Below are 51,580 nucleotides of genomic sequence, written 5' to 3'. Positions count from 1 at the left end.
AGAACTCATGCTCTGTATCTTAATCGACTGGCGACCCTAAAACGCTCATTTTTTCGTTCGACCCTGGGACGGTTACCCATCCATAGGGTTTCTAAGGTCGTTGTTGCTCCATTGTAGGGATAAGTGTCCAGCACCACGTCTGCAATCAACAAATTGGCTCGATGGGTATATTCATCTGGATCCCAGGGAAAAAATCTTAACCGATTAGGGTTTATACCTTCTTGCTGAGCGATATGGATGAAGAAATCCTTTATGGTTTCGGAATCGCCAACTGTTTTTATGAGAAAAATACTGTTAGGAACCTGCTTTATTATTTTCATCTGTAAAGATGCAGTTTCAGGGTGTCGCTTTGCTCCTGCCTGCGAACTTAGATAAACAACTGAGTCTATATCAATGTTTAGATCGCTTCTACGTAAAGTGGGAATTCCCACTTCAAAACCATCCACTGCAACGTAAGAATGTGGAAGACGCCATATCTTCTCTACATAATATTTCTGAGCAGAATCAGATAAAACATATGGGTCTGCTATAAAATAGTCAATCGTAGATAAACCTGGTGCATCCCATCCAAGCCAAGTAATTTGAATTGGGGCAGGCTTAAGAGCCATGACTTCATAGGTAATATTTAAGCTGACGCTATCAAGATCGACTAAAATATCAATTTTATCGTCTTGAATCCTCTGGGCAATTTCTCGAGCTTCTAATCCACAACTGTAAGTGGAATCAGCTTTTGATTTAAAGAAATTCGCATAAAAGTCATCCTCAAGACTCTCATTAATAAAATAAATTGAAATGTCAAATTTTTCTCTGTCATGATGCTCAAATAACCACCGACTGAGCCAACCAACCGAGTGTCGTCTTAGTGTATGGGCAATATACCCAATTTTGATCTTTTTTCGCGAAGAATAGTTAAAACCTGATTTTTTCAGTGCTAACGGTCGGAGATTCTTTTGGAATAAATTACCTATCTTATTGTGAAAACTCCGATTTTCTTCGAGATCATCTTGTAAATATGATAAAAAAGCACCTGCTGCAATTAATAAATGTTTAAGCTCCCAATCCTCTTCGCTACTTACGTTGTTAAAGATTTTAAGCATTAACTCCTTGTGAAGCTGAGCGATGGGAAGAATCTCTAGCCATGAGCCAGAATATGCAAGAGATTTTAAGATTTGGTAGTTACTAATGAACTGCAAAGAGAGTGTTGAACTTTTACTATATAGTTTTTTTGAGACTTCGACAGATCGCTTATATCTTCTCGAGTTATGGCTAAATCGGCTAACCGCCTTCAGTACATTGATGTCTTCAGGGAAGACTGTTATCAGTTCTTCGGATAAGTCTGCAGCAAATGTAGGATTTTCCTGTTCTTCTCCAATGTAAACAATTTTACTGATAAGCTTCGGAAGAACTGTGTCTAAACTGCTAAGTTTAGAAAAGCAAATCCTCGAGAAATGAATGATCTTTGGATCGGGGAAAGACCACAATTCTAGAAGAATGTCGACTAATCTCAGCTCAATTGAATTTATTTCAGGATGATTTTCAATAAGCTCAGTTATGCACCATTCTTCTAAATAATCTAAGGAGAAGCATTCGATTTTAATTGATAACGATATAAGTTCGATAAGATTGCTCAGAAAATTAGGCTTGTGCTCACGAATATATTGCCTGATTACCCATGCATGAGTGTACTCATGACTCTCTGTTAGCCTTTTGGCTTCTTCATCAAAAATGGCTGCCAAATTATTTACAAAATATTCTATGTCAGCATGATCAGTCTCTGAGAGAATATATAGCCAAATTGCCTGAGCATCTTCTTCTTGATTGTTGAGAAGATAAGATAAGCTCAGGTGAATATAAGTTTCTATATCTGCTGATTTATCTCCAACTAATTTTTCATAAAATTCAACTAGTGAAGAATACTTTTTCTGAGACAGGAGATCATAAACGTTCGAGTGCCACTTCATAATTCTTCGAAGCCAGTTGATGAATTTTTGCTAGTGTAGCAAGATTTATCTATTCAACCAGTTTACCATCTGTGCAGGATACAGAGGGAGAGGATCCACCAATTAAACTGATTTGAGCGGCATTTTCAGTAGGGCTTCCCTCAAATTTTATACTTTCACAAATACCATTTAAATATTGATCATTCAGACCTAAAACTACTCCTCCAGAGTAAACTTTTAGATCTGTTTGTATAGGGTCGGCATTAACTGTGGCAGAATTTGCAAGACCTGAAAGTGTGTATGAAAAGTTCTTTGGATATACTCTCAACCCATAGCTGCCCAAGCTATTTAAACTCGAAGAGAATTGCTTATTTTCGTATCTATAGGCTTGTTGGATTCGATTAATGCTCCCAATTGTGCTTTTCGCCTCTGATCCTTTCGCCTTCGCAGCTTGATTCAGATAGCTAGGCAAAGCAATAGCAGATAGTAGACCAAGTATAACTATTGCAAATATTAATTCAATGAGCGTAAATGCACTTTGCTGATGCCCAGTAGAAAGACCGCACTGCAAAGTCCTACTCTCTTGTTTGAATACTGCTTCCCCACTATGTGTGAAAGTTCTAAGACGACTGTCGAGTTTCTGAATCTCCACAATTTCTATGCAAAAAATGTGTTCTTTATAAACAATAGTCCGGACACTTTTAAGCTTTGAACGGCAGAATAAGGGTTTCAGCGTTTTAGCTCCAACGTAAAATCAAGGGTTTCAGGTCCTGTTTTCAAAAATGTCCGGAGTGTTGATAAAAACAAAGACCAGATTGATCTCTGAGTATAAAAATAACCTTTAATAGTACGATTGTCCCCAGGGTAATCGCATCTAATTTTGTGATCTGTATCATTGACAAACTAAAGTGCCTATTGGGTAAAGCTTTGAGGTCACGGTCAAGAATCAAAATCCTCAACCTAAGGCATCGCTATTGTAAAGATTGCTCTTGGGGCAAAGTATATAGAATGTCTAAAAGTGTTTCTCCCTATTTGGTTCACGCCTTTTTGAATTTGTCAAATTTGTTAAGATGCGATTACCCTGCGATTGTCCCGATTGTAGTCTGTAGGCATTGCGTTCTTTAAAATCTGTTCTGTTAAGCTCTTAAGAACAGGATTTCCTAAAAATTAAATAGGACTTGTGTTGGCGATTTTTGGTTGAATAACCAGAAAATCAATTTTGAATTTGGACATGTGTATGGTGATTTGGGAAAATTAAAAGCACCAATTTTCGACGAATTCTAAAACATCAGTCAGTTTAGCAGTTATAAAAAACTAAGCTTCCTTACTTTAAGAGCTATATCTTTGCAGTAGAAACAAAAAAGCGAGGCTTGATTTCTTTTAGTCCGGTGGAATATTGATATAGGCATGAGAGGAAGGGATTTGTCCTCTCATGCTTAAAGCTAAGCTAGTGACGTATAAACGTTGAAATAGAGGGTGTTTGAAAGGTGTCTCCAGACTCTATGCTGCCCCCCTGCCTGCCCCTTAGGAAACTGAGTTTTGAAGTCCCTTGGAATTGGGGATTTAGGGGGACAGTATAATGAATGTAAGTTTCAAATACCCTCTAAGACAGATTATTTAAGCAAGCAACGTCTATGGACTAGTCAATTTCCTTGCCAGCTGTGCATGCGGCTGCGTTAGATGCTGTAGCGGTGTTATTCGCAGCTGCACCGGCAACATCTCCACTTTCACAAATGACTTGCGTAAACGAATCATTAGTGCCTTGCAGAACTGCTGAAGCGTAATCTTTCAAGTCAGTTTGCTGGGGAGCAGTATCATGAACTGCAAAGTTTGGCCCAGAGCTTGCAACAGAATAGGAGTAGAATTTAGAAGTAATTTTGGCATCTAAAAGGGAAGAGGCGCTGGCAAAGGCGCTATTTTCTAGACGGTAGGCTTGCTGGGAGCGATTCATGGTTCCCAGAGAAGATTTTGCCTCAGAACCGCGAGCCTTACCAATCTGGTTCAAAAAGCTAGGCAGGGCGATTGCAGCCAGTACGCCCACAATGATGATCACAACGAGCAATTCAATTAGAGTAAAACCACCGTCTTTGTTCTTTTTGTTCAGGTGCTGGAGATACTTCGCGGTAAATTCAGTTTTCATGTTTGTTCGCTCTTTTTATGTTGAGTGGTGTGGGTGAAGTGTGTTCCTTCCGCTCCCAGAAATACTTTACCCACTAGTTTTCTGTTCGATAACACCGATTTCAAAGTTCAGTGTATACACCTAATCTGCCCAAATCACAGCGAATACACGACATTTTGATTGGACGATTTGGGTCGCCATTAGCCACAAAACAGTGGCATCTGTAGAGTGAGCCGCTAGAATCGCTCACTATAAGCATACAAGCAGATATATTTTATTTTTCCAGATAAAAATGCCTCCATTGCTAACCTGCAATCCACCCTCCCTGGCCCTTTGCTGCATCGTTAAAAATGAAGCCCAGAATCTGCGGCGCTGTTTAGAGAGCGTCCAAGATCACGTCGATCGCCTGGTGGTGGTGGATACCGGCTCTGAGGATGAAACCCTTGCAATAGCTAAAAGTTACGGTGCTACGGTCGGACATTTCGAGTGGTGTAATGACTTTGCAGCGGCACGCAACTATTCCCTTTCTCTGGTCAACAGCGATTGGATTTTGATGTTAGACGCAGACGAAGAGTGGGTCGTTCAAGATCCAAACTGGCGTCAGCAACTCGTATCCCCCATGAACCAATTTGCAGTGATTCGCCACGACCTGTTTGAGGCCGCTGAAATTGTGGGTGGCCATCACCTGCGCCTATTTCGTAACATTCCGGGGATGCAGTTTCAGGGGCGCTACCATGAGCAGCTTTGCTTTCCCGATGCGATTCAGCCCCTTCAGCGTCAGCTACAAGGAGCCTATATCAAGCACCATGGAAATAGCGATGAGAATATTCGATTAAAAAACCGCACCCGCGATATCCCCATCCTGGAGCAAATGCGTCATGAAGGCAGCATCGATCTCTGGCGCTTAGACTGCCTAGCCCGTAAATATATCAAAGTAGGTCAGCATTCCAAGGCCCAAGACTGTTATCAAGAAATTCTGGATCGCCTGACCCCCAACTTATTAGAGGGCCATCCTCCCCAAAGCCTGTTTTGGATTCCTACAATCCTAGACGCCCTGGGTTCTCAAGCCCTTGAGCAAGAAGATTTAGAAAGCGCTCGGCTTCTGTGTATGCGCGGACTTGAATGGTTTCCCACCTTTCCTCCCCTTAATTACCTGGCCGGAGAGTTGATGATGCAGCTGGGATTTCCCCTCGCGGCAAAGAGCTATTTTGAAGCCTGTCTGGAATTTGGAAAGTCCGGCGAGTTTTATCAAGAAGATCCCTGCCCGGTCGACTTTATGCAGGTTTTTCCAGCCTGTGCGCTGGCCTGGAGCTACCACCGGCTAGGCCAGCACGCTGAAGCCCAACGGTACGTCGATCTGGCGCTGTCCTATCAGAAAGACTATGCCCCGGCCCTGGAACTGCGTCAGCTGTTGGCCTCCTCTACTTCCCCGGAGTTGGTCCCAGATTCAGGGGACGGATGATTGATAGATCTGAGGTGATAGATTTCTGATCCGCATCATTTATCCGTTCGCACCACGTACCACTGCAGATATCCATCGGGACCAATGTCCAGCTCGCAGGAGGTTTCCAGTAGGTGGGTCACCTGTTCCGCGATCGCGGGAATAGCCTGCAAATCCCTGGGCAAATCCTCCTGCCGGGAGGCCAGGATCTGGGTTAACTTCTGGCGCAGCTCGTCCGCCGAGAGAAAAACCTCCGGCTGATTGGTTTCCAGGACGACGAACATCTCTTCGTCATCGTACATGAGAGAACTGGGCATGGGTCTAAGTCACCACCAAGCGCTTGCGCAAAGACTCCGATCGCTTTTTGGCCGTGGCATTCTTGGCATCTCGACTCAGGGCCGTTTCGTAGGCTTCCAGGGCTTGCTGCGTGAGATTCTTTTTTTCGTAGGCATGGCCCATGTTGTTGTAGGCCGTGACGTAATCCGGGTTTTGCTTCACCGCTTCCTTATATTGCCGAATCGCCAGGTCGTACTGGGCTTGGGCAAAGTAGGCATAGCCCAGAGCATTGTAAATTGGGGCAGTATTTTCCTCTTGCTCCTTTTCCGCCGCCTTGAGCGCCAGTTGAAACTGCTTGACGGCCTGGGAGTAGAGCTTTTTCGTGAGCAAAATGCTGCCCACCTCGAAATATTCCTGGGTGGTTCCCTGGATTTCGCTTAATTTGTTCTGGAGCCGAGACAGGCTATTCTCAACCCGTCGGGTCTTGAGAATCTGCCGGAGGACAAACCAGGCGGTGACCCCTAGTAGTACCAGCAGGATAAGCAGATAAAGAGAAATCAGTGGCTGATCCATAATCCAACAAATAAGCTGACGGCCAAGTTATCCAGGACGTTAATCCTCCTCTAGCCTATCAAGGCTTGCTGCGGCAAGCGGTGGAAGCTGCCATTCTTTACGCATTTGTTGCAATCGTCCCTCATGCTCTAGCGATCGCAGCCCCTGATTCACCGCCTGCCGCAGGGTTTCATACTGTAGCCCCTTCGGTAGGGCAATGGCCCGCGCATCGTACCCCAGTCCCACGGGCAGCAACCGGCCCGATGTCAGGGATGCCCTTGGCGCTTGGGTGGGGGCCAACCACCCGCGTAGCATCAGCTCATCGCCGGCGAAGACCTCAACGGTGCCCTGCTCTAGCCCTTGCTGCGCTTGCTCATAGGTGTCAAGGCCCACCAGGGTGGCCTGGGGAAAAGCGGCCCGCACCCGCCCAATGGCCACAGATCCCTGCAACAGCCCCAGGCGCAGCCGGGCCAGATCCGCGAAGCGGAGGGGCGCAGGCACAGTGGTGATAAACCCGGTGCGGGAAGATAGGTAGGGTAAGCTGAACTCAACTACCCGGCGTCGGGCGTCCGTGGGCGTCAAATTGGCGATCGCCAGGTCCACCTCCCCTGACATCACCTTGGCCAGACGATCTTGATTGAGCAGCGGCACCCATTGCGGCGGGGTGGCGCTGTCTAAAATATGCTGGGATAAGGCCTGGGCCAGGTCAATCTCAAAGCCCTGCAGTGAGCCATCCGGTTGCCGCAGCCCCAGCAGGGGGAGATTCTCCTTCACCCCCACAATGAAATAGCCCCGACGCTTCACGGTTTCCAGGTCCGCCGCTTCTACCGCCACCTCTCCCGCCGCAACGGCCCCGAGCAGCCCCACCAGAGCCGCCCCAATCCCCGCCAGCACCCGGAAGCGTCGGCTAGAATCCTTGGGAAATAAGAAACGCATGGGTTTGGGGCCAGGAAAGATTTTCCTGAATGGGCTGGGGATTTCTGGGATCGTAGGGACCTCGGAGGTGATCGACGCGCTGAATCTTGGCGCCTTGGGGCAGCACCGGCACTTCTAAATCGTAAGCGGTGGGCTGCATGAGGGAGCTGGAAAATCCTCGAAAAATGATCACCTCATCGGGTTCGCCCGCCACCTCCGCCTGCACTAAAAACACCTCATCGGGGTGGGCCAGGGTATATTGCTCAAGGCGATCGCCGGGGGACTGTGTCATGGATGGGGAGTCTTCAAGGCCTGGATGCAGGGACACCGTTAGAGAGCTAAAACCCCGTGGCCGATCGTCCCTTCTTCGATAATCTTAGGGTTAAAAAGTTGAGGAAGTACAGCCCGTAGAACACCAATCCGATGAAGGCGACAAACTCTAAGCGGTTGGACACGGTTGTGCTGCCTAAATCACTGTGAAAGATGCTGCCAAACCCGATGGCCGGTTGAAACCACAGCTGACAGCGATCGCTCGCCCGTGCCACTGCCGAAAAAACGCAGCTCAGGGTCGAGATCTGACCCAGGATCGCTCCGATGCAGTAAAGCGTTGTGGCCCAGCGCCAGGCCGCAAAGATCAGCTTCAGCCAGCCGCGCTGGTCCTCGATTTCCTCATTGAGATCCGCCCAGAACCACAGGGTGAGCGGAATCAAGAGGAGCGCCATCAGCCCGGTGATGAGCCCCACCGCATTGCCCGTCATCAGCAGGTAGACCGTAATCAGCAGCAGGCTGGCCACGCGCCAATAGATAATCAGCAGCGTTGAAATGGCCTGGGCATTTTTGACAAACGCCCAAATCAGCAGCCCCAGGGGGCAAAGCACCGTAAAAACCACCGCGAGGCGATAGTCCATCCACACCAGCGATCGCAACAGTTCAAAGGGCATTAAAACTTCCCATCTAACGACAACATCAGCTTGCTTGTCTAAAGCCTAATTTTTTAGTGTAAAGCGCCAGTGCCAGGTTTTATCCGCCCTCTAAGGTACCCTAAAGCCCATTCAAAACCGGCAAGTTCAGCAAAATGGGCGCCGGGGGGGCACCTGAGGGGGCAATCACCAGAGGCCAATGCCGATGGTCTCCCCTGACCCAGTCACACACCTGGGGGAGATCTCCATCCGACAGTTGCTGGATTTGACCCAACAGGACTGCGCTCGATCGCACCAGTGCCGTCACGTCAATCTGTGCATAGTCCGGCTGATAATCCCGGAGTCGCTTCAGGCCTTCACCCAGTAAAATCAACGTCCCCTGGCGATTCCCATTGCCCAGGTGATAGCAGGCCACCGCAATCTGTAGGATGCCCTGAATAAAGGTTTTGTCAGGTTCGGCGGCGGTCATCCAAACCGCTTCCAGGCTATCGTGACAGGGATAAAACTCCCCCGCCCTAAACTCCCGAAGCCCCTGCTGAAACCCAGGATGTTCGGCTAGATCCATGGCCCTTGGTCAACCCTAGTCCTTTCTGGTGCTCTGGGCTGGGTTAATATCGGTTTGTTTCCTGGCGAATTTCCTCCACCGTAATTTCCTGCTGGTCGCCGGCAAAGGGATTGTCTGGGGTCAAAAACAGCATACAGTGACATTCTTTGCGCTCTCGCATGGGGACGCAGGGACAGTTCCAATAGGCGGATGCCACCTCAGCCTCCTTGTCTTCGTAATAGCGACAGGGACATAGGGGAGACCCGAGATCGTCTTTGTGTTTGGCCAGTCCTTCGATGACCACAGCTGTGGTGCCAAGATCCTGGCAAAAATAGGTTCCCGTCCGCTTCGCATAGGTTTCGGCAAACTTACGCATGGCTTCCAGGCTCTTCTCACTCCCTTGTTGGGGACCACCGGCGGGATTCATAAGCAAATCAACAGATGTACGACAAAGCAAGCATCTTTTCATGGTATCGCCCTGACGGATGCAAAACGATTCAAGGCTGATTTAGATTTTTAATTGAGAAGCCGGTGGCGGTCTGTCTGGTGGATCCACGGGTCTGCCTGGTTGATAAAAGGAACCGCTTCCTTTATGGTGCATCTATTGTGAGGCTTGAGAATCACCCCCTTACGTCAAGCATGGGCGCAGGATTTAATCAGCCGAAGTTGCCTCCACAGTGGGAGGCCTTTCGGAATGCGGAATGCGACGTTTACTTTTGTAAAAATTTCACTGCCTTGGGCGGTCCTGGACGGTCTTGCGGAAATTTTTCACAAATCAAGGACGGGATTCTGGGGCGCTCTTTCTTTTCCCGGTGGGGATTCCCTTCACCATGGAGGGAATCCTACCCCCTAGTGAAGAAATATAGACCTCTCCTGTTTTTCATTGCTGCTGCATTTGCAAACTCCTCATGGCCAAACAACTTAACCTTCTCTCGGCAGGGAACGTCATTCCAACTGCATTGCATACCGAAATGGAGCAATCCTACCTGGAATATGCCATGAGCGTGATTGTGGGGCGTGCCCTGCCCGATGTGCGTGATGGCCTAAAGCCTGTGCATCGGCGGATTTTGTATGCCATGCACGAGCTGGGCCTGACCCCCGATCGCCCCTTTCGCAAATGCGCCAGGGTGGTGGGGGATGTGCTGGGTAAATACCATCCCCATGGCGATCAAGCCGTTTACGATGCCCTCGTGCGCATGGTGCAGGAGTTTTCCAGTCGCTATCCCCTCCTGGATGGCCACGGTAATTTTGGCTCGGTGGATGACGACCCCCCGGCGGCCATGCGCTACACCGAAACTCGCCTCTCTCCCCTGGCCAATGCCGTGCTACTGAGGAGCATTGGGGAAGCGACGGTGGAATTTACCGAAAATTTCGATAACTCTCAGCAAGAACCGGCAGTGCTGCCTGCGGAGCTACCCACGCTTTTGCTCAATGGCTGCTCCGGCATTGCGGTGGGCATGGCCACCAATATTCCCCCCCACAACCTGGGAGAGGTGGTCGATGCGCTGATTGCCCTGATTGATCGCCCCACCCTTTCCGAACTGGACCTGATGAATCATATTCCCGGTCCCGATTTTCCCACCGGTGGAGAAATCCTGGGGACGAAGGGAATTGAAGAGGCCTACTTGACTGGACGGGGCAGTATTCCCCTGCGGGCAGTGACGGAAATTGAGGAGGTTCAGCCGGGGAAGGGGCGTCATCGACGCACTGCCATTGTGGTGACGGAGCTGCCGTTTCAGGTGAACAAAGCTTCGCTCCTGGAAAAAATTGCTGCCTTGATCAATCAAGGCAAGATTGAGGGGATTTCCGACCTGCGCGATGAGAGCGATCGCGATGGCATGCGCATTGTGATTGAGCTGCGGCGGGATGCGCAGCCCGAGGTGATTCTCGATCAGCTGTTTCGTCAAACCCCGCTCCAGTCTAACTTTGGGGTGATCATGCTAGCGCTTGTGGAGGGACAGCCACTGCAACTGCCCCTGAAGCGGGTGCTAGAGGAGTTTCTACAGTTTCGCGAGGCCACCCTGCAGCGCGAATATCGCCATCAGCTGGCGCAGGCGCAGGCACGTGCCCACGTGGTGGAAGGCTTACTCATTGCCCTAGACGATCTCGATCAGCTCATTGATATTCTCCGTCATGCGCCCGATGGCGGTACTGCTAAGGAAACCCTGCAGCACGATCTGGATTTGAGCGATCGCCAGGCCGAGGCCATTCTGTCAATGCCCATGCGACGGCTCACCGGGCTAGAGCGGCAAAATCTCCAGCAGGAGTTTGCCACCCTCCGAGCGGAAATTGAACAGCTCGACACCCTAATCCAGGATCGCCCCACCTTCCTCAAGCAGCTGAAAAAGGATCTGCGCGATCTCAAGAAGCGTTTTGGGAACCCTCGGCGCACCAAAATCCAGGGTGAATCGGCTCAGCCGGTGATCCCGGTTGAAGGGGGCCAATCTGAGCCGATGACGGTGCAAATTACGCAAAAGGGCTACGTGCGGACCCTGGCCGCGAACAGCCGATCCCGGCGAAAAGCTTCCCTAACGCCCACCCTGAAGCTGACAGATAACCAGCGCGATCTGGTCCTCTTTGAGCAATTGGCTGAGCCGGAGGATCAGCTGTTGGTCTTTACCAGTAACGGCAAAGCCTTTAATCGGACGGTGCAGGACTTACCCCGCAGCACGGGGCGCGATCGCGGGGCGCCCCTGATTACGGCTCTGCCGGATTCTGTGCAGAGTGAGCAAATTTGCACCTACTTTCTCCAGTCTGACCTTCAGGATGAGTCAGAGTATATTTTTCTCACCCGGCGCGGCAAGATTAAGGCTCTCCCGGCCTCGGAGTTTAGCGACATGACCAATCGCGGACTGACCTGTATCAAGCTGCAGCCGGAAGATGCCCTAGGTTGGGTGATCCAGATGGATGCCCCCAGCGATCTGGTCATTGCCACCTCCACCGCGCGGGTGCTGCGATTCCCCCAGGAAGAGGTGCCGGTTCTCGGTCGTACCGCTCAGGGCAATAAAGCCCTGCGACTGTTGAAAAAGGAAAATATTGTCGGCATCGCACCAGTCCAACCGGATCAGACGGTGCTGCTGGTCTCTCGCAAGGGGTACGTGAAGCGCTTCCCCCTGAATATTCTGCGCCAGGGCCATCCCGGCGACCTGGGCACCCAGTTCATCCAGCGGCAAAGGGGCGATGAAATCGTGGCCTTAACCATTCCTGAGCAAAACCAGTATCTGGTGGTAACCAGCGAGGCGAATCAGTGGGCGGTGCTGGACCCCGATCGGGTGAAACCTTCGGGAAAAACCGACCCCACCTCGCCTTGGGTAAAGGGGACCACGGGGCAGGGGATTACCCAGGCCTTTGCCTGGCCTAAGGAGGCCCTGTAGAGGCCAGCGCCAGGGGCCATTGCTAGGGGCCAGCCGGGGCGCTATTCCTGCTGGAGCGATCGCTTGAGGGATTGGCAGAATGCCTGAACCTCGGCCAGTCCCTGGTTTGGGTCGCTGTGGGCTAGACGTTTAACAAAGGCGCTGCCCACGATGGCCGCATCGGCCCCCCACTGGCGCACCTGCTGGGCATGTTCGGGCTGGGAGATGCCAAATCCAACCCCAATGGGCTTATCGGTGACTTCCCGCAGCCCATGGAGTAAATCTTGCACCCGCGCTTCTAGCTGCGATCGCACCCCGGTGACGCCGGTGGTACTCACCAGGTAAATAAAGCCCTGGGATTGGGCGGCAATCCTCTTAATCCGCTCCGGGGAACTGGTGGGCGCCACCAGCAGAGTCACCTCAATGCCGTGGGCGGCAGCGGTTTCCAGAAGCGGCTGTGCCTCTTCCAAGGGCAAGTCCGGCACCACCAAACCCTTCACTCCTGCCTGGGCAATGGCCTGAAAAAAGGGCGTCAATCCGCGTTTATAGATGGGGTTGTAGTAGGTGAATAAAATGATCGGTGCTTGCAGTTGGGGGCTGAGGCGCTGAACCATGGCCAGCACCTGGTCTAAATGGGTGCCCCGCTGCAGGGCGCGTGTGGCCGCCGCCTGAATCACCGGGCCATCTGCCAGGGGATCGGAGTAGGGCACCCCCAGCTCAATTAAATTCGCGCCACTTTCGTCCAGAAGTTTTAGTGCTTTTTCCGTTATTTCTAGGCTGGGATCGCCCGCCGTAATGAAGGGAATTAGCGCACATTCGCCGCGATCGCGCAGGTGGGCAAAGCAGTCGGTCACAGAAGTCATGGGCTTAGATCTCTAATGCCTCCAGGGGCAAAGCTTAAGGGGACGGATCGGAGGAGGGTGCGGCGGGAGTGGCGGGGGAGGCCGTTGATTGATCCTCCGCCTGCAGTGCTTCGAGTTCCTCCGGTGTGAGTTCTGCGAGTCGTTTCTCTAACACCGCATCTTCGTAGTCTTGGAGCTGCTGGTGATAGGTCATCTTTTTCCCGTTGACCCGAATCAGGTAGGTACTCACCCAGCCCAACAGCCCCAGGACAAAAATCAGTTGACTCCAGCGTCCCGCATCCAGATCGCTTAAGCCTGCCAGGCGCAACCCTAGAAAGATGAGACCGCCTCCCAGGAAAATGCCCAGCCCAAGCAGCACAATGTCAATTCGACGCATGGTACTGCCTACTCAATCCCCCGCGCCTGGGGACGAAAGTTGAGAAAGGGACTGAGCAACAACAGCCCTGGAAAAAAGAAAAATACCAGGAAGTACATAAATCCGCGCTCGAAGGAACTAGCCACGTACCAGCGCTGTTTAAGGTAGAGGTAGGTCAGCAGCGGCACGAAGAGCAAATAGGCTCCCGCCAGCCCCAAAAAAAGAACCGCCCCAACAATGGTGGTGCTGGAGAACTTAACCGTATCTAAAACCATCAGCGCAAGGGGATTGAGCATTCTAATTATTTACAGTGAAGGACTACAGTGGGAAGGACTGACCGGAAAGCCTGACCGGAAAGGATGGGGACATCCCAAGGCTGACCCTATTCTACCTGGGTCAGGCCAACGTCAACAGATTCCAGGTGAACTCAAGGGACTGGCTTGGTCCGGTCCATGCCAGCCATAGCGCTGCAGGTCAAGGCGACCTTGGGCATTGAAAACAATGTCCTCCGCCTCCAGCCGGATCCGCTGCAGATCATCGCTGCCCTGGCGCGAAGGGGCGCAGGAAATCTCGCCGCGGGCATTCACAACCCGATGCCAGGGAATTGGGGAATCAGGGGCAATGCGAAACAGCGCGTAGCCTACCTGTCTGGCCCGTCCTGGCCAGCCGATGAGATCGGCAACTTGTCCGTAGGTGGCGACTTGGCCCCAGGGAATTTGCTGCACAAGGTCATAAATTTGTTGGTGGCGCGGGGAAGGCGAGAGCATGGGCATGGAGCGGGTCGGTGGGAGGATCTGGGTTAGCGAAGATAGCCGTGATCCAGTAAAAAGGCGGTATTGATGGGAGAAGAGGCTGCATCAGAGGGCGATGGCCCCTGGATCAGTTTTTCCACATATTTACCCAGCACATCGGTTTCTAGATTCACCCAGATCCCTGGCGCGAGTGCCTGAAGATTGGTCAGGGCAAAACTGTGGGGAATCACCGCCACCGTGAATCGATCTCCGCGCCGATCGCAGTCGGCCACCGTGAGGCTAATGCCGTTGAGGGCAATGCTCCCCTTAGACACTATCAGCTTGGCCAGGTTTGGCGGTGACTGGACCGCCACAATCCAGGAATTATCTAGGGTTTGAATGTCCAAAATTTTGCCCATCCCGTCCACATGTCCTGTGACAAAATGGCCCCCGAGGCGATCGCCCACCCTCAAGGCCGGTTCCAGGTTAACTTGCCAGGGGGTATCCAGGGACTGAGCCAGGGTGGATCGATCTAGGGTTTCCGGGGAAGTGGTCACCACGAAGCCCTCAGACACCAGGGTTTCAACCGTTAAGCAAACCCCATCCACGGCAACGCTATCGCCCAGGGTCAGTCCCGCTAAGACTGCGGGGGCGGTGGTTTGAACCAGAACCTGATGGGTTCCCCAGGACCGGAGTTGACCCTGGCCCTGAATCAATCCTGTAAACACTTGTAATCAAATCTCCGTAGAAACTGCATTGTCAAAGCACTCCTGGAGTGACTAGGATTGGGATAGACCCTAATGTGAAACCCATTATCTCAGTCGTTTCACCCAGCGAACCTTCCTGAACCCCGTCATGGCTTGACCATCCTCATCATGGGCGACGGCAGCTGCATACATTCCCCAGGCTTCCCTTGAGTTGCCTAGGGCAAAAGGGTAGGAAGGACAAGTCTTTTTGCATTTCCAGAGGCCGAGGCTGATGATTGAAATGAATGTGGCAGGCATTGCCCTTGACGCTTCATCCCGAATCCCGATTGTACTCCTCAAGGATGCGACCGAGCGCCGCGCCCTGCCGATTTGGATTGGCCAAAACGAGGCCAAGGCTATCCTGAGCGCCCTTGAAGATCAAAAGCCGCCGCGCCCCATGACCCACGACCTGCTCTGTGCCATGCTCCAGGAGTGGGAAATTGAGTTTGATCGCGTGGTTATTAATGCCCTGGAAGACAGCACTTTTTTTGCTACCATCTCCCTGAAGCAGGGGGAAACCATCAAATATATTGATGCCCGCCCTAGCGATGCCATTGCCCTGGCGCTGCGTTTAGATGCGCCCATCTGGGTGATGGAAGAGGTGGTGGCTGATGCCTCGATCCCGGTGGATCAGGAGGCGGATGAAGCAGAACGGGAAGAATTCAAGCGCTTTATCGATCAGATTCGGCCTGGAGACTTTAAAACCCAACTTGATGATAGTGAGGCCACCAAAGGGTAGCGGCTCCTTTCCTGGCCCGTACTGTATTCCTGGCTCTCCTAATCCCCCATGCAATACCGACGGTTCGGGCGTACTGACTTTCAAATTTCTGTTTTTTCGCTGGGCACCATGCGCTGCCTTTCCTCTGGGGCCAATCTGGAGCAAACCCTCTCCCATGCCCTGGATCTTGGCATTAACCATATTGAAACGGCCCAGGGCTACGGTGCTAGCGAAGGGTATCTTGGACAGGCCCTGGCGGCCTTGAGTCGTGAGCGGGACCTCTCTCAGCTTTTCATCACCACCAAAATTACGCCCCAGCCCAGCGCCGATGCCATGGCCGCGGCCATTGATACCTCCCTCCGGCGCCTTGGGCGATCCTGTGTTCAGGGCTTGGCCCTCCACGGGATCAATACCCCCCAGCACCTGGCCTGGATTCTGGATCCGCACGGCTGTATGGCCGCGGTGCGCCAGGCCGTGACCGAGGGCAAAGTGCAGCACGTGGGGTTTTCCACCCACGCTCCTCTGGATCTGATTCTGAGCTGTATGGCGAGTCAGCAGTTTGAGTTTGTTTGCCTGCATTACAATCTTTTTTTTCAGCGCAATCTTCCGGCTCTGCTGGCGGCTCAGCAGCAGGATTTAGGAGTGTTTATCATTTCTCCAGCCGATAAAGGCGGACGGCTCTATCAGCCTTCGGATCGGCTCAAGCAGCTGTGCCATCCCATCGAACCCCTGAGGCTCAATTCTCGTTTTTTGCTGAGCCAGGCTGCTGTTTCAACCTTAAGCGTAGGGCCAGCCACGCCCCAGGAGCTCGATTGGCCCCTTTCTGTGGCGGATGATTGCGGACCGTTGACCTCGGTAGAGCGCCATTGCCTGTTGGCCCTGGATCAGGCAGCGGATGCTGTGCTGGGCGGCGATCGCTGTCAGCAATGCTATGGCTGCTTGCCCTGTCCAGAGGAGATTCAGATTCCCGAAGTCCTGCGACTACGGAATCTGAGCCTGGCTTACGAGATGCAGTCCTATGCCCAATATCGCTATGGCATGTTTGAACATGCGGGACATTGGTTCCCTGGACGCAAAGCAATTCACTGTACCCATTGTGGCGATTGTCTGCCTCGCTGTCCCTACGATCTGGCCATTGCCGACCTGGTTCACGATGCCCACCAGCGTCTCCAGGTTCGCGAGCGGCGTCGGCTTTGGGCTGATGATCCATAGCCGCGTCGGAGGGAGCCTCTCTCTTTGAGTCCAGCAACCCTAGGACACCAGCTGACTATGGCGCTGCTGCAAAATTTGCAAATGAGTATAGAACAGATCCTGATCGCGCTTGAGCTGGTTTTTAAGGGTGGCCAAATTTTCCAAGAGAAACTGCTTGCGTTCCTCAGATTGGCCAATTTGCACCTGCAGCCGGGCGATGGCCTCTGCCCGTTGGGTCGGGGATTTGGACGAGCTGCTGATCTGGGAAAGCTGTAGTTCTAGATCTCGCTTGGCATGGCATAAATGGATGAGTTCTTCCTCCTTACTCTCAATGAGCCGTTTGGAGGTGGCCCACTGTCGTTGTAGCGACTCCAGGTGCGCCTCCAGCTCCGCCAGGGGTTTGGATGCCATGGCTGTGCTTGCTAGGGCCAGATCGAGCTTATCTGAGAGCGGAGGCAGGGAGAGGGTGGGAGCAGATTCCTCCATCAGGGTGGCCAGATCAAACTCCGACTCCTGGGCTTCATCCAGTTCGAGATCTGCTGGAATGAGAACCCGCTGGGGATCCCGGACTCCATTAATCACCATTCCCAACAGATTGGCCTGGGAATGGTTTAAAACCTGGACGGCTTTGGTGGCGTTTAACTCGTCTAGCGTGCCCAGTCGGGTGACCAGTAGCACCCCGTCAAGGATCTGACTGACAATGGCGGCGTCGGCAGACAAATTGACGGCGGGTAAATCCAGGACCACCGTGTCATACCGACTCACCCAATCGGCCAGTAACAGCTCCATCTGCTTAGATTCCAGCGGATTGCCCGTCATCGGCTGAAGCGACCCAGACATTAAAATATCCAGATTGGGGCTAATGGGCTGCACCGCCAGCAAAAATGAGACTTGAGACATGAGCAAATGGCTGAGACCCACTTCGCTCGACAGGTTCCAGATCAGCGATTGGGAGGGGCGCTGAAAGTTGGTATCGACCAGCAGTACGCTTTTTCCTGCCTGAGCCATGACCGCGGCTAGATTGGCCGCCACGGTGGATTTACCTTCGCTGGGGACTGAACTGGTGACCCCGATGGACTTTACCTGGGAAAAGTGGGGCAGAACTTTTAAATTTAGATAGAGAAGCCGAAAGGCCTCTGCGGCTGACGAACCCGGCTGATCCAGGGTGAAAACCGTGGGCACAGACTGCTGCAGGTCTCCATCGTAAAGCAGGTCGCGCTGGGAAGCGGCCACGTCAGGAATGTTTCCCAGCACCTTGAGATTTAAGTGACGTTCGGTGGCATCCACCGTTTCCAGGGAGCGATCGCGCAGGTGGGCAATCCACATGGCAATGAGCCCCAGGGCCGCTGCGGCTGCTCCGCCCGCCACCAGCAGCGGCAGCCGAAACGGTGCAGTCTTTTCGGGAGAGAGCCTTGCGGAGTCTACGATTTCACCCTGGGACTGATTGCTCCCGAGGGCGAGGGCCAGACCTTTCTGGCGCTGTTTGAGTAGATCCTGTTCCGATCGCATTTGCTGCAGCCGTTGGTTTAGCTGCTGATAGCGCTGCTCTAGGGCGGGCAAGGCCACGGCCCTTTGTTGCGCTGTGGCCAGGGACTCTACTAAGTTATCTCGCTGGGCCAGAGCCGCTAACCGTTGGGATTCTAGATCCAGAAAGGATGCCGTTAAGCTTTGCTTGAGTTCCGTTTCCAGCGGGAGTTGTACCTTCGGGTCGCCAGTAACGCGCTGCACCTCGGCTGTGATTTGGCGCTGCAAATCTTCCAGGTCGCGCTGCCGCGTCATCACTGCCGGGTGGGCCTCCGTGTAATTTTTGAGATCTTCCGTTAGCTGCTGGGACTGACGCTGCATCTGTTCTAGCAGGCGCCGGAATTCCTGGGATTGACTCACCTGGGCCAGGGTTTCCGCCGCTGCAGGCGCCAGCCCTAACTGCCGGCGAAGCTGATTTTGCTGATTCTCCAGCCCCTGGATCTGAGTTTCCACAGCGGCGAGATCTTGCTGGATTGCGTTTAAGGCCACTGTTGTGGAGGCAAATCCCCTAGGATGAGCATTCAGGGGATTTTGGCGTTGAAACTCGGCCAGCTCTTGCTCGGCGGCTTTCAGGGCGATCTGACTCTGGTTTAAACGGGGCAACAGGGATTGTTGGGCCTGGCGCAGCCGATTTTGGTGCCGCTTTCCTGTTTCAGCCAGGTAGGTGGTCATCCACACATTGACAAAGGTCTTGGTGGCGCTGGGGCGAGTTCCCCAATAGGCCACTTCAATGGTGCGGGCTGCTTTGTTGAGATCCAGCCTCAAGGACTGTTTGAGGCGCTCTTGCTGGTGTTCAGGAAGGGATTGACCCGATTGCCGCAGGCGTTGCTGAACCTGGCTCAGCACGGCGTCTGATCGCAGTAGATCCATCTCTGCCTCCCAGTTGAGCGCTGGCACAAGCTCCTGCATTGCCTCCGCGCGATCGCCGCCCCACTGCTCCTGTTCACTCAAGATCCGGAGCTTGCCCTGAGCGCGATAGTAGGTGGGGCTGAGGGCGGCGAGCCCCAGAAAAATGGCCAGGACAGGCAAGGCTACGATGAAGCCCGTTAAGCTCCGCTTACGAAGGAGTTCAAAGAGCGCAGTCAGGTAAGAAATCGCCATGGGTGAAGGATGCTTGCGCAGTGGATTATCTCTAAGCTGAATGTTTACCCCCCCTGGGAGACCAAGATCCTTTCTCTCCGGAGGTCTTCTGGTCCGGAGGTTTTTGGGTTCGGATATTCTCTGGTCAAGACTAAAGACGCTTCCTTAATTCTAGTGGGTTTATTGATCCCATTCCTCCAGGATCTCCCTCCGGTGATCCATGGGGAGTCACCAAGGCACTAGGGCTTTGTCCGCTGCTGCAAATATTGTCGCATTTTGTTGCGAAGTGACATCTCTCCTGGGAAAGGGCGAAATACTAGTCATAGGCTTATCCTCACTATCGGGAGAATCACTCATGAATACGATCGCCCTTAATCTACTCAATACCTTTGATACACTGCCAGCGCCTGAACAAAGTGAACTTGCGGCCGAAATTCTCCGTCGCACCCTCCGCGACGATTTAGATGATGAAGAGGACAGTGATTTGCTCATTCATGCGCAAGAGGTGGCGCTGGCTCAGGAGATTGAGCTCAATAGTATTGAGTAAGCAGGAATTGATGCTGTGTGGGTCTATGGCAGTTTAATCCTAAATTTTGCTCAAAGAAAGCGGCTGGATTTCCAAGACTCCAGCCGCTTTCTTTGACGCCATTGCGTATTATCGATCCTTGCTGGTGCGGAGGCTAGACCTTTAAGGCGGTGGCCGCCCGCTTGTAGGCTTCATCCAGGACCTCTGACACCGTTGGATGGGCATGGACCAGGAAGGCAAGATCATGGACCGTTGCTCCCTTTGCCATGGCGTTGGAGGCCTCGTGGATGAGATCTGCGGCGTGGATGCCGATAATATGCACCCCTAACACCCCGCCGGTGTCTTCGCGAAAAATTACCTTGGCAATCCCGTCCGTTTCGCCCTCCGCCAGCGCCTTAGAATTGCCCTTAAAGTAAGTGCGCACCGACTTGACCTTAAAGCCCTCCGCCTTACCGAGATCTTGAGCCTGGGATTCTGTCAGCCCCACAAAGCTCACCTCTGGGTGCGTAAAGGCAGCGGCGGGAATGCTGTGATAGTTCACCTGGCGGGGGCGATCGCACAGGGTTTCCACCACCGCGATACCCTGGGCTGAGGCGGCGTGGGCAAGCATCATTTTGCCGGTGGCATCGCCAATAGCCCAGAGATGGGGGATGGGTTCTCCCTTGTGGGTAACTGCCAGGTAGTCATCTACGGGAATAAAGCCGCGGCGGTCGGTTTCAACCCCTACTGTCTCTAGGCCAAGATTTTTGGTGGCGGGAATGCGGCCTGTGGCCACTAAGCAGGCGTCCACCTCCAGGATTTCCTCAATCTTCTGGGTTTGGGCATCGGCCAGCTCGATCACCACCGGCGATCCGGGGGTGACTTTCATCGCTAGCTTACCCACCTTGGTTTCAATGTCCCGAGGATCAATCAGCACTCGCTGGGCAATTTTGGCAATATCTGGATCAAAGGTCGGCATGAGGCGATCTAGGGCCTCAATCATCGTGACTTCACTACCTAGGGCCGTATAGACATCGGCAAACTCCAGGCCAATATAGCCGCTGCCGATGATCGCGATCCATTGCGGCAACCAGTCCAGGCGAATAGCTTCGTCGCTGGTAAACACAGTTTTCCCATCCACCTCAATGCCCGATGGAACCCAGGGCACTGAACCGCTGGCAATGATGATATCTTTTGCCCTTAGGGTCTGTTCTCCCTCTGGGCCAATGACCTCCACCCTCTGGAGCCCGGCCACCTTTCCCCAACCCCGAATAATATCGACGTTAAGGCGCCGTAAGCTGTTGGTTAGGTCCCCTTGAATCTTGCTCACCAGGTCCTTCGCATGGTTGGCGATGGCGCCACGGTCAAAGGAGACCTGTTGCAGTTGGATACCCATGGCCTGAAGATGATGAGTATTGCGCAGATCGCGGACGCGTCCTGAGGCTGCCAAGAGAGCTTTAGAGGGGATGCAGCCACGATTGACGCAGGTTCCACCCATCTCTGCGGTTTCAATAATGGCAGTTTTTAAGCCACAGTCGACGGCATGGAGCGCGGCTCCGTGGCCACCCACACCAGCTCCAATAATGACTAAATCGTAATCAAACTTGGCGGTCACGTCTCTCTCCTAACTCAACTGCACAACAGCCCTGAGAAACAAAATCCAGCGCTCAACGAGGGCTGGATTTTGAGATATGCGGATGAAAGGACTTGAACCTTCACACCTTACGGTACTAGAACCTAAATCTAGCGCGTCTACCAATTCCGCCACATCCGCACGGAGTGTTTAATTGTCCTATTTATCATAGTATCAATTGCCACTCTCGCAACGGTGAATTTCGCTAGCTGATTCACCCAGGCGAGAGGCCTGAGATCTCCAGCGCCCCCGAGGACGAGGGCCACTAGAGGTGGATTGCTGCTAGAGGTGGATCGCTGCCGCCCTATCTGGGGACACCATTGTAATCCACCAGGATTTGACCTTGGCGGGTGACGGTGACCTGGGTTTCGACGGTGGGGGCTGAGGCGAGGGGGGGACCGCCTTTGAAGGTAAATGTGGCGCTGCCATCGGGGTTTGTTTGCACGGGTGCTTCGTCCGTGGGGCCAAACATGGTGGATTCAGGGCGATAGACTGATAGCCCTCCATTCTCTCGAATGCCAGCCTGGCGCGCTAAATTTTGGGCGCGGGTGAGAAAGCTCCGCTCGCTGAGAATCGATAGGATCGATTCATTGGGGTCACGCTCCAGACTGCCTCCGCCGACCCCGCCGCGAGCGGGACCGTTGTAAACTACGCTCACGCTGGAGTCGGGACTGACCCGTACCGTTGTTTCAGTCTCGAACTGGGTCGATCCGGGGCTGCCGCCTAAAAAGTTAAACGTGATGGATCCATCGTCGTTGCGCTCGTAGGGCGATTCCACGGCCGGGCCATACATGGATAGCTCCGGTCGATAGGCATTAAGACCCCCATTGGCGTTAATCGCAGCCTGGCGGGCCAGGTTTTTAGCACGGGAGAGAAAATACAGGTTGTCTTCGGACTGGGTTGCGGATGGAATGGCAGGATTGACCTGGGCCGTGGCGGGCACAGCCGAGACCAATCCGGCGATGCAGAGGGTTGCGATCGCAAATGAACGTTTCATGGTAGTCCTCCTTGAACTGTAAATGAATGACCGACGTCTGAATGGGTGAACCTTTAGCGGGTTCACTCATTCCAGGAAAAAGTTAGGTCACAGGTGCTCGAATCCGGCTGTTGATAAGCTAGGGGACAGGTTGGAGTAGAGTTCGCGCTGGGCAGAAGTCTTGACTCCCTCTATCTTCGAGAAAAGCGGGGTAAAGGTTATCCCCAGCCCCATTTTAATGCGACATTTTCGGTTGCCTAGTCAGTAAAGGTTTGACGACTAGTCAGCAAAGGTTTGACGAATTGATCCGGGTACGGGTTCGGAGGAGGTCTTAGGCGGAGGGCTTGCGTCCTTTGCTAGTTCCGATGGGCAGCAAGACGGTGAACTTGGTACCGGTGCCAGGCGTACTAATCACCCTGATGCTGCCCTGGTGCGCCTGGGCGATCGCCTGGGCAATGGCCAGGCCCAACCCAGTTCCTCCCTTGGGTGATTTTCCGGACTGTACCCCGGCACTGGCGGGACGAGAGCGTGCAGAATCCACGCGGTAAAATCGATCAAACAGGCGTGGGATTGCCTCCGGGGGAATTCCCTGTCCTTGATCTTGCACCGTGACCTTGAGGGTCGCTTGGCCCTGGGAGATTTTTCGCGTCAGCTTGAGGGTCACGGTGCCATTGGGAGGACTGTACTGGATAGCGTTGCTGACTAAGTTGGTAAAGAGGCGGCTGATCTGATCGTAATCTCCCTGGAGGGTAAAGGGATCTGTGCCTGGTCCCTTGGGGTCTCGGTCGTCGCCCAGCTGCAGCTGGATCTGGACAGAGTGGGCTTGGGCGATGGCCCTTTGTTCTTCCAGCACCTCCATCAGCAGCGCATCCAGGGGACAATCCTGGAATTGCGACTGTATCATGCCGCTGTCCTGACGCGCTAAAAACAGCAGATCATCCACCAGTCGCCCTAAACGCTGGGTGACCCGCTCCACGGTTTCAAGCTGCTGGCGCTGATCCTGGGGCGTCATCTCCGGGTCGCTCAGGGCTGCCTGGACGTTGGTTTGAATCAGGGCAATGGGGTTGCGCAGCTCATGGGAGGCATCGGCGGTAAATTGCTTCAGGGATTCGTAGGATTCACGGATGGGCTCAATGGCCAGGCGGGAGAGGAACCAGCCAATGGCAGCCACCAGCACCACCAGGGTGCTGGTGCCCAGGCTCAGTTCCAGCACCAGTTGACGGGTGGGCTTGGTGACTTCGAACCAGGGATGACTGACCCGCAAATAGCCCACCAGGTTGCCATCCACTCTGATTTCCTCCGTGAGCTGTCTCCAGAGAACCTCAGGGGTAATCGCGATGGTTTCAGGGTGGTGTGTGAGGTGCACCGGCAAATTCAGTGATTCGGAGAGGGTGGACCAGCGTAAATGGCGCTGGGCATCAAACCACTCCAGCTCAATGCGGTCATCCTCGACGGCCTGGGAATCCTGGCGGAAACTGGCCTCTAGATTGACCTCATAGGAGAGGGCCTGGTTCAGGACCGCTTTGGGTTCAATCACCAGCGATCGCTCCACCACCTCCACCACATGGTGCAGGGTATCGTCCACGCGCTCAATTAAGGTGCTGCGGACGTAGAGATAAAATCCGCTGGCAAACAGCAGCAGCAGAATAGCGGTAACGGCTGTGTACCAGAGGGCCAGCCGTCGCCTGGTGGCCATAAACATGGGATCTCAGGATTGGCAGGGCCAGGACTAGGACTCGGCGTTGGCCTCCAGGGACAGCTTTTCGCGATCGCGTCGTCGCTTCTTGGCGTAGAGCTGAATGGTAGCGGCCATGAAGATCACCAGCCCAAAAATCAGCCACACGGTCAGGTCCGTGGGCAAATTGTTCTTAAAAACCGCTAGCAGCACAATTGCCACCAGCAGCAATGTGGGAGCCTCGTTGAGGGCGCGCAGCTGCTGCCCAGACCATTGGCAGGTGTCCGTGTGGAGTTGCTTCATTAGGCGGATGCAGTAGAAATGGTAGCCAATCAGGGCACCCACCAGGGCCAGCTTGGCATGTAGCCATCCCTGGTGGATCCATTCCGGCTGGGTGACCAGCAGACCGATGGCGCACACCACCGTGACGATCATGCCTGGGGTGGTGATGATGTTCAGCAGTCGCTTTTCCATCAGCTCGTACTGCTTTTTTAAAATTGCGGGGGCCGGATCCGGCTCGTCCTTCGCCTCCACGTGATAGATAAACAGGCGCACCAAATAAAACAGTCCGGCAAACCAAACCACCACGCCAATAATATGAAAGGCTTTAAACCAAAAATATCCCATGATTGCAACTGGCTCAGAAAACAGCGCCCCTCGGTGGGGGATTTCTCTATTTTGCCAGAGCGTCAGGGAGGATTAAATTGGCAGTCGGTCAATGTCCTTGTTGTCCCCAATCACCACCATCACCGCGCCCTTCCATAGGCGTGTATCAAAGCTGGGGTTGATTTCGAGTTTATTTTCTTCCCCAATGGCGAGCACATTCAGGCCATACTGATTGCGCAGATCCAGCTGCGCCAGGGTTTGATTGTGAAATTCCTCTGGCACCACCAGTTCCACAATGCTGTGCTCTGGGTCAATATCAAAGCGATCGAGGATGGAAGGCTTGGTGAGCGATCGCGCCAGGGCGCAGCCGGCCTCGTTCTCAGGAAAGACCACCTGATCGGCCCCCACCCGATGCAGGAGTTTGCCGTGGATTTCGGTGGAGGCCTTGGAGATCACGTGGGGAACACCAGCCTCCTTAAGATTTAAGGTGGTAATAATGCTCTCTTGTAGATAGTTGCCAATGGCCACAATGGCGGTGTCAAACTCAAAAATCCCGGCCTCTGCTAAGGCGCTGGGCTCGGTGGAATCGAGCTGAATTGCGTGGGCAGCAATCTGGCAGTTGAGAGCATCGGCCACCCGCTTTTCGTCAATGTCAGTGCCCAGAACCTCGTAGCCCAGATGGTGCAGGGTGGAACAAACTGCCCGCCCAAACCGGCCCAACCCAATCACCGCAAACTGGCGATCGGTTTTGCGGAGGTTTTTCAGAAGACTTAAGGTGGAAAAGTTCACGATCCCCTTCCTACAGATTGAATGATCCCCATCTTGGCGAGATTTTAAAAATATCTACTAAAAAAATATCTACTAAAAAAAATATCGACAAGCGACACCCCTATCCCACCAGCAGCGATTCCTCCGGATAATGCACCAGACTGGCGCGGCTCTCCCCAATTAGCGCCGACATGAGCAGTAAAATCCCCACCCGGCCCATGTACATTGTCACCACCAACACCAGCTTGCCCAGCCCCGATAGGCTGGCTGTAATCCCGGTGGACAGACCAACGGTCGCAAACGCCGAGACCACCTCAAAGAGAACATTAATAAAGTTCACCTTGGGATCGGTCAGGGCAATGAGCATGGTGGCAATAATGACCGTGGTCAGGGATCCAAAGACCACTCCCAGCGCCTTGAGAATCATGGAGGTGGGCACCTTTCGCTCGTACAGCACCACCTCTTCCTTCCCTTGCAGAATGGTTTGGGTGCAGCTGCTAATCACTCGCAGCGTCGTGGTTTTAATCCCACCCGCGGTTCCCCCGGGGCTGCCCCCAATAAACATCAGGAAAATGGTGAAGAATAAGCCCGCGGTCGTCATTTGGCCCACATCAATGGAGTTAAAGCCAGCGGTGCGAGCCGTCATAGATTGAAACCAGGCCATTAACAGCTTGGTGTCAAAACTACTGCCGGCCAGGGTGTTGGGATTATTGCGCTCGGTGAATAAAAAGGCGACGGTTCCGATCAGCAGGAGAAAAACAGTGGTGCTGGTGGCTACTCGAAAGTTCAGAGAAAAGCTCATGGGCGGCGCGTTTTTCTTAAACTGATGCTGAATCCACTGCATGACCTCAAAGATGGTTTCATACCCAATCCCGCCGAGAATGACGAGCAGGGAAATGACCAGATTGACCCGCACAGAGGACTGAAACCCGACTAAACTATCCGAGAACAGACTAAAGCCTGCATTGTTCCAGGCGCTAATGCTATGGAAAATGGAAAACCAAAGCCCAGGGTAGAACCCCATCTCAGGAATAAAGACGGTCATTAAAAAAAACATGCCGGTCATCTCAAAGATGAGAATCGTGGCAATGATGGAGCGCAGGAGCGGGACGGTGCCCTGGAGCTTTGGCCGATCCATGGCTTGTTGAATGGCCAAGCGATCGCGCAGTCCGAGCTGCCGCCGCCCCAGCAGGATCAGCAGCAGAGTGGTCGCCACCATGTAGCCCAGGCCGCCAATTTGAATCAGCAGCAAAATAATCAGCTGGCCAAAGGTCGAAAAATACGTGGCGGTGTCTACCACAATATGCCCGGTGACACATACGGCCGAGGTGGCGGTAAAGATGGCGGTGATGGGATCGTTCCAGGTCCCCGATGCGGTGGAAAGGGGCAGCATCAGGAGCACGGCCCCGATGGTAATCACCGTGAAGAACCCCAGGCAAATGGTGCGTGATACCCTCATGTCCTAGCTGCCTGAGGGGGAGAGAACCGAAGGACTGCTTTGAAACCGAATATTGGCTTGTTTCATCCGGTCTAAGGCCTCAGCCAGGCGATCGCACTCTGCAATTAAGCTAATGCGCATGAAGCCTTCTCCCCCAGTTCCAAAGGCGTTGCCAGGGGTGACCACAATGCCAGTGGTCTGGAGTAAATGCAGGGCAAAATCGGTGGATCCCATGTTCGGAGGACAGGGAACCCACAGGTACATGGTGGCCTTGGTTTTGGGAATGCTCCACCCCAGATCCCCCAGCCCCGCAATTAAAAAATCCCGCCGGGTTCGGTAGCGATCTTGAACCACCTGCAGGTAGCTGTCGGGAAGATTGAGGGCCGTCTCTGCTGCCTTTTGCAGTACCGAAAAAAGGCCATAGTCTAAATTGGTTTTTAAGGTGCGCAGCCCTTGAATAATATGGCGATTGCCCACCACAAATCCGACGCGCCAGCCCGCCATGTTGTAGGTTTTTGACATGGTGTGAAATTCGACGCCAATCTCCTGGGCCCCCGGAATTTCCAGTAAACTCACGGGTTGGTATCCATCAAAGGCGAGTTCCGCGTAGCACAGATCGTGCACCAGCAAAATTTCGTAGTGTTTGGCAAAGGCCACCACCTCTTCATAGAACCCTCGTGGGGCCACGGCCGTGGTGGGGTTAGAGGGATAGTTAAAGTAGAGAATTTTGGCGCGCCTGGCCACTGCATCGGGAATGGCATTCACATCAAAGAGCCAGTGGTTCTCAGGGGTGAGCATCAGGGGGTAAATTTCTGCCCCAGCGATCGCCGGCCCCCGAAAGTGGGGGGGGTAGGAGGGATTGGGGACCAAAACCGTATCGCCTGGATTCACGTAGGCCAGGGCGAGATGGGTGAGGCCCTCCTTTGATCCGAGTAGGGGCAGCGCTTCACCGTCCGGGTCGAGATTGACGCCATAGCGCCGCTGGTACCAGTCGGTAATGGCATGGCGAAAGCTGGTTTTCCCTTCAAAGGGGGGATAGCCGTGTAGGCTGGAGTCCTGGAGCGCCGTGACCGCAGCATCAATGATGGGCTGAGGCGGGGAGCCATCGGGATTACCCATGCCCAGATCAATTAAATCAATTCCTTGCTCACGAGCCTTTGCTTTCAATTCATCCAGGCGGGCAAAAACGTAAGGCGGAAGAGAACTTAGCCGATCGGCCGGCTTAATCCAGTTTAGACTCATGCAGCTTTCTCAATGCCCCTCAGATGGGTGTGACGGATGATCAACACTGAGGCAATTTTCCACCTCTGGGTTCACTTTTGCCAAGGGGGGCCGGAGAGCGGTGGAGACCATGGCGGCCATGAGCTGATCTGGGGTTACCGAAAAAGGTAAATGATGTAAATCTGAATTGGGGGCGCAGGCCACCTTTGCGGCGGCTTCTAGCTCCGCCAGGGAAATATCCTGCATGCCCAAATCCTTGAGTGTTGTGGGGAGACCGATGGCGCCATAGAACTGCAAAAGCTGGTGGCGAGCCGTGGCCGCCAGCTGGCTTCCCTGCACCTGTTCCTCCAGGCGAAGCTGCACGAGGATTCCGTAGGCCACCTTTTCGCCATGTAAACTTTGGCGGGTGGGGTTCAGGTGGGTTAACCCATTGTGAACCGCATGGGCCGCGACGGTGCGGCATTGCGCCCCGCCCAGGCCCCCGATCACGCCCGCCATCAAAACCGTGGCATCCACCACCTGCTGCCAGTCTTCACCGCCGGGTTCGGCGAGGGCTTTCAGCGATCGCTGCAGCAGAATATCACGCAATACTCGCGCCTGCTGAACTGCGCCAATAATTAAGGTTTCCTGGGACCTGCCGCTGCTCACGGAGGCTTCGTACCACTTCGCCAGGGCGTCGCCAATCCCGGCAATCAGGGTCCGCTTAGGGGCTGAACGAATTAGATCGTAATCTAGGATCAGTAAATTGGGGGCTGTGGGTAGAGGAACATCATACTGAAAGGCGCCGGCATCGGTGTAGACATTCGACAGGGCGGTCCAGGCGGCGCAGGTGGCTGCCGAGGTGGGAATGGTGACGATGGGACACTGACATTGATAGGCCACCAGCTTGGCGGCGTCCAAGGCTTTGCCGCCGCCAACGCCAAGGACAACATCGGCAGATTGTGCCTGCACAGCCTGACGCATCCGTTGAAGCTGCGGTTCGCTACAGTCTGTTCCGTAGGAGATAAAGTGGCCGCTCAGATCCTGGGCGGCAAAGATAGAGGTGATCGGCTCTCGCAGCAAGGCCAGGCTTTGATCGCCGCCTATCACAAGGGGCCGATGGCCGAATCGGGTCAGAAGCGGTCCGACTTCGGCGATCAGACCGCTACCGCGTAGAACCTGGGCCGGAGCAATGGCATTGTAGCGTCCGAGTGGGGGAGGCGCAGGATGGATTGGATTGGACATTCAACAATGGCAAGAAAGCTAGTGGCAAGAATAAGGGCTAAGCGTTAGCTGCTGAACTACAGTGTAGCGCGTTGTTCTGGGGTGCCGATGGTCTAGGCTTTGGGTAGACGATCAAAGGCCTCGGGAAAGACCTGGATACGCATCTGGGGATCGGATCGATCGGTCAGGGATCGGGTCGCCTGCCCCAGAAATACGGGCTCTGACAGACCCGCTTCGGGATGAATCAGGGTGCGTGCCCGGATTAAGAGCTGGTTTCCGTTGCGCCCTAGCCGTCCGGAGGAAAACAAATCAGAGGCTGCCTGCTCCAGGGTTGCCGTCAGCTCCTCCGGGGTGATCTCCGGGGCCACGGCAATCACAGTTTGCTGGGCACCGGTGTCATAAACCAGGGTGTAGCGCGCCGCCCCAGGAATCGACACGCGCGTCAGGGGCGTTAGACTGAGGGCAAACAGGCCAAAGGTTAACACCCCCATAAACCCGGTCACGCCCACCAGACGGAACCGGAAGCCCCATCCGAGGCGAAACGCCACCAGGGCCAGCAGGGCGAATCCCACCGTGGCAATCAGACTCCACTGGGCATACAGAGCAAAACTTTCCTGGGACAGCATTAATCCTCCTCCTCGTTACTGACATACTCTTCACCTAAGGGGGCAGTTCCATGCTCAAGTGCAGCTCGAAGCGTATGCCAGGTGAGGGTGGCGCATTTAATGCGCACCGGAAACTGCGCTACCCCTTGCATGACATTCAGCTTGCGTAACTCTCGGGGAAACTCTGCCTCTCCCTTCATCATGGACTGAAACCGCTGCACCATGGCTAGGGCGTCCTCAATGCTTTTGCCGCGCATGGCATCCGCCATCAAGTCCGCCGAGGACATGGCGATGGCACAGCCCTCCCCTTCAAACTTCACGTCTTCAATGGCCGTTTGCTCGTCATTGAGCTGCACCGTTAGCTCAATGGTGTCCCCGCAGGAGGGATTGTGGCCCCGATGGGCTCGGTGGACCGGCTCGGTTCGTCCTCGATGTCGAGGCTTTTTATAATGTTCCAGGATGACCTGTTGATAAAGGTTGCGGAGGTTATCCAGCGCCATGGGTCATGTTAAAAAACGTAACGGTATATGTCTACTCTAATGCGAACCGTTAAGGTTCAGCTATGTTTTCAAAGGGCTGATCCTCCAGATTGTCCAGTTTAGTTTAAGTCGAGGCCAGTTCGCGTAACTTTCCAGTTACGCTGTAGGATGCTTACATTCTGAATTCTTCTGGATTGTTGATTGCGTTATAAGGATTGCCAACTGGATGAAGTGGACAAACGCACTGTCAACGCTGCCCTCATTGGAAGCTGCGCTTGATGAGGTGATTGCGCAGACGACGGCCGCCCTTCCAGCTCCCCCGGATCTAGCCATACTCTTCATTTCCACGGCCTACACCAGCGAGTTTACGCGGGTGCTGCCGCTGCTGCAAGAAAAGCTGGCGGTGAAGCACCTGATTGGCTGCGGTGGCAATGGCATTATTGGCCAGCCCCTGGGACAGACCCCGGCGGAAATCGAGGCAAAGCCAGCGATCGCCCTCACTCTGGCCCATCTGCCCGAGGTCCGAATCCAAACCTTTCACATTGAGGGGCGTCACCTTCCCGATTCCGATAGTCCCCCCCAGGATTGGGTTGACCTGTTGGGCATTGACCCCCAGGATGACCCAGCCTTTATGCTGTTGGCGGATGCCTCAACGGCTAAGGTTCGAGAGCTGCTTCAGGGCATGGATTTTGCCTATCCCAATGCCGAAAAAATTGGGGGATTGACCTCTGGAAGCTCACTCTTTGGGGGCAGTGGCCTGTTCCTGGAGGATTGTCTTCTCCACGAAGGCACCATTGGGGTGGCCCTAAGCGGGAACATTGTGCTTGACACCATTGTGGCCCAAGGCTGTCGACCCATTGGTCCTCCCTTTCGCGTGACCGAGGCAGAGCGCCACATTGCTCTCCAGGTAGAACTGCTGGGGCGTTCCCTGGGGGCTGCCCTGGAGGCCGGTGCTGAGATTTTAACGCCCCTAGAGGCGCTGGAGGACTTGCTGGAGGATCTGGAGGAGACTGACCGAGCCCTGGCGCAACAGGCCCTCTCGGTGGGCATCGCCAGCAATGAATTTAAGGAAAATCTGGAGCCAGGAGACTACCTGATTCGAGACCTTATCGGTGTGGACCCGAAGGTGGGCGCCATCGCCATTGGAGATCGAATCCGGGCAGGCCAGCGTATTCAATTTCATCTGCGTGATGCCAGGGCGTCCGCCGAGGATATCGAAACCCTGGTTATGCGCTATCAGTCGCGAATTGCAGGGGCTGACAATGCGCCCCAGGGGGCGGTGGTGTTTAACTGTTTGGGGCGGGGCGCAGGGTTCTACGGAACACCCAATCATGATATTCAAACCATTTGCCAATATATTCCGCAGATTCCCATTACGGGCTTCTTCTGCCATGGCGAAATCGGCCCCATTGGAGGGTCGACCTATCTGCATGGCTACACGGCCTCAATCGGTATTTTTCGGTGTAAAGAAGTTTAACGGCAGAGCTTTTGGCGCATTGACCGCAGGTTGTTCGGTAAATCCAGCTTCATGGCCTGTTCTACGAAAAAGCTAGGAACGGGCACCAGCGGTGTTGCCGAGACCGAATAGTGCAATAGGGTGCCCCCATTGAGATCGCTCAAGGTCAGGTCAGCCGTGAAGTCTAAAAAACTTCCTCGTTCAAATTGGAATCGAATGTGGCGCTGCTCTAGCTCGAACACGCGCAGGTAGACATTAACCTGTGCCGTAATAAATAAAAATGATTTTTCTGCGGCCTGATAAATGCGATGTCCGAGATGAGGCGCGTGGGCATTTTCCTCAATCACGCGACTTTGGGTAATATCTGGAAAATAGGTTGACCAGCGGGGATAGTTGGTGACCTGGTCCCACACCTGGCATCGCGTGAGGGGCAGGTACATTCTGGAGTCGAGAGCCCCACCGCAGACCGTGTGGCTGCGGGTGTTCACTAAAATCTCTCCCTGGTGAAGCTTAATGAGTTCCGAATTTGACAGCTGCTGTGCAGCAATTTGCTCTGCGTATAGGGCAGGATGTGTCATGGAAAAACCTTCACTTTAATCCCGGTGATTCTACAAAGAGTTTGCCCAGCCCAGGCCTTAAATCTGCGTGGCTGATAGCTTGCTCCTATGGGTGGGCCGTCAACTGAGCAGGATTGTTTATCCAGCTTTGGTTACTGTTGGCCCGACAGTAGCGTGAGGAACCGAGGGTGAACCGGAACTTCAGTGGCCGCAAATGCTTAGCCTGTAAGGGATTAAGCATGAGGACCCAAATCAACCGAGGTGATCAATTGCCCTAGCTTACTCATTTCGTCCGGAATATTCAAGCAATCAATTCATGTTTTGTCTCCAGGGATAGATAGGCCAGGGCCTCAATATGAGCTGTTTGGGGAAAGAAGTCTACGGGCAGCACCCATTTCAGTTCATAGGGTCCGCTTTGACACAGCAATTGTAGATCGCGGGCTAAGGTGGCAGGGTTGCAGCTGAGGTAGAGGATTGTCCTGGGCTGCAAGCGCTGGATTTGGTCAATGACGGCTCCCTCGCATCCCTTTCGGGGGGGATCTAAAAGAAGCAGATCGGGCGGTTGGGAGATCTCGGCTAAGCGGTGGTCCACCTTCCCTTCTAAAAACTGGACATTTCCCAGGTGATTGCGTTGGGCATTCTCCTGGGCTTGACGAATGGATTCGGGATGCACCTCAATGCCCTGGACCGCCTTGACCCGCTGGGCAAGGGGCAAGGTCAAGGTGCCGATGCCGCAGTAGGCGTCAATCACGGTTTCCGATCCCGTGAGCTGCAGCGCCTCGAACATCCGGTTCACCAACGCTTCGGCCTGTTCGGTATAGATCTGAAAGAAGGTATCGGCCTGAATTTGAAACTCCAGTCCGGCAAAAATTTCTCGGAGGTAGGGGCGTCCTGCCACCGTTTCGGTCCTGGGGCCAAAGATGCGGTTGGTGCGATCGCGGTTTAAATTGAGATTGATGCCCACCACCGCAGGATAGCGCTCCAGCCATTCCTGGGCCTGCTCCTGGATCTGCGGCAGATGGCGATCGCAGGATACCAAGGTGATCAGCATCTCCCCGGTGCGCCGACCAAGGCGCAGGCTTAGGTGACGTAAACTTCCCTGGTGGGTGGTTTCTTCGTAAATGCTCCAGCCTCGGCGGTGGATGTCCTGTTTAAGTTGGGCCAGCAGAGGATTGAACTGCCCATCCTGGATGGGACATTGATTTAAGTTGATTAGCTTGTGCGTACCCCGTTGGTAATAGCCGGCCTTCACCCGATCGCGATCCGGGCTCCAGGCCAGAGGATAGGTGGCTTTGTTGCGATATCCCAGGGGATCCGGGGCCGCCATGACGTCCAGCACCTGGGGATCGGCAAATTTTCCAATGCGGCGCAGGGCTTGCAAAACTTGGTCTTTCTTTTGGGTCAACTGCGCTGCGTAGTCCACTGCCTGCCACTGACAGCCCCCACATTTGTCGGCGACGATGCAGGCGGGGCGCACCCGATGGGGAGAGGGGGTCAGCACCTGCATCAGTTGGGCGTAGGCATAGGTGCGTTTAATATTGGTCACTCGGGCACAGACGCGATCGCCGGGGACCGTATTGGGGACAAACACGGTGGGATGGGCCTCGTCCAAATGGCCAATGCCATCGCCGTGGGCGTTTAGCCCCGTGATGTTCAACACTAGGGTTTGATGAACCTGGAATGCTTCCAGGGAGGAGGGCAGGGACAAGGAAAGGATCCTTTACGAAATCGTCAGTGAGGCGCTAGCCCCTATCTATGATAGATCCACGATAGATCCACGACTCCTGCTTTTCTTGACAAGACACCCGGCACGCCTTGATTCACCGGGGAGCGTCTTCTAAGCCGGTCGGTTTCCTGCGGTTGGCGAGGTGGCGATCGCCCCCAGGGCCAGCAGGGCCAACACCCCGCCAAGGTAGAGTGGGGCATTGGGATGCCAATGGTCGTAGCTCCAGCCTGCAATGAGGGGACCCAGAATCTGGGTCAGGCTGGCCAAGGAGAGAGACCCCCCGCTGACTTTTCCCTGTTCTGCATCCGAGACGCTGGTTGAAATAATTCCGCGAATGGAGGGGGAGGCCACGCCAATGCCCAGGGCAAAAAGAGTTTGGGTGCCGTAGAGATAGTAGCCTGCGGGAATTTGCGTCAGGATGCCGTAAGCTAGAACCGCTGCCGAAAACCCTGCCAGCGTCAGGCGAAATTCTCCAAAGCGGGGCAGTAGCTTGCGAATCAATCCCCCCTGCACCAGGCTGGAGATGACCCCAACCCAAAACAGGACGCCGCCGGATTGAATGGGGCCCCAGGCAAAGCGATCGCGGACCCAAACCACAAAAATATTGGTAAATCCTGAAAAGGCCAGAAAAAACAGGAAGTAGCCCACCAGTAGATTCCGCAGCTGGGGGCGTCTCAGGAGATCCCAAAGCTGACCCAGGGGATTAAAGTCCTGGCGCGTGAGTGGACTGCGGCGCGGGTTCTGGATCGATTCCGGAAGAAAGCGATAGGCAAATATAGAATTGAGCAAGGCCACGGCTCCTGCTAGGAAAACCGGCAGCTTGAGGCTAATGCCTGCCAGTGCCCCGCCTAGTAGGGGGCCGAGGATAAAGCCAATGCCAAAGGCTGCTCCAATCAAGCCAAAATTTTGGGTGCGCTCCTGGGGAGACTCAGAAACATCGGCAATGTAAGCCTGGGCTGTGCTCACCAGACCGCCGGTAATGCCATTGACAATCTGAGCGACAAACATTAGCCAGAGGCTTTGGGCGATCCCCAGCAGGAAAAAGGCGAGGGCCGTGCCGAAGGTGCAAACAATCAGCACAGGCCGCCGACCCACACGATCGGATAGGGACCCTAAAATGGGGGCTGCCAGAAACTGGGCTGTGGAAAAGCTAGCCGCCAGGGCTCCAATGGTGAGAGCATCGCTTTTAAACTGAGCCACCAGAAAGGGCAGCACCGGAAAGAGCAGGCCTCCCCCCATGACTTCGATGGCTAAGGCAACCACCACAATAGTGAGGGGGGAAAGCGGAAGACGAAATTTAGACACGGAGGCTGAACCAGGACCGGGAATACTAAGGCCTGTTCATCATAGAGGGCGGAGCAGGTGCAGGAGTAGTTGCCCTTAACCCTCAGCTATTCTGCCCGAGGCGATCGCGGTGGACATTAGGGCTGTTCGGTTTCCGGTTGTTGACAGTTGCACAGCAAGCTTTTAATCAGCCCCAGGGGGCCTGCCAGGGTTTGGCGGCTTCCTGAAACCAGGCGAGACACTTGCTTTGCAGTTTTTTGTAGCTTCTGCCCGTCAATGAACAGCTCTCGGGTGGGGTATTTTTCAATAAATTCCAGCGCAGACACCTGACCATCGTCGCTAGTGGAGAGCACAATGGTCGACCGAAGCGCCTGCAAGTTAGCTTCCCGAGCGGGCGTGTGTAAAATTTGACCGACTTCGTATAGGGCATATTCCGCCGGCAGAAAGTTCAAAATGCGATCCATGAGCTTGCTGTCCAGGGGGATTGGATGATTGAGGGTGCGGCGCACCGTCTGGGGATCTTGATTGGCGGCCTGGATGAAGAACTGAAGTTTTGGAGAAGCAACGCCGGTTTGGGCAAAGCGATTTAACTCTGCCAGGGTAATGGACTGACCAAAGAGCCCGTAGGTAAACACGATCTTTTCCGCGGCCATCGCCCTTGGACTGATCCCCGCCCCCCCCAAGAGTGTGCCCAGCAGACTCAGGGTTAGCAGGAGTCGTCGGGAAGGTAAAAGGGACTGAGAGACAAGCGTCATGGTGATTTAAAGGGCAAAGACGAGACAGACAGAACAAAGTAGGGATGGGGGTATCTAAAACCCTATCTCCCAGAAAGAGTCGCATCAGGGCAAGGAGCCTGGCTCATCTGGCTCACAGTCTTTCTCGGCCAGGGTAGGGAGATTCGGGTCCGCGGCCAGGGGAATGAGGGGGGGCTTTGATCCGGCAGGGGGAATCGCGGCTGCCGGACAATCGCACAGCTTATTTTGCAAAAATCCCTGGGCAAAGCTCAGCATTGGTCCCATCTCGTCCATGAAGCGTTTGACCTTTTGAATGGAAGCCTCCATCTGAGTCAGATCTAAGTCCACAGTGGGGTTCGGATAGTGACGGAGAAACTCTAAGAGAGATATTTTGCCATCATCGGCTAGGGATCGATCAATAGAGGTTCTCAAGGCGGTAAAGTTGGGACGAGTTTTCTGACCCTGCGAATCAATGACGCCGTTGATCTTTTCCAGAAAGAAAGATTCGGTGCTTCCCTCCAGGTATTGGAGGGTGGAATCGGGAATTGCGATCGCTTCGGTGAGGAGTTGGGGAACCAGGGGCGGCATCTGAAACGTTGGACCCAAAATCTCCTGGAAGGGGCGATTTAATTCGCCCGCCTCAATGAGTCGAGATAGCTCAGCCACGTCAATGGATAGGGCGTACCCTCGGTAGGATAGGCGCACAGTTTCCGCAGCTTGCACCGGTGAGATCAGCACCGTTAAGAGGGTGAGCAGGCTGCCTCCGGTCAAGGTGCGAACAAGCGATGGCACAGGAACCTCCCCGCTAAAACTAGGGCAAAACTTGAGATCACCCAAATGCAGTAGTCGCAGCTTAACCCATACACTGCCAATGTCCTGGAAAATCTTTATGAAAAGATAGTTTTGGTCCTCGCGGGATTGAGGGAGGATGTTTTAGAGCCTTGAAAAATCAGGCGACCTGGCTAGATGGATCAAGAGATCCACGGCTCAGGAACCGCGGCTTGGGCCTCCTGCTGCTGGACCGCTTCAATGAGCGATCGCACTTCCTCGACTCCGGCTGAGGCTTCAAAGGAGAGGGGAAACTTGCGGCTAGCCACCATGCGCAGTCCCAAGGGGACCAGACTTAGTAAACCGCGGACATCGCGGAAGTAGTTGCCCACCACCATCAGGCCAAATTTGCGCTCATCAATCCAGCCTCCCTGCTTCACCAGATCCACCATCACTTTGCGATGACGGATGGATCGGCTGTCGGCGGCTTGCTTGCGCGGCAAAATTCGTTGCTTAAGATGGCCAATTTGATCTAGGGGCGCTACCTGGAGCGGACAGACTGAATTACACATATAGCAGCGGGTGCAGCCCCAGACGCCCTGGGTGCCCTGGCCGTATTGTTCCAGGCGTGCCTCCGTGGCGCGATCGCGAGAATCGGCCACCATTCGCTGGGCTTTGGCAAGGGCATGGGGGCCAACAAAATCAGGATTCACTTCCCGAGCGTTGCATTCGGAATAGCAGGCCCCGCACAAAATGCAGTTGCCGGTTTGATCAAGCTGGGCCCGTTCCTGGGGGGATTGTAAAAACTCGCGTTCGGGAATCGATCTGGCCTCGGTACTCACGTAGGGATCCACAGCCTCCAGGTTATCCCAGAAGCGCTGCATGTCTACAACCAGATCCTTAATCACGGGCATATTGCCCATGGGGGCAATGACCAGTTCCGGAATGTCTGTGGATTGGGGTTGCCGCTCAAGCTCTTGACGGATAGTTTCTTTGCAAGCCAGCGCCGAGCGACCGTTGATGCGCATCCCGCAACTCCCGCAAATCACGTTGCGGCAATTTTTTCGAAACGCAAGGGTGCCATCTTGCTCCCATTTAATGCGATTGAGGCAGGTGAGAATGGTATCCCCCGGCTGGACGTGATCTAAGGTATAGCTCTGAACTGTGGGGGCAGCTTGGATCTGCTGGCGAAGGACCTTAAACAAAACTTGCATGGTTTGGGTTTAGCCCAGGGGCATTAGAGAACAGCTAGGTCAATCTCGGGTTTGGCCGCACCAGAGAGCCTCAAAGCGCAATGAAATTTCCAGGACTGATGCCTAACCTCTTTTATCTTACTGATTCGCGGCGAGGCTGTGAACGAGCCCATGCCTGCGCTTTGCCTGGCAGTGATCTAGCGTCTGATCTACCCCTAAGGGGGAAATTTGGCGGCGAAAGTTAATATTTCTAAAATAAAGTTGTTTTAAGTTCATGATTAATCGACTTCATCCTGCCTTAGCTCACAAAGCTTCCAAAAGATCTAAGATCTGATTCCCCTGCGCGGTCGTTGCGGTTTATACAATGGAGACACAAGATGGTGAAATGGGCCGTGGAGAGCCTCTAAGGATCTACCGTTTCATTTCCACCCCCCCTGACCTACCGCGTTTTGATCCATGGCCACGTCCCTTAAATATGCCTACTATCCAGGTTGTGTTGCCCAGGGTGCCTGCCGCGAACTGTATCAATCCACCCATGAGATGACCCAGGCCTTAGGAATTGAGCTTGTGGAACTCAAGCAGGCTGCCTGCTGTGGGTCTGGAACCTTTAAAGAAGAGTCCCAGCTCTTGGAGGATACGGTCAACGCCCGCAACATTGCCCTGGCGGAGCAGCTCAATCTCCCCCTGCTGACCCATTGCAGCACCTGCCAGGGGGTGATAGGTCATGTGGATGAACGCCTCAAGGAGGCCCAGACCCATGATCCAGACTATCTTGCCCAGGTGAATCAGCTTCTTCAACAGCAGCGCTGTGCTCCCTACCAAGGCACGAGTGAAGTCAAGCACCTGCTTTGGGCCTTGGTTGGCGACTATGGCCTGGAAGCGCTGACCCGACGGGTTCGCCAACGCCTGGTGGGCCTGAACTGCGCGGCCTTCTACGGCTGCTATCTGCTGCGTGCCCAGAAAACCCTTCCCTTTGATGACCCCCATTACCCCACTTCCATGGAGAATCTATTTGAGGCCCTGGGGGCGATGCCTGTCTACTATCAAGGCCGCACCCAATGCTGCGGGTGGCCCCTCTCTAGCTATGCCACCCAGCAGTCCTTTCAGATGGCGGGGGGGCGCATTCAAGTGGCGATCGCTGCGGGGGCTGACTGTCTGGTGACGCCCTGTCCGCTGTGTCACCTCAACCTGGACTCGCGCCAGCCGGAGGTGGAAAAGGTGGTTGGGCAATCCTTGGGGCTGCCGGTGCTGCACCTACCGCAGCTGGTTGGCTTAGCCCTTGGGATTGAGCCGACTAAGCTGGGACTAGAGCGCCACGTCGTCTCGACCCGTCCCGTTTTAGAAAAGTTGGGGATAGCGTAGCAAAATCAAGCTGGTTTGGCAAAATCAAGAAGGATTGAGGAGAGAGCGAACTCAGCCATGTTAGAGCATGACGTTGTGATTGTGGGCGGAGGATTGGCCGGATGTCGGGCTGCCCTGGAAATGAGCCGAATTGCGCCCCATCTGGATCTAGCAATGGTGGCTAAGACCCATCCGATTCGCTCCCATTCCGTGGCGGCCCAGGGGGGAATTGCCGCCACGCTGAAAAATGTGGATGACCTGGATAGTTGGGAAGCCCACGCCTTTGATACGGTAAAAGGCTCAGACTATCTGGCTGATCAAGATGCGGTGGAGATTTTAGCCCGAGAGGCGCCTGAGGTCGTGATTGACCTGGAGCATTTGGGGGTGTTGTTTTCGCGGCTAGAGGATGGCCGAATTGCCCAGCGCGCCTTTGGCGGTCACAGTCACAGGCGCACCTGCTATGCCGCCGATAAAACCGGGCACGCCATCTTACACGAGCTGTACAACAACATCCTGCGCCAGGGGGTCACCATTTACGACGAGTGGTACGTGCTGCGGTTGATTCTAGAGGACAACCGCGCCAAAGGGATTGTCCTGTACCACCTCCTGGACGGGGCGCTACAGGTTCTGCGCGCCAGGGCGGTGATGTTTGCCACTGGCGGCTATGGGCGGGTGTTTAATACCACCTCCAATGACTTTGCCTCCACCGGGGATGGACTCTCGATGGCGGCAATGGCCGGGGTGCCCCTTGAGGATATGGAGTTCGTGCAGTTTCACCCCACGGGACTCTATCCGGCGGGAGTGCTGATTTCCGAGGCGGTGCGGGGAGAAGGTGCCTACCTGATTAATAGCGAGGGCGATCGCTTCATGGCCACCTATGCCCCCAAGCAAATGGAGCTTGCGCCCCGTGACATCACCTCTCGTGCCATTACCCGCGAGCTCCGGGCCGGGCGAGGCATCCATCTGGATGGGAGTGCTGGAGGACCGTTTGTCCATCTAGACCTGCGTCATATGGGGCGTGAAAAAATCATGAGCCGAGTGCCCTTTTGCTGGGAAGAGGCCCATCGGCTGGCGGGGGTGGATGCGGTGCATGAGCCGATTCCTGTGCGCCCTACGGTTCACTATTCCATGGGAGGGATCCCTGTGAATATTGCGGGCCAAGTGCGCAGCAGCGCCGAGGGCTTGGTGGACAATTTCTTTGCGGCGGGAGAATGTGCCTGCGTCTCGGTGCATGGGGCCAATCGCCTGGGCAGTAACTCGCTGTTGGAATGCGTGGTCTATGGTCGTCGCACTGGGGCCACAATTGCCCACTATGTACAAGACCAAGATTGGCCGGACCTGGATGAGTCGCGCTATCTCCAAGAGGCTCAGGATCGGCTGCAGCAGCTTCTCGATCAGTCCGGGGAGCTTCGCATTGATCAACTGCGACAGAGGGTTCAGGACTGTATGGCCAATCACTGCGGCGTTTTTCGGACGGATGAGACTATTTCGGAAGGATTACAGCAATTACAAGCGTTGAAGCAGCAATATGTCCAAGTTCGTCTGGATGATTCCGGCAAGCTGTGGAACACTGAGCTGATTGAGGCGCTAGAGCTGCAAAGCCTGATGGTGGTGGGAGAAGTGATTATGACTGGGGCGCTCCAGCGGCGAGAAAGTCGCGGTGCCCATTCTCGGGAGGATTTTCAGCGGCGAGAGGATGAGACTTTTCTCAAGCATACTCTGGCCTACTATTCCCCTGAGGTCATTCACCTGCACTATATGCCCGTGACCCTGACGATGTTTGAGCCTCAAGAGCGCAAGTATTAGACAAGGACTAAAACTGCACCGCCGGGAGGAGGCGATCGCATAGGAGGATCCCGTCCCCATCGGCGTAGAGATAGCGGCCAGAGCAAAATTCCCCCTTGCTAAAGAACAGGGGGAGATCTACATCGCTGCCGGGGGCATCGATCCCCTTTGGGGGACAGGTGCCCAGCGCCCAAACGGCAATTTCAATCCCAAAGTGGAATAGCGATGGGCTGAATCACAGATACAGTAAGGCCTTTGAGCATGGTCGGTTAGGGGTGGTGGTAAAAACGGTGGTAACCGATGGCTGAAACGACGTAGTTTCGTTCTTCAGATTGGGCGGTAGAGAGAGAGCCTGGGGCACGATAACGGCCACCGTTGCGCAAACAATCAAACCCATAGCGATGGTCAGGACGGTGAAGGTGAGCCGATTGAACTGCTCATCCCATTTTTCTGATGAGCGCTCTAACCTTTCCACCGATTGCTCTAGCTTGGCGATCGCTTCTGAATTTCGCTCAACCAGCGACTTCGATGCGGTCTAGGCGATCGGGTGATGCTGTGGTTATGATTTCCCCTTATTCCCTTGGCGGGATTCAAACTCCTCACAAGCCCTCTCGATCAAAATCTCAACCAGGTTGCTAACGCATCTTTTTTCCGTCTTGGCGAACCCCTCTAGACGTGCTTTCAGGGCAAAATAGGCTCATTAAAAAGGGCGATCGCTCAGCCCTGGACAAGCAAGCGATCGCCCCTTGGTGGTGCAGAAAAGTCGCTGCCCTATCCTATGCATCCCAGCAGGGGTAGAGGATGCACAAGTGGTCATTCCGATCCTTTCCAGCGATCGCTGGCTTATCTCACCTTCCTTGAGCTTGAAATACCACCGGAGTCTCAGCATTTCCCCGGTTGTTTCAATATGAATTTTCATCTTGGGCTAAAACTTGGGCTACAGAACAGCCAAACAAGCCTTATCAGCCCCTATTGATAAGGTATTTTCCAGCGAATCGGAGCGGCGGGATTTGAACCCACGACCCCCACTACCCCAAAGTGGTGCGCTACCAAGCTGCGCTACGCCCCGTTAAGGTTTCCACCTTAACACAGAAACGGGTCCCTTTTGCAATCAAATTCGCATCACGGTCATTGATTCTCCCGCCCGAATCTGGGGGCGATCGCAACTTAAAACCCCCAGGGCATTGGTTTGAGCGAGATTGATCAAATTGCCTGAGATCTGATGCCCTGGCGCGGGTCGGAACTGATAGTGGCCTCGGTCCCAGTCCAGATGCCCCCAAACGTAGGTTTCCCGTCCCCCTCCCGAGGCCAAGGACTCCAGGGCGATCGCTTGGACAAAGTCGGGTCCCACTCCCTGCTTGAGTCCTGCACATTTGCGCAGAGCAGGTTGCACGAAGCGCCAAAAGCCTACTGGAGCAGAGACTGGATTGCCCGGCAAGCCAAAAAACAGCACTGGCCGCTGGGCCTGGTCAAATTCAAAGGTGGCAAAGGTGAGAGGCTTGCCGGGCTTCATCGCCACGGACTGAAAATGCAGCTTTCCACCTAACCGTTGCAACGCCTGGTCCACATAGTCGTAGTCCCCCACCGACACCCCGCCAGTGGAAATGACTATGTCAGCCGCAGCAAGGGCCTCGGCAATAGTTTCAGTCACCTCAGACAGCTGATCGCCCACCGTTTGGAAATGTTGGGCGATGGCCCCTGATTCTTGCACCAGAGCCGATAGAATATAGCGATTTGAATCGACGATTTGTCCCGGTTGCAGGGGTTGTTCCGGGGCCACCAGCTCATTCCCCGTGGAGACCAGCGCCACCCTGGGCTGACGCAGGACCGGAACGTCACAGCACTGCACGGTGGCCAACACAGCCAGATCCGCCGGTCCCAGCTTAATTCCCGCTTCCAAGAGGGGAGATCCGGCCTGGTAGTAGCTGCCCCGGCGTCGCACAAAGGCTCCCGGCTGAGGCCGCCGTAGAATCTGGACCTGATTTCCTGTTCGCTGGGTATCCTCCTGCATGACGATGGTATCTGCCCCTTGGGGGAGCATGGCTCCGGTAAAAATGCGGGCGGCTTGCCCCGAGGCAAGGGACCGATCGGGCGCCACCCCGGCCGGGATTTCCATCACCACTTGCAGCAGTTGTGGTGTGGTATCGGACTCACCGTGTAAATCTGCTGCGGCGATGGCATAGCCATCCATCGCCGAGTTATCCCAGGCTGGTACATCCGCACTGCCGCGCACTGCCGAGGCAAGAATGCGTCCCAGAGCTGCTGGAATAGAAACCTGTTCCTGATCGCGGAGGGGGTGAACCTCCCGAATAACGCGATCAAACGCCTGCGCAACCGTTAGCATAAACTCCTGGGCTTGTGTTACATCCTGATCATGATGGTGGAAAAGCGGTTCTTGAGCAGAGTTGCAAAACTATGGCCTTGCCCATCTAATCTGACCGAAGCCTCAACAGCGCGATCGCAATGCGGCTCTCCGGGGAGCCCCTAGGCGGCTTGAACCAACTCGCGCAGTGTAGCCTCCACGCTCCGGGGCTTCCAGCCCAGATGGGTACGAGCTTTGGAGGCATTGACCCGGACACAGCGGTCATAGAGATAATGGACTCGCTCCCGGCTCAGGGGAGGCTGCCAGTTGAGCCAGCGACCAATGGGATCTAGGATGGACCCTGCCAGCCGTACCAGGGGGGCGGGAACTTCCCTGGGAACTGAAATCCCCGTCTCTTGACTAAAGAGGGTAAACATTTCGCGGGTGGTGAGTTCGCCCGCCGAAAGAATAAAGTGATCGCCGACTTTCCCCTGGTCGATGGCCAGGAGCATTCCCGTCACTAAATCTTCCACATGCACAATTCCGGTGACGCGATCGCCGGCCGCCCACACCTTCAGTCCGCCCTTAAGAAACTGTTGCACCACCGGGCCAAAGTGGGGATCGCCGAGGCCAAAAATTCCGGAGGGCATGACGCTCACCACATGAAACCCGGATTGAGCAGCTTGATCCACAGCTTGCTGGGCCAGATACTTGGTGCGATCGTAGGCCGATGAAAAGTCCTGCTGCTGGCGCACAAAGGTTTCATCCACCGTCCGTCCCTGGGTATCACCGTAGATGCCAATGGTGCTGCAATGCAGCATACGCTTCACCCCACTGGCTTGAGCTGCTGCCAATACGGCCTGGGTGCCCGCCACGTTCACCCGATCCATCTGCTGGGCATTCACCAATCCCAACTCCACGTAAGCGGCAATGTGAAACACCTGATCCACACCCTCCATCGCCTGGAGGAGACTGGATTGGTCCGTGATCTGACCGTAGGCCAGATCGAGATCGCAGCCCTCCAATCGAGAGAGATTGCTCGTAGGACGGACGTAGGCCACCACCGCGTCGCCGCGCGCGCGCAGCCGACGGACCAAATGAGATCCCGTAAATCCGTTGGCGCCGGTCACAAGCGCTTTCATGGGGCAAGTCCTTTTTCGTAGATTCGATAGGTTTTATGAATGGTGGCTCCAGTGGCTTCTATGATTTTGCGCGAAGGCAGATTGTCCTCGTAGACCCAGGACAGTTCGGCTCGCTCATAGGTTCGACCCTGATGCGTACCATTGCGATGCCCCAGGTAGATCAGCGCAGGGGCAACCATCTTGCGTTGCATAGTGGGCAGGGCGCAAACGGCAATTACGCGCGCCGCGTGGATCTGGCGACGGTACCAGAGGAATTTGAGCACCCCCAGCCAATTTAGCCGCCCATTGACGGGCTTGAGAGCAACATTGTAGTCCGGCAGCGCCATAAAAAAACCGACCATCTCCCCTTCGTATTCTGCAATGGGGAAAATTGCTGGATCGACTAAGCTTTGCAGCGCCTTTGCCTCCTCCAGAAATTCTGCTTCGGTTCGGGGGGTTGAACTCCAGTTATTGGCGAAAGCCCGCGTGAATAAATCGTAAAGCCCTCGACAATCCGCCTGGAATTCCTGGCCTTGGGTGTGGATTGATCGAAAGGTAACGCCACTTTTGCAGGCTACCCGGTAGGCTCTTTCGTAACTCTCCGGCAGAGGCTGGTTTAGAGGAAGATCGTAGGCGAACGCATCCTTGGCCTGATGCCATTCCCCCTCCTCCATGAAGCGTAAATAATAGGGTGGATTGTAGGGCATCATCACCAAGGGGGGACTGTCAAACCCCTCGGCCAGAAATAGACAGTTGTTGTGGGTGGATAGATCAATGGGGCCTCGCACCTTGACAATGTGCTGCGCTTTTAACCACGCTTCGGCTGATCCCAGAAGTGCTTGGGCAATCTCGCTATCGTCAATGCACTCAAAAAAGCCAAACAGCCCAATGCGTTCGCCTTCTCGCTCTATCAGGCGATCATTAATGGCAGCCACAATTCTCCCAACGGGCTGGCGATCGCGCAGGGCCACAAACTGCTGGAGTTTTCCGTAGCTCAGAAAAGGATTATCTGGCTTAAAGTGACTAGCCACCGAGGACCGCAGCGGCGCCACCCAGTTGCGATCGTCCTTGTAAACAATGTGGGGCACCTCTAAAAACCTTTGCTGGTCGACTTTTGAGGTCACCGGGATAATTTCAAACGGATTTTTCTTGGCGTTCACTGCATAAAAACTGAGAAGACAAGCGATAGATCTATTGAAGACAGGCGATGCACCTGTTCTTCTTGCGATTGAAACCTCCTGCATCGGTGTATGGCTAGACGTGACCTAGGTCACGTCTATTTTCTTAGGCGTTTCCGTTAAAAAGGCTGCGCATCTTAAAAAAAACACGCAGCGATATCCACGAAGAAAACCTTGGCCCACAAAACTGTTCCCAGGACCTGCTAGCCCCAAAAATCCTGAACCTGGCCGCCCATCACGCACAGATTCTTCTAAGCGCAAAGAGTTTTCTATTCAGCACTCTTGCGGCTTTCTGACTGGACGTAAAGAATGATTAAGAAAACCGTGGGCACCAAAACAAAGAGGGCGGTGGCAATGAGTCCTAACTTATTAACTTCCATACGTTCAACTTTTTATTTCAACGGTGTGTGCAGGGAAATCAAGATGCAGATGGGGGGCAAGGGAATAAACCCAAACCCCATCTAACTAAACCAGAATACCACCCGAACTCACCCTGGATAGGTTATCTGGCGCCACATTGCAACAGTTTCTTAATCCGGCTGATCAGGGTTTGCCCTGAAGGATTATCCCTTGCGCTTGGTGGGCTTGGTTTGGACAGAAACCGGACCGTACACCAGAGTCTGACAGGCGAGACGGTAGGTGTCGGGCTTGCGCTTTAAGCGACGCTGCTCAAAATCAGTGCGCTCCGAAAGATTTTCCATTCCGGACGTAATATTGACCAAGCAAGTGGCACATTGGCCAATTCCGCCACAGTTGGTCAGCTTTCCCTTGAACGTGTAAAGATCCACGTTGCTCTCCAAAGCCTTTTGGCGCAGGTTTGCCCCACTAGCCACGACTACCTCTTGGTCTTCATGCACAAACGTGATTTTGGCAAGTTGTGATGAATTTGAAATCCGCTGCTCCATATCAACTGAGTTACCCATAGCCTTAACGCTGATTCCCAACACGCTATCATCAAAGTTAACAATTATTAAACTTTCCTCAACCCTTGCCAAGCCTCTAAAGAGTAAACCTTCCGTTATGTGAAGGTCGCTTGCATTGGCCCCATCGGCTAGTTACACTTCTTTATACAATTTAACCTTCTACCGTTAGGTCTTGCTTAACTAAAGCTTTTTTCTTGAGTTGGCTAACACTCGATCCTTAATATGATTCAATAGATTCGGTAGAGACGTGCCTTGGCTTTGTCCTTCGACTAGCCGAGACCTTTTGCTTCAATCTATTTCATCGTTCTAAGGTTTAGGTTCTTGCCTAAATCAGATCGGCAGATTAAATGAGTTGCTGACGGTAACACTTTTCACGCGTTTAAGAGGAGGAGCGTAGTCAATGGGACTACCCTGGTACCGCGTCCATACCGTCTTGATTAACGACCCAGGACGGTTAATTGCGACACACCTAATGCACACCGCTTTGATTTCAGGGTGGGCAGGTTCAATGACGTTATTTGAGCTTGCCACCTTTGATCCTAGCGATCCAGTTCTTAATCCAATGTGGCGTCAGGGGATGTTCGTGCTCCCCTTCATGGCTCGTTTAGGAGTTGATTCCTCCTGGGCTGGCTGGAGCGTCACGGGGGAGACCGGCGTCAATCCAGGCTTTTGGAGCTTTGAAGGCGTAGCGCTAGCGCACATTGTGCTCTCTGGCCTGCTATTCCTGGCTGCAATCTGGCACTGGGTTTACTGGGATCTAGAGCTGTTTCGAGATCCCCGCACCGGGGAGCCGGCCTTAGACTTGCCCAAAATGTTCGGGATTCACCTGTTCCTAGCCGGACTCCTATGCTTTGGCTTTGGGGCCTTCCACCTCACCGGTCTTTGGGGACCTGGGATGTGGGTTTCTGACCCCTATGGTATTACGGGGCATGTACAGCCCGTGGCTCCCGACTGGGGGCCGAATGGGTTTAATCCCTTTAGTCCTGGCGGGATTGTCGCCCACCACATTGCGGCTGGCATTGTGGGAATTATTGCCGGAATTTTTCATCTGGTGGTTCGACCTCCCCAGCGGCTTTACAAAGCGCTGCGGATGGGGAACATTGAAACCGTTCTCTCTAGCAGTATCGCGGCTGTCTTCTTTGCTGCCTTTGTGGTGGCAGGAACGATGTGGTATGGCAATGCTGCAACGCCCATTGAGCTGTTTGGACCCACCCGCTACCAGTGGGATGCGGGGTATTTTCGCCAGGAAATGGTGCGTCGCGTTCAAGCGGATGTGGCTACGGGTAAGTCCGAGGCCGAGGCTTGGGCTGCGATTCCAGAAAAGCTGGCTTTCTATGACTATGTGGGCAACAGCCCTGCAAAGGGAGGCTTGTTCCGCACCGGGGCCATGAATAATGGTGACGGCATCGCCACCTCCTGGTTGGGGCATCCCACCTTCCGTAATGCTGAAGGCGAAGAGCTTTTCGTGCGACGAATGCCCAACTTCTTTGAGACTTTTCCGGTGGTGTTGACCAACGCCTCAGGTGAAGTCAAGGCTGATATTCCCTTCCGTCGAGCTGAGTCGAAGTACAGCTTTGAGCAACAGGGCGTGACCGTGAGCTTTGCAGGGGGTGCCCTCAATGGACAAACCTTCACAGACGCATCCACGGTAAAGCGTTACGCTCGTAAGGCGCAGCTGGGTGAACCCTTTGAATTTGATATGGAAACCCTTGGGTCTGACGGTATTTTCCGCACCAGTCCGCGAGGATGGTTTACCTTTGCCCATGCTTGCTTCGCGCTGCTGTTCTTCTTTGGGCATATCTGGCATGGTGCTCGAACTCTGTATCGCGATGTATTCGCCGGAATCGATCCAGAGCTGCCTGAGGAGCAGGTTGAATGGGGCTTTTACAAGAAGATTGGGGATAAAACGACCCGCAACGTATAGTCCCGGTTCAGCGTAAACTTGTGGAAGGAGCCGATTCATCCATTGTGGGTAAGGCTCCTTCCTCGGTTCACGAGTTTTTATTTTAATCTGAGATTTTCCTATGGAAAGTATCGCTTACGTCTTCATCTTTGCCTGCATTTTGGGGGTTCTCTTTTTCGCTATTTTCTTCCGCGAGCCTCCCAAAATTACGAAGGATTGAACTTCTAACGCCAAAGCCCCCAGGTTATTTCTAACCTGGGGGCTTTGCTTTGATTGTTTTTTGAGAGACTGAGTCTGGAGAGGGTGCCTTAAAGGGTGAATCGCAGAGGAAAGGTATAGTCTCCCCCTGCTTCGAGCTGGTAGTCCTGTCGCTCTAAGAATCGACCTAAGGGCTCTTGAATTAAAGCACGGCCTAGGGTGGGTGAAATGTTCAGCTGGTCGGTGGTAAAGCACCACTGAAAGCGCCAAGCGTAGTGGCTGGCGCAAACTTCTCCTTCAATTTTTCCTTGCTGCCAGGAGTGATGGGTAATTCTCACGTGGGCTGTGGTTTGGGGGAGTTTCTTCGCAGGTCTCGTCATAAACCTCAAGCTCGCCTTTGTCTTTGAGTAAGGGTATCGCAAAAAAAGCCCCTGAAGTCTCAGGGGCGCCTATTGTTGTAACCCTTTGTTGTGGAATCTTGAACTTAGGCTTGGGCTTCTGCGGGGGGCGCTGGTTGGTGCAGGAGCTGCACCAGCTCCTCAACACCCTTTTTAATCCGGCGAGTAACGGTCACGGGGCTAACGCCTATTTTCTTGGCTACCTCTTGGCGTGACATCTGCTGAAAGAAAACCGATTCAATCATTTCGCGGGTTTTATCTTCGAGCTGAGCCATGGCGTGCTGTAGCTCTAAACGATCCTCTTCGTTCATTTGACGCAGCTGGGCGTGGGCATCCATGAGGGTGTCGCCCAGGGTCATAGAAGAATCGGAGCTTTGATGGCCACCCATGGAGACTTGGGCGTTGAGGCTGAGGGGGTTACGGTTTGCCGCTGCCAGCTTCACAGATCGCCATTCATCGAGACTAATTTCAAGGGCCTGAGCGATTTCTGCTTCGCTGGGCTGGCGTCCAAGGTTAATCATGAGGGCTTGGCGCTTCTTCTCACCATCGCGGCTGAGTTGTTGCCAACGTCGGGGAATGCGCACAGGGTTAGATCGATCGCGCAGGAAGTGGAGAATCTCGCCTCGGATGTAGGGGACGGCAAAGGAGCTGAAGGCAAATCCCTGGGTGGGGTCAAATCGTTCAATGGCTGTAATCAATCCCAGATAACCGCATTGCTCAAGATCTTCGTAGGGTTCGGCGCATTGGTGCGCTAAGCGATGGGCAACTTTGCGCACCAGGCCCATATTCAGCCGAACCAGACGATTCCGTAGCTGCACAGATGGATTTTGACGATAGGCAACCAGCATTTCAATGGAGCGAGATTGCAGCGAAGTTTGATAAGCCATGGTTGAACGAAGTTGTTTTCTTATCGTTTGCGTAAGCTAATTATTAAAAAACCTCCTCGGGAATAACAGCGTCATATTACGGGAATTGATCTCGCCGTCTCCCCGGAGGTTTCCGAAAATCTACGCAGATTTTCCATGGATCTACGCAGAACGCAGACTTAACATTTGTTCATAAACTGCGGCTGAACCTGTGGGGAGTGCTCCGCAGCCTCCTGCTCCCTAGTCTCTGTCTGCCTCGGGGAGCCGATGGGCATGAATAGGTACGGCGATCGCCCCTGATCATCCTCGGTTGGGGCCGCAGAAATCCGGCACAATGGAGAATGTGAATAGGATCGCCGTGTTGTAGGACTCGGCTGTTTGCACTCGTCAGAGGAGTATCACGTGAGTAATACCAGTAATTTTCAACAGGCCATTAAAAAAGCCCAGCAAAGTGCGCTGGTAGGGCCAAATGTGGTGAAAAGGGCTTTGCCCTACGTGGGAGGAGGATTGGTCCTCACGGCCCTCGGTGCCTGGGGAGGCCTTGGCGTGCTAGAGCAGGCCCCCGGTATCTTCATGCCCACGGTGATAGTAGCCGTTGTGGCTGAGCTAGCCCTGTTTTTTGTGGCGCAGTCTGTGGCCACCCAGGGGAATAATCAGGTGGCTTTGCCATTGCTGGCCACCTACAGCTTGCTTTCGGGCTATACCCTGGCTGGATTAATTGCCCTGGCCTTAAGTACGCCTGGGGTTGGAATGGTTGGCATTGGAATTGCCGCCCTCTCCTGTGGCGTCACCTTTATTGCAGCTCGATCTATTGGCTCTGGACTCTCTGAGGAAGATGGCTTTGCCCTCACCCAAACTGTCCAGCTGGGCATCATTGCCCTGGTGGTGGTTCTGCTGCTGCAGTTGGGCCTGGGGTTTTTCCATGTGATTACCCCCAGTTGGCTAGAAATTGGGATCTCAGGCTTAGGCGTTTTGCTCTTTGTGGGGGCTGCCGTGGTGGACTTTTTTGTCCTGCCGCGAACCTACCGCGATGAGCAGTATCTCCCGGCTGCTCTCTCCATGTATCTAACCTATGTCAACCTTTTTGTCTTCGTGTTGAGGTTTATGATTTCCCTCAATAGCCGAGAATAAACGCGGGAGTTGAAGCACTGCCCTAAATTTAAAGTCGCCCCCTGTCCCGAGGGCGACTTTATGGTTCGCCCCGAAGTTTTTTTCGATGGATTCTAGTTGCCGTTGGGGCTGAAGCTTGTCTAGCGGGATGGCAATGTTCTATAAATGAAGATTGGGAAATAAACGTCGGAACCTATTATGAGTCGTAAGTGTCAGCTAACCGGAAAGAAAGCCAATAACGCCTATGCGGTGTCTCACTCTCACCGCCGGACCAAGAAACTCCAGGAGGCAAACCTTCAGTGGAAGCGGGTTTGGTGGCCCCAGGGCAATCGTTGGGTTCGGCTTCGCCTTTCTACAAAG

At 54.1% G+C, this 51,580-nt stretch carries 51 protein-coding genes and 2 tRNA genes (1 of these 53 only partly in view); 12 read left to right on the top strand and 41 right to left on the bottom strand.

Translation table 11 applies throughout. The features are described from left to right. Positions 1–5 precede the first annotated feature (5 nt). The 3 genes from QQ91_RS20740 to QQ91_RS21700 all read right to left on the bottom strand — a co-directional run bounded on the left by QQ91_RS20740 (position 6) and on the right by QQ91_RS21700 (position 4,080). Complete coding sequence (locus QQ91_RS20740; RefSeq protein WP_166278085.1) at positions 6–1,961, bottom strand: O-linked N-acetylglucosamine transferase, SPINDLY family protein; 1,956 nt, start codon at positions 1,959–1,961, stop codon at positions 6–8. A 49-nt stretch (positions 1,962–2,010) separates the two neighbouring features. Further along, positions 2,011–2,592: a type IV pilin protein gene (locus QQ91_RS20735; RefSeq protein ID WP_166278083.1), complete on the bottom strand. Its 582-nt coding sequence runs from the start codon at positions 2,590–2,592 to the stop codon at positions 2,011–2,013. A gap of 987 nt (positions 2,593–3,579) precedes the next feature. Beyond that, on the bottom strand, positions 3,580–4,080 hold the full coding sequence (locus tag QQ91_RS21700; RefSeq protein ID WP_166278080.1) for a type IV pilin protein: 501 nt from the start codon (positions 4,078–4,080) through the stop codon (positions 3,580–3,582). Positions 4,081–4,351: 271 nt separating this feature from the next. On the opposite strand from QQ91_RS21700, the gene QQ91_RS20720 reads away from it, so the two are divergent. Further along, the gene (locus tag QQ91_RS20720) at positions 4,352–5,521 is read left to right on the top strand and encodes a tetratricopeptide repeat-containing glycosyltransferase family 2 protein (RefSeq protein ID WP_166278077.1); all 1,170 of its coding nucleotides are present in this window, start codon (positions 4,352–4,354) and stop codon (positions 5,519–5,521) included. 35 nt (positions 5,522–5,556) lie between these two features. Here the strand turns inward: QQ91_RS20720 and QQ91_RS20715 are convergent, their stop codons facing one another. The 7 genes from QQ91_RS20715 to QQ91_RS20685 all read right to left on the bottom strand — a co-directional run bounded on the left by QQ91_RS20715 (position 5,557) and on the right by QQ91_RS20685 (position 9,134). After that, positions 5,557–5,817 carry a CRR7 family NDH-1 assembly protein gene (locus QQ91_RS20715; protein WP_166278075.1) on the bottom strand — a complete coding sequence of 87 codons (261 nt, stop codon included), beginning with the start codon at positions 5,815–5,817 and terminating at the stop codon, positions 5,557–5,559. A 4-nt stretch (positions 5,818–5,821) separates the two neighbouring features. Next, positions 5,822–6,349 carry a tetratricopeptide repeat protein gene (locus tag QQ91_RS20710; RefSeq protein ID WP_166278072.1) on the bottom strand — a complete coding sequence of 176 codons (528 nt, stop codon included), beginning with the start codon at positions 6,347–6,349 and terminating at the stop codon, positions 5,822–5,824. A 39-nt stretch (positions 6,350–6,388) separates the two neighbouring features. Then, positions 6,389–7,264 carry a transporter substrate-binding domain-containing protein gene (locus tag QQ91_RS20705; RefSeq protein WP_166278069.1) on the bottom strand — a complete coding sequence of 292 codons (876 nt, stop codon included), beginning with the start codon at positions 7,262–7,264 and terminating at the stop codon, positions 6,389–6,391. Continuing rightward, the gene (locus tag QQ91_RS20700) at positions 7,236–7,535 is read right to left on the bottom strand and encodes a DUF7734 family protein (RefSeq protein ID WP_166278066.1); all 300 of its coding nucleotides are present in this window, start codon (positions 7,533–7,535) and stop codon (positions 7,236–7,238) included. Before QQ91_RS20700 ends, QQ91_RS20705 begins: the two co-directional genes overlap by 29 nt. 46 nt (positions 7,536–7,581) lie before the next feature. Further along, positions 7,582–8,184, bottom strand: coding sequence for a DUF3177 family protein (locus QQ91_RS20695; RefSeq protein WP_166278063.1), 603 nt, complete (start codon positions 8,182–8,184; stop codon positions 7,582–7,584). 100 nt (positions 8,185–8,284) lie between these two features. Next, the gene (locus QQ91_RS20690; protein WP_166278060.1) at positions 8,285–8,728 is read right to left on the bottom strand and encodes a DUF309 domain-containing protein; all 444 of its coding nucleotides are present in this window, start codon (positions 8,726–8,728) and stop codon (positions 8,285–8,287) included. A gap of 43 nt (positions 8,729–8,771) precedes the next feature. Beyond that, positions 8,772–9,134 carry a ferredoxin thioredoxin reductase catalytic beta subunit gene (locus QQ91_RS20685; RefSeq protein WP_166278057.1) on the bottom strand — a complete coding sequence of 121 codons (363 nt, stop codon included), beginning with the start codon at positions 9,132–9,134 and terminating at the stop codon, positions 8,772–8,774. A 481-nt stretch (positions 9,135–9,615) separates the two neighbouring features. On the opposite strand from QQ91_RS20685, the gene QQ91_RS20680 reads away from it, so the two are divergent. Continuing rightward, the gene (locus QQ91_RS20680) at positions 9,616–12,081 is read left to right on the top strand and encodes a DNA gyrase/topoisomerase IV subunit A (protein WP_166278054.1); all 2,466 of its coding nucleotides are present in this window, start codon (positions 9,616–9,618) and stop codon (positions 12,079–12,081) included. Positions 12,082–12,122: 41 nt separating this feature from the next. Here QQ91_RS20680 and trpA read toward each other — a convergent pair whose 3' ends face one another. The 5 genes from trpA to QQ91_RS20655 form a co-directional block, all read right to left on the bottom strand. After that, on the bottom strand, positions 12,123–12,923 hold the full coding sequence (gene trpA, locus QQ91_RS20675) for a tryptophan synthase subunit alpha (RefSeq protein ID WP_166278051.1): 801 nt from the start codon (positions 12,921–12,923) through the stop codon (positions 12,123–12,125). A 34-nt stretch (positions 12,924–12,957) separates the two neighbouring features. Then, complete coding sequence (locus QQ91_RS20670; RefSeq protein ID WP_166278048.1) at positions 12,958–13,299, bottom strand: DUF3007 family protein; 342 nt, start codon at positions 13,297–13,299, stop codon at positions 12,958–12,960. 8 nt (positions 13,300–13,307) lie between these two features. After that, positions 13,308–13,553: an NAD(P)H-quinone oxidoreductase subunit L gene (gene ndhL, locus QQ91_RS20665; RefSeq protein WP_166278115.1), complete on the bottom strand. Its 246-nt coding sequence runs from the start codon at positions 13,551–13,553 to the stop codon at positions 13,308–13,310. Between the two features lie 132 nt (positions 13,554–13,685). Further along, positions 13,686–14,045, bottom strand: a complete 360-nt coding sequence (locus tag QQ91_RS20660; RefSeq protein WP_166278045.1) for an MGMT family protein — start codon at positions 14,043–14,045, stop codon at positions 13,686–13,688. Positions 14,046–14,077: 32 nt separating this feature from the next. Next, complete coding sequence (locus QQ91_RS20655) at positions 14,078–14,737, bottom strand: riboflavin synthase (RefSeq protein ID WP_166278043.1); 660 nt, start codon at positions 14,735–14,737, stop codon at positions 14,078–14,080. Positions 14,738–14,987: 250 nt separating this feature from the next. Here QQ91_RS20655 and QQ91_RS20650 point away from each other — a divergent pair, with 250 nt between their 5' ends. Both QQ91_RS20650 and QQ91_RS20645 read left to right on the top strand, forming a co-directional pair. Further along, positions 14,988–15,494, top strand: coding sequence for a bifunctional nuclease family protein (locus QQ91_RS20650; protein WP_166278040.1), 507 nt, complete (start codon positions 14,988–14,990; stop codon positions 15,492–15,494). A 48-nt stretch (positions 15,495–15,542) separates the two neighbouring features. Then, positions 15,543–16,685 (top strand): aldo/keto reductase, encoded by a 1,143-nt coding sequence (locus QQ91_RS20645; protein WP_166278038.1) that lies wholly within the window; start codon positions 15,543–15,545, stop codon positions 16,683–16,685. 39 nt (positions 16,686–16,724) lie between these two features. Here the strand turns inward: QQ91_RS20645 and QQ91_RS20640 are convergent, their stop codons facing one another. After that, on the bottom strand, positions 16,725–19,289 hold the full coding sequence (locus QQ91_RS20640) for a GumC family protein (RefSeq protein WP_166278035.1): 2,565 nt from the start codon (positions 19,287–19,289) through the stop codon (positions 16,725–16,727). 334 nt (positions 19,290–19,623) lie between these two features. On the opposite strand from QQ91_RS20640, the gene QQ91_RS20635 reads away from it, so the two are divergent. Further along, on the top strand, positions 19,624–19,815 hold the full coding sequence (locus QQ91_RS20635) for a hypothetical protein (protein WP_166278032.1): 192 nt from the start codon (positions 19,624–19,626) through the stop codon (positions 19,813–19,815). A gap of 133 nt (positions 19,816–19,948) precedes the next feature. Here QQ91_RS20635 and lpdA read toward each other — a convergent pair whose 3' ends face one another. The 11 genes from lpdA to sufU all read right to left on the bottom strand — a co-directional run bounded on the left by lpdA (position 19,949) and on the right by sufU (position 30,398). Continuing rightward, positions 19,949–21,388: a dihydrolipoyl dehydrogenase gene (lpdA, locus tag QQ91_RS20630; RefSeq protein ID WP_166278029.1), complete on the bottom strand. Its 1,440-nt coding sequence runs from the start codon at positions 21,386–21,388 to the stop codon at positions 19,949–19,951. Between the two features lie 77 nt (positions 21,389–21,465). Continuing rightward, a tRNA-Leu gene (locus QQ91_RS20625) sits at positions 21,466–21,547 on the bottom strand. 163 nt (positions 21,548–21,710) lie between these two features. Next, complete coding sequence (locus QQ91_RS20620; RefSeq protein ID WP_166278026.1) at positions 21,711–22,403, bottom strand: purine nucleoside permease; 693 nt, start codon at positions 22,401–22,403, stop codon at positions 21,711–21,713. Between the two features lie 310 nt (positions 22,404–22,713). Then, the gene (locus QQ91_RS20615; protein WP_166278023.1) at positions 22,714–24,084 is read right to left on the bottom strand and encodes a sensor histidine kinase; all 1,371 of its coding nucleotides are present in this window, start codon (positions 24,082–24,084) and stop codon (positions 22,714–22,716) included. A 27-nt stretch (positions 24,085–24,111) separates the two neighbouring features. Continuing rightward, the gene (gene hemJ, locus QQ91_RS20610; RefSeq protein WP_166278021.1) at positions 24,112–24,684 is read right to left on the bottom strand and encodes a protoporphyrinogen oxidase HemJ; all 573 of its coding nucleotides are present in this window, start codon (positions 24,682–24,684) and stop codon (positions 24,112–24,114) included. Between the two features lie 72 nt (positions 24,685–24,756). Continuing rightward, a complete protein-coding gene (locus tag QQ91_RS20605; protein ID WP_166278018.1) occupies positions 24,757–25,452 on the bottom strand; it encodes a potassium channel family protein in 696 nt (231 codons plus the stop codon). A gap of 100 nt (positions 25,453–25,552) precedes the next feature. After that, entirely contained in the window at positions 25,553–26,890 is a 1,338-nt protein-coding gene (locus QQ91_RS20600; protein ID WP_166278015.1) for a TrkH family potassium uptake protein, read from the bottom strand. 3 nt (positions 26,891–26,893) lie between these two features. Next, positions 26,894–28,111: an aspartate aminotransferase gene (locus QQ91_RS20595; protein WP_166278012.1), complete on the bottom strand. Its 1,218-nt coding sequence runs from the start codon at positions 28,109–28,111 to the stop codon at positions 26,894–26,896. 9 nt (positions 28,112–28,120) lie between these two features. Further along, on the bottom strand, positions 28,121–29,314 hold the full coding sequence (locus QQ91_RS20590) for an iron-containing alcohol dehydrogenase family protein (RefSeq protein WP_166278010.1): 1,194 nt from the start codon (positions 29,312–29,314) through the stop codon (positions 28,121–28,123). A 92-nt stretch (positions 29,315–29,406) separates the two neighbouring features. Further along, complete coding sequence (locus QQ91_RS20585) at positions 29,407–29,919, bottom strand: Ycf51 family protein (protein ID WP_166278007.1); 513 nt, start codon at positions 29,917–29,919, stop codon at positions 29,407–29,409. Next, the gene (gene sufU / locus QQ91_RS20580) at positions 29,919–30,398 is read right to left on the bottom strand and encodes a Fe-S cluster assembly sulfur transfer protein SufU (protein WP_166278004.1); all 480 of its coding nucleotides are present in this window, start codon (positions 30,396–30,398) and stop codon (positions 29,919–29,921) included. Before sufU ends, QQ91_RS20585 begins: the two co-directional genes overlap by 1 nt. 205 nt (positions 30,399–30,603) lie before the next feature. Here sufU and QQ91_RS20575 point away from each other — a divergent pair, with 205 nt between their 5' ends. Beyond that, a complete protein-coding gene (locus QQ91_RS20575) occupies positions 30,604–31,854 on the top strand; it encodes an FIST signal transduction protein (RefSeq protein WP_166278001.1) in 1,251 nt (416 codons plus the stop codon). Here QQ91_RS20575 and QQ91_RS20570 read toward each other — a convergent pair. From QQ91_RS20570 to QQ91_RS20545, 6 genes are all read right to left on the bottom strand, one after another. After that, positions 31,851–32,411, bottom strand: coding sequence for an SRPBCC family protein (locus QQ91_RS20570; protein WP_166277998.1), 561 nt, complete (start codon positions 32,409–32,411; stop codon positions 31,851–31,853). The two genes, QQ91_RS20575 and QQ91_RS20570, sit on opposite strands and share 4 nt — an antisense overlap. Positions 32,412–32,691: 280 nt before the next feature. Then, positions 32,692–34,098, bottom strand: coding sequence for a 23S rRNA (uracil(1939)-C(5))-methyltransferase RlmD (rlmD, locus tag QQ91_RS20565; protein WP_236095993.1), 1,407 nt, complete (start codon positions 34,096–34,098; stop codon positions 32,692–32,694). 129 nt (positions 34,099–34,227) lie between these two features. Then, complete coding sequence (locus QQ91_RS20560; protein ID WP_250833426.1) at positions 34,228–35,421, bottom strand: MFS transporter; 1,194 nt, start codon at positions 35,419–35,421, stop codon at positions 34,228–34,230. Positions 35,422–35,537: 116 nt separating this feature from the next. Beyond that, positions 35,538–36,155, bottom strand: a complete 618-nt coding sequence (locus QQ91_RS20555; RefSeq protein WP_166277995.1) for an alpha/beta hydrolase — start codon at positions 36,153–36,155, stop codon at positions 35,538–35,540. A gap of 84 nt (positions 36,156–36,239) precedes the next feature. Next, positions 36,240–36,926, bottom strand: coding sequence for an alpha/beta hydrolase (locus tag QQ91_RS20550; RefSeq protein ID WP_166277992.1), 687 nt, complete (start codon positions 36,924–36,926; stop codon positions 36,240–36,242). A 179-nt stretch (positions 36,927–37,105) separates the two neighbouring features. Then, positions 37,106–38,116: a succinate dehydrogenase/fumarate reductase iron-sulfur subunit gene (locus tag QQ91_RS20545; protein ID WP_166277989.1), complete on the bottom strand. Its 1,011-nt coding sequence runs from the start codon at positions 38,114–38,116 to the stop codon at positions 37,106–37,108. 435 nt (positions 38,117–38,551) lie between these two features. Between QQ91_RS20545 and QQ91_RS20540 the strand changes: the two genes are divergently transcribed. Continuing rightward, a complete protein-coding gene (locus QQ91_RS20540; RefSeq protein WP_166277986.1) occupies positions 38,552–39,457 on the top strand; it encodes a CoB--CoM heterodisulfide reductase iron-sulfur subunit B family protein in 906 nt (301 codons plus the stop codon). Positions 39,458–39,514: 57 nt separating this feature from the next. Beyond that, positions 39,515–41,242: a succinate dehydrogenase/fumarate reductase flavoprotein subunit gene (locus QQ91_RS20535; protein WP_166277983.1), complete on the top strand. Its 1,728-nt coding sequence runs from the start codon at positions 39,515–39,517 to the stop codon at positions 41,240–41,242. 974 nt (positions 41,243–42,216) lie between these two features. On the opposite strand, the gene QQ91_RS20530 is transcribed toward QQ91_RS20535, so the two are convergent. The 6 genes from QQ91_RS20530 to QQ91_RS20505 all read right to left on the bottom strand — a co-directional run bounded on the left by QQ91_RS20530 (position 42,217) and on the right by QQ91_RS20505 (position 46,745). Next, a tRNA-Pro gene (locus QQ91_RS20530) sits at positions 42,217–42,290 on the bottom strand. A gap of 42 nt (positions 42,291–42,332) precedes the next feature. Continuing rightward, on the bottom strand, positions 42,333–43,565 hold the full coding sequence (locus QQ91_RS20525; protein ID WP_166277978.1) for a molybdopterin molybdotransferase MoeA: 1,233 nt from the start codon (positions 43,563–43,565) through the stop codon (positions 42,333–42,335). Positions 43,566–43,705: 140 nt separating this feature from the next. After that, positions 43,706–44,665, bottom strand: coding sequence for an NAD-dependent epimerase/dehydratase family protein (locus QQ91_RS20520; RefSeq protein WP_166277975.1), 960 nt, complete (start codon positions 44,663–44,665; stop codon positions 43,706–43,708). Then, positions 44,662–45,768: a hypothetical protein gene (locus QQ91_RS20515; protein WP_236095992.1), complete on the bottom strand. Its 1,107-nt coding sequence runs from the start codon at positions 45,766–45,768 to the stop codon at positions 44,662–44,664. Before QQ91_RS20515 ends, QQ91_RS20520 begins: the two co-directional genes overlap by 4 nt. 323 nt (positions 45,769–46,091) lie before the next feature. Next, entirely contained in the window at positions 46,092–46,202 is a 111-nt protein-coding gene (gene psbM / locus QQ91_RS20510; protein ID WP_166277970.1) for a photosystem II reaction center protein PsbM, read from the bottom strand. A 183-nt stretch (positions 46,203–46,385) separates the two neighbouring features. Further along, a complete protein-coding gene (locus QQ91_RS20505; RefSeq protein ID WP_201277220.1) occupies positions 46,386–46,745 on the bottom strand; it encodes a 2Fe-2S iron-sulfur cluster-binding protein in 360 nt (119 codons plus the stop codon). A gap of 400 nt (positions 46,746–47,145) precedes the next feature. On the opposite strand from QQ91_RS20505, the gene psbB reads away from it, so the two are divergent. Together psbB and QQ91_RS20495 are read left to right on the top strand one after the other, a co-directional pair. Then, a complete protein-coding gene (gene psbB / locus QQ91_RS20500; RefSeq protein ID WP_166277967.1) occupies positions 47,146–48,669 on the top strand; it encodes a photosystem II chlorophyll-binding protein CP47 in 1,524 nt (507 codons plus the stop codon). Between the two features lie 100 nt (positions 48,670–48,769). Next, positions 48,770–48,868 carry a photosystem II reaction center protein T gene (locus tag QQ91_RS20495; protein ID WP_166277964.1) on the top strand — a complete coding sequence of 33 codons (99 nt, stop codon included), beginning with the start codon at positions 48,770–48,772 and terminating at the stop codon, positions 48,866–48,868. Between the two features lie 88 nt (positions 48,869–48,956). Here the strand turns inward: QQ91_RS20495 and QQ91_RS20490 are convergent, their stop codons facing one another. Beyond that, a complete protein-coding gene (locus QQ91_RS20490) occupies positions 48,957–49,226 on the bottom strand; it encodes a DUF3146 family protein (protein WP_166277961.1) in 270 nt (89 codons plus the stop codon). Between the two features lie 104 nt (positions 49,227–49,330). Beyond that, the gene (locus QQ91_RS20485; protein ID WP_166277958.1) at positions 49,331–50,131 is read right to left on the bottom strand and encodes an RNA polymerase sigma factor SigF; all 801 of its coding nucleotides are present in this window, start codon (positions 50,129–50,131) and stop codon (positions 49,331–49,333) included. Positions 50,132–50,512: 381 nt separating this feature from the next. Here QQ91_RS20485 and QQ91_RS20480 point away from each other — a divergent pair, with 381 nt between their 5' ends. Together QQ91_RS20480 and rpmB are read left to right on the top strand one after the other, a co-directional pair. After that, positions 50,513–51,241 carry a Bax inhibitor-1/YccA family protein gene (locus QQ91_RS20480; protein WP_166277955.1) on the top strand — a complete coding sequence of 243 codons (729 nt, stop codon included), beginning with the start codon at positions 50,513–50,515 and terminating at the stop codon, positions 51,239–51,241. 177 nt (positions 51,242–51,418) lie between these two features. Then, positions 51,419–51,580: the 5' portion of a 50S ribosomal protein L28 gene (gene rpmB, locus QQ91_RS20475; RefSeq protein ID WP_166277952.1), read on the top strand. Its footprint extends 75 nt past the window's final position; the window shows 162 of its 237 coding nt (coding positions 1–162); its start codon is at positions 51,419–51,421; its stop codon lies beyond the right edge, outside the window.

This window comes from Lyngbya confervoides BDU141951, assembly GCF_000817775.3.
Classification (GTDB): domain Bacteria; phylum Cyanobacteriota; class Cyanobacteriia; order Thermosynechococcales; family Thermosynechococcaceae; genus Lyngbya; species Lyngbya confervoides.
The sequence above is the reverse complement of the archived record's forward strand: the minus strand, read 5'-3'. Positions and strand labels throughout refer to the sequence as shown.

Coding starts and splice junctions, on each gene's coding strand:
- QQ91_RS20740 (WP_166278085.1), bottom strand. CDS start 1,961: ATGAAGTGGCACTCGAACGTTTATGATCTCCTGTCTCAGAAAAAGTAT.
- QQ91_RS21700 (WP_166278080.1), bottom strand. CDS start 4,080: ATGAAAACTGAATTTACCGCGAAGTATCTCCAGCACCTGAACAAAAAG.
- QQ91_RS20720 (WP_166278077.1), top strand. CDS start 4,352: ATGCCTCCATTGCTAACCTGCAATCCACCCTCCCTGGCCCTTTGCTGC.
- QQ91_RS20715 (WP_166278075.1), bottom strand. CDS start 5,817: ATGCCCAGTTCTCTCATGTACGATGACGAAGAGATGTTCGTCGTCCTG.
- QQ91_RS20710 (WP_166278072.1), bottom strand. CDS start 6,349: ATGGATCAGCCACTGATTTCTCTTTATCTGCTTATCCTGCTGGTACTA.
- QQ91_RS20705 (WP_166278069.1), bottom strand. CDS start 7,264: ATGCGTTTCTTATTTCCCAAGGATTCTAGCCGACGCTTCCGGGTGCTG.
- QQ91_RS20700 (WP_166278066.1), bottom strand. CDS start 7,535: ATGACACAGTCCCCCGGCGATCGCCTTGAGCAATATACCCTGGCCCAC.
- QQ91_RS20695 (WP_166278063.1), bottom strand. CDS start 8,184: ATGCCCTTTGAACTGTTGCGATCGCTGGTGTGGATGGACTATCGCCTC.
- QQ91_RS20690 (WP_166278060.1), bottom strand. CDS start 8,728: ATGGATCTAGCCGAACATCCTGGGTTTCAGCAGGGGCTTCGGGAGTTT.
- QQ91_RS20685 (WP_166278057.1), bottom strand. CDS start 9,134: ATGAATCCCGCCGGTGGTCCCCAACAAGGGAGTGAGAAGAGCCTGGAA.
- QQ91_RS20680 (WP_166278054.1), top strand. CDS start 9,616: ATGGCCAAACAACTTAACCTTCTCTCGGCAGGGAACGTCATTCCAACT.
- trpA (WP_166278051.1), bottom strand. CDS start 12,923: ATGACTTCTGTGACCGACTGCTTTGCCCACCTGCGCGATCGCGGCGAA.
- QQ91_RS20670 (WP_166278048.1), bottom strand. CDS start 13,299: ATGCGTCGAATTGACATTGTGCTGCTTGGGCTGGGCATTTTCCTGGGA.
- ndhL (WP_166278115.1), bottom strand. CDS start 13,553: ATGGTTTTAGATACGGTTAAGTTCTCCAGCACCACCATTGTTGGGGCG.
- QQ91_RS20660 (WP_166278045.1), bottom strand. CDS start 14,045: ATGCTCTCGCCTTCCCCGCGCCACCAACAAATTTATGACCTTGTGCAG.
- QQ91_RS20650 (WP_166278040.1), top strand. CDS start 14,988: ATGATTGAAATGAATGTGGCAGGCATTGCCCTTGACGCTTCATCCCGA.
- QQ91_RS20645 (WP_166278038.1), top strand. CDS start 15,543: ATGCAATACCGACGGTTCGGGCGTACTGACTTTCAAATTTCTGTTTTT.
- QQ91_RS20640 (WP_166278035.1), bottom strand. CDS start 19,289: ATGGCGATTTCTTACCTGACTGCGCTCTTTGAACTCCTTCGTAAGCGG.
- QQ91_RS20635 (WP_166278032.1), top strand. CDS start 19,624: ATGAATACGATCGCCCTTAATCTACTCAATACCTTTGATACACTGCCA.
- QQ91_RS20620 (WP_166278026.1), bottom strand. CDS start 22,403: ATGAAACGTTCATTTGCGATCGCAACCCTCTGCATCGCCGGATTGGTC.
- QQ91_RS20615 (WP_166278023.1), bottom strand. CDS start 24,084: ATGTTTATGGCCACCAGGCGACGGCTGGCCCTCTGGTACACAGCCGTT.
- hemJ (WP_166278021.1), bottom strand. CDS start 24,684: ATGGGATATTTTTGGTTTAAAGCCTTTCATATTATTGGCGTGGTGGTT.
- QQ91_RS20600 (WP_166278015.1), bottom strand. CDS start 26,890: ATGAGGGTATCACGCACCATTTGCCTGGGGTTCTTCACGGTGATTACC.
- QQ91_RS20595 (WP_166278012.1), bottom strand. CDS start 28,111: ATGAGTCTAAACTGGATTAAGCCGGCCGATCGGCTAAGTTCTCTTCCG.
- QQ91_RS20590 (WP_166278010.1), bottom strand. CDS start 29,314: ATGTCCAATCCAATCCATCCTGCGCCTCCCCCACTCGGACGCTACAAT.
- QQ91_RS20585 (WP_166278007.1), bottom strand. CDS start 29,919: ATGCTGTCCCAGGAAAGTTTTGCTCTGTATGCCCAGTGGAGTCTGATT.
- sufU (WP_166278004.1), bottom strand. CDS start 30,398: ATGGCGCTGGATAACCTCCGCAACCTTTATCAACAGGTCATCCTGGAA.
- QQ91_RS20575 (WP_166278001.1), top strand. CDS start 30,604: ATGAAGTGGACAAACGCACTGTCAACGCTGCCCTCATTGGAAGCTGCG.
- QQ91_RS20570 (WP_166277998.1), bottom strand. CDS start 32,411: ATGACACATCCTGCCCTATACGCAGAGCAAATTGCTGCACAGCAGCTG.
- QQ91_RS20555 (WP_166277995.1), bottom strand. CDS start 36,155: ATGACGCTTGTCTCTCAGTCCCTTTTACCTTCCCGACGACTCCTGCTA.
- QQ91_RS20545 (WP_166277989.1), bottom strand. CDS start 38,116: ATGCAAGTTTTGTTTAAGGTCCTTCGCCAGCAGATCCAAGCTGCCCCC.
- QQ91_RS20540 (WP_166277986.1), top strand. CDS start 38,552: ATGGCCACGTCCCTTAAATATGCCTACTATCCAGGTTGTGTTGCCCAG.
- QQ91_RS20535 (WP_166277983.1), top strand. CDS start 39,515: ATGTTAGAGCATGACGTTGTGATTGTGGGCGGAGGATTGGCCGGATGT.
- QQ91_RS20525 (WP_166277978.1), bottom strand. CDS start 43,565: ATGCTAACGGTTGCGCAGGCGTTTGATCGCGTTATTCGGGAGGTTCAC.
- QQ91_RS20520 (WP_166277975.1), bottom strand. CDS start 44,665: ATGAAAGCGCTTGTGACCGGCGCCAACGGATTTACGGGATCTCATTTG.
- psbM (WP_166277970.1), bottom strand. CDS start 46,202: ATGGAAGTTAATAAGTTAGGACTCATTGCCACCGCCCTCTTTGTTTTG.
- QQ91_RS20505 (WP_201277220.1), bottom strand. CDS start 46,745: ATGGGTAACTCAGTTGATATGGAGCAGCGGATTTCAAATTCATCACAA.
- psbB (WP_166277967.1), top strand. CDS start 47,146: ATGGGACTACCCTGGTACCGCGTCCATACCGTCTTGATTAACGACCCA.
- QQ91_RS20495 (WP_166277964.1), top strand. CDS start 48,770: ATGGAAAGTATCGCTTACGTCTTCATCTTTGCCTGCATTTTGGGGGTT.
- QQ91_RS20490 (WP_166277961.1), bottom strand. CDS start 49,226: ATGACGAGACCTGCGAAGAAACTCCCCCAAACCACAGCCCACGTGAGA.
- QQ91_RS20485 (WP_166277958.1), bottom strand. CDS start 50,131: ATGGCTTATCAAACTTCGCTGCAATCTCGCTCCATTGAAATGCTGGTT.